Below are 57671 nucleotides of genomic sequence, written 5' to 3'. Positions count from 1 at the left end.
CGACCAGATCTACATCGCCGACACGACCGGGCTCGTCGCCGTTCCCGTCGACGGCTCGGGCCCCGAGCGTGTCGTCGACGCCGCGCAGGGCACGCCTGCAGCGCCGGCCGAGGCGAAGGGCGTGATGTACGCGGCCTGGCTGCCCAACAGCCAGGCGCAGGGAACGCTGTGGTCCTCGGATGCGGGACAGAGCGATCTGGACTACGCCGGGGGTTCGCTCGGCGACGAGGTTACGCCGGAGTTCCTGAGCAACGGCTCGCGCATGATCTTGAACGAGACGCGCTCGGGTTGGGTATGGACTCTTCCGAACGGCGCTCTCGTGCCGTCCTCGCAGCAATGGGACTCCGACCAGGACGTGCCCACGCAGCAGCAGGAGGACATCCAGGCCGAGCGTGTGATCGATCCGAAGCCGCCCGTGGCCGTCGACGACGCGTTCGGGGTGCGTGCCGGCCGCAGCGCCGTGCTGCCCGTCCTGCTCAACGATCACGACCCGAATGAGGATGTGCTGAGCATCGTGGCCGCATCCGTCGAGGGCCTCGACCCCGCGTTCGGAACGGTCTCGATCTCGAACGAGCAGCAGGAGCTCGTCGTGCGCGTTTCCCCGGAGGCGAGCGGATCGGCGACCTTCCGGTACCGCATCACCGACGGCACGACCACCGACGGGCTCACCTCGCAACCGGCGACCGTCACCCTCACCGTGTCCGACCCCGGCCAGAATTCCGCCCCCGCCTGGTGCGGCGTCCAGGCGTGTCTGGCCACCTGGCCGGCCCCGCAGGTCGTGCCCGGCGGGACCGTCTCGGTCAACGTCCTCGAGGGATGGGTCGATCCCGACGGCGACCCGATGTACATCTCCTCCGCGGTGAATCAGAGCGGCATCGGCTCGGTCGCTCTCGACCCGCAGGGCACCATCACCTTCCAGCATCCGAATCCGAACCAGACCGACGCTCAGTCGGTCACGATCCTCGTGACCGTCACCGACGCCAGGGGTCTGTCGACGGAGAAGCCGCTCGAGATCGCGATCACCCCCAGCCCCCAGTTGACGGCGGCCTCGTTCGCCGCCGTGGGCACGATCGGCGCCCCGACCACGATCGATGTACGTCCCCACGTGACCGGGGTCAACGGTGCCATCACGATGCGCAGCGCGAACTCGATCACGGACGCCGCAGCGCAGATCACCGTCAACAGCGTCGCCGGCACTTTCGTCTTCTCTGCCGCCGCCCCCGGCTCCTACCTGGTGCAGTACACGGTCGCCGACTCGCTCGCCGAGGCGACCGGCACCGTCAGAGTGACCATCGTCGATCCTGCCGCGACGCAGATCTCCACGCCGCCGCTCACGGCCTTCGTGCGCCCGGGCGAGGACTCGACCATCGACGTGATCTCACCGGTGTCGAATCCCGCAGGTCTCGTGCTTCTGGCCAGCGACGTCGTCGTCGCTCCCGACCCCAGCGCGTCACTGAGCGTGGACCTCGTCGGCCAGAGCATGCTGCGTGTCGCGGGCTCCACCGACAACGCACAGCCGGGAACGCTCGGCGTGGTCACGTACACGGTGTCGGACGGTACGGGCAACGGATACACGACCACGACCGGCGAGACCACGGTCGTGCTGCTGCCCTCGCCGACGGCGGAGCCCCCGATCGCCGTCGACGACGCGGCCACCGTGCGCGCCGGCGCGCAGATCGACATCCCCGTTCTCGACAACGACACGGCCCCGGCCGGCGCGCAGTTCGCGATCGACCCCTCCACCATCACGAACGAGTCGAACACCGGCCTCGCGTTCGCCACCGGTCGTCTGCTGCGTTATCTCGCGCCCAGCGAACCCGGCACGTACACGCTCGGCTACACGATCTACCGCATGGGCTTCCCGGACATGACGGACACCGCCAAGGTGACGGTCACCGTTCTGCCCGAGGACTCGAACTCCGCCCCGGTGCCCCGCACTCTCGTCGGTCGTGTGCTGAGCGGCGCCACCGTGTCCATCCCGTTCGACCGCTTCGCCGTCGACCCCGACGGGGACGCCGTGACGCTGGACCGCATCACGGCGCAGCCCGACCGCGGCTCGGCGACGATCTCCGCCGAGGGCGACGCCATCCTCTACACGAGCTCCCCCGGCGACAAGGGCCAGGTGTCCTTCACGTACCAGGTGCGCGACACCCTCGGCGCCGTCGGCGTCGGCGAGGTGCGCGTCGGCGTGCTGGACGCGGAGTCGAGCCCCGCACCGGTGACCTACAGCGACTACGTGCAGGTGCAGGCGGGCGCAGACTCCGAGGCCGTCGTGCGCCCCGCAGACAACGACCTCGACCCCTCGGGCACGACGCTCGAGGTGATCGATGTGCGACCCAACGCGGATGTGGGGTCCGAGGAGTACCGAGCGATGGACGCCATGATGCAGGGCGTCAAGGACGGCGAGGTTCGGCTGAAGGCCGGCACGCAGCTCGGCACCTACTCGTTCGCGTACACGGTGCGAAACGCACAGGGCGACACCGCGATCGGCCTCATCGTGCTGAAGGTCGTGCGCGACCCCGTGCCCGACTACCCCGCCGTGCGCGACACCACGCTCACCGTCGAGACGCGCGAGGACTTCCCCGACGGGGTCGACGTCCTCACCGGAAAGGTCTCCTGGAACGCCGGCGACGTCGCCTCGCTGAAGCTCTCGCTCTGGGGCGACCCCGACGGGATCTCGGTCGAGGGCCGCAAGATCTCGGGCCGTCTGCCCGACAAGACCGAGCTCATCCCGTTCCAGGTGACCGGCACCGCCTTCGACGGCAGCGAAGTGACTTCCTACGGCTTCCTCAAGGTGCCGGGGACGAAGGACCTGCAGCTGACTCTGCGTGCATCGGCCGCCTCTGTGCAGGTCGATGAGCGCGGCACGGTGGATGTCGACCTCGCCCGCGCCGTGGCACTGCCGCCGAACGCCGAGATCGAAATCGACGCGTCGCGCGTCGCCGCCGGCGGCGGCCGCGCGGAGGCCACGTGCGCACTCGTGTCCGGCACGACTGTCCGCTACTCCGCCGGCGCCGGCGCGCCCTGGACGGACAGCTGCGTCGTGCCGGTGCGCCTGGTCGGCCAGGACACCTACACCTATCTGACGATTCGCGTCGACGTCATCGCCGAGGACCCGCAGCCCGAGCTGCGCGCCGCATCCCTCACCGTGAGCCCCGGCTCCTCCGCGACGTTCGAGTTGCGCGACATGACCTCGTGGGCGGGTACGGAGGACTGGGGCGCGCTGCAGTACGCCACCTCCTACGCGGGCGATCAGTTCACGGTGCAGACCACCGGATCCCAGGTGACCGTGACCGCGCGTGATGCGGCGCGTCCCGGCCGGCAGGAGCCGGTCACCGTCACCCTGCCGAGCCACCGCGACGTGCGTCCGGCCACCCTCGCGCTCCAGGTGGGTCCGGCCCCCTCGACACTGCCTAAGGGCGCGACGCTCACCCAGTCGTGCTTGCAGTCCTCGGGCAACGGCTGCACGATCAACGTCATCGGGCAGGGCGGCGAGATCAACCCGCTCCCAGGCACGCCGCTCAAGCTCGTCGCCGTCGGCGGCGCCTCCGGCGGCAGCTGCGCCGGTGTCTCCTTCGGCGTGGCCAGCTCCACCGCGATCCAGGCCACCTGGTCACCGGATGCCGACGGCACCCGCTGCACGGTCGGCTTCACCGTTGAGGACGCGCAGGGACGCCAGTCGGCAGGCGACCGCAACGGCCAGGTGACGCTCGACCTGCAGGGATATCCCAAAGCACCCAACAGCGTCACCCAGACGGGCTTCGGCGACCGCACGATCACGCTGCGCGTCGATCCCGGCGCTGCGGGCAACGCCTACCCCGCACTCCAGGGCTTCCACATCCTGCAGGGCGGCCAGCAGGTGACGACGTGCTCCCCCGCCGGCGTATGCGAACCCTTCCAGGTCTCCAGCAACGGCGATCGCCGCACCTACGAGGCTCGCGCGTTCAACACCGTCGGCGAGTCGCGCACGGGCGTGACCGTGCAAGCCTGGGCGTATCGACAGCCCGCCGTCGGCAACGTGACCGCGGATCCGGTCTTCGACCGGCAGCGCACGACGGGTGACGCGGGGGCGGTGAAGATCCGCATCCAGAACGTCGATCCCGAGGTGCGCACGTACTCCGTCACGGGAGCGAACGGTGATGTGCCGCGCTCCGGCGGCGACACCACCGAACTGACCGTCACGCTGCCGGTCGGACAGACGACCATCACCGTCACCGCCAACAGCGCGAACTCGGCGCCGGACGGCAGCGGATCGGTCGGTCAGACCAAGAACGTGGGCGTCCAGGTGGCGGGCCTGCCCCGCACGGACGGCGTCGGGATCGCGGCAGAGCAGAAGAACGCATTGGTCGTGACCGGGCCCAACGTCGACATGAACGGGAGTAATCGCGGCCGGCAGATCATCTACGTCGCCTACCGGGCGGGCTTCGGCGACTTCTCGTGCGACGTCGACAGCGACGGCCAGAATCTGCAGGCCAGGGTCAATGGCCAAACCTCCACCTCCACCACGATCAGCGGCCTGCAGGAGAACCAGAAGTACACGGTCGGAGCGTGCGTGAGCAACGGCTTCGGAGCCGCGAAGAGCGCCACCGCCGACGGCTGGGCGTGGGATCAGGCGGGTGCTCCGGTCCCGCAGAACCCGACGTACAGCATCCCCAACGGCTGGGGCAACGGCGATGGCACGTATCTCGTGCGCAGCGTGGACGTGCCCAACGCGAACGGCTTCGACACGGTGTACCTCGGCCACCAGGGCGAGTCGACGCAGTGGCAGCAGCCGGCCATGGGCCAGGAGGGCTCGATGCAGGTCAAATACTGCGTGCGGGGCTCCGACCTGTCGCGCTGCGGCCAGCCGACGGCCATCAAGCCCGCGGACCCGACGCGTGCCAAGCAGGTGGATGTGGGCAACGCCCGGATCAACCAGTGCGTCGTGGGCAACGAGCTGAAGGCGACGATCGACCAGCAGCCGGGCACGGTCGGAAAACTCGTGATCGACCCGACGACCCCGAAGTACTACAGCGACGGCGCGTTCGGCGGGCTGTTCCCCCAGGAGATCACTCCGGGCGAGAACAAGATGATCGTTCCGAACGGCACCACGAGAGCGACGGCGAAGGCGACCTTCACCTTCACCGACGCAGCCGCCGGCTACGGCGACATCTCCTTCAACCTCGACACGGGTCGGGGAGGCTGCTCGGGCACCCAGACGCCCCCGCCCTCCGACACGACCACTCCCCCCACCACCGGAGGCTGAATCGATGACCGTCACCCCAGAACAGACCGCCTGGTTCCAGGAAACGTTCTCCGCCCTCGTGGAGAACGTGGAGCAGGTGGTGCTCGGCAAGCGCCACGTCATCGAGCTCGCCTTCACCGCGCTCGTCTCACAGGGGCACCTGCTGCTGGAGGACTTCCCGGGCACCGGCAAGACCTCGCTCGCGCGCGCCATGGGCGAGAGCGTGCAGGGAACGAGCTCCCGCATCCAGTTCACGCCCGATCTGCTTCCCGGCGACGTCACCGGCATCACGGTCTACGACCAGAAGCGCGGGGAGTTCGAGTTCCACTCGGGTCCGATCTTCGCCAACATCGTCCTGGCCGACGAGATCAACCGCGCCAGCCCCAAGACCCAGTCGGCGCTGTTGGAGGTCATGGAGGAGGGCCAGGTCACGGTCGACGGCGTCTCGCGGCGCGTCGGAAGCCCGTTCCTCGTGGTCGCGACCCAGAACCCCGTCGAACAGGCCGGGACCTACCGCCTGCCCGAGGCGCAGCTCGACCGATTCCTGATGAAGACGTCGCTGGGCTACCCCGACCACGCCGCCACCGTGCGGATCCTGGAGGGCAGCGCCGCCGGCAAGCGCGAGGTGGGCGCGGTCATCACGCCCGAGGCCGTGCAGACACTCAGCCAGATCGCGCGGGATGCCTACCTGAACCCGCTCGTGCTGGACTACATCGCGCGCGTCGTCGAAGCCACCCGCCAGGCCGCGCAGGTGCGCCTGGGCGTCAGCGTGCGCGGTGCGCTCGCACTCACCCGCGCCGCGCGCACCTGGGCTCTGGCGCACGGCCGCGGCTACGTGACCCCCGACGACGTCAAGGCTCTGGCTGAGCCCGTGCTGGCGCACCGTCTCATCCTCGACCCCGAGGCGGAGTTCGACGGCGTGACCGCCGGCGCGGTGATCGGTCAGGTCATGCTCGACGTCGCTCCCCCGACGCAGCGCGAGTCCGCGTGACCGATTCCTCCTCCCGCATCACCCGGATCGGCTCGACGTCCACCTCGACGTCGACCGCCGGGAGCACGCGCACGCGCTACGACACGTCGCGTTCGACGACCGTCATCGTCGTGGGCGGAATCCGCTTCTGGCGGCGCGTGCGACGAGCCGTGGCCCGCAGCGCCCGCGCTGTCGGCGACACCGTCACCGCGGGAGGGTGGCTGCTCATCGGAGCCGCCGCGATCGGTCTGAGTCTCGGCATCGTGTTCGGGTGGATCGAGTTCGTCCTGGCCGGCGCCGTCGCCGCTGTTCTCGTCCTGTGCGCGGCACCTTTCCTGTTCGGTGCGCGCGCCTACCGCGTGAGCCTCGGTCTCGCACACGATCGTGTCGTCGCCGGCAGCGAGGTCGCCCTCTCTCTGCGCGTCGTCAACGTCGGCAAGGGCGTCGCCCTCCCCGGCCGGGTCGACGTGCCCGTCGGCGAGGGGCTCGTCGACGTCGCGATCCCGCTGCTGCGCCACGAGGCTGCGCACGACGAGGATCTGACGATTCCCGGGCTGCGCCGCGGCGTGCTCGACATCGGACCAGCCCGCGCCGTCCGCGGCGACCCGCTCGGCATCCTGCGCCGTGAAGTCGTCTGGGAAGACATCCACACGCTGTACGTCCACCCCGTGACGACCGCGATCCCGAGCACCGCGACCGGCTTCATCAAGGACCTCGAGGGCAACCCGTCGTCCCTCGTCGTGGACGCCGACATCTCGTTCCACGCGATCCGGGAGTACGCCCCCGGCGACTCGCAACGCCAGATTCACTGGAAGTCCACGGCCAAGACCGGGACCCTCATGGTGCGCCAGTACGAGGAGTCCCGCCGCTCGCGGATGGTGATCGTGCTGGCGACGGGCGAAGAGGACTACGCGGACGATGAGGAGTTCGAACTCGCCGTCAGCGCCGCCGCGTCGCTCGGTGTGCGCGGCATCCGCGACGGACGCGACGTCTCCGTTGTCGTCGGCGGCGAGGTGCCGGAGTTCGCGCGCCGGGCCGTGCGGTCCTCCCGGGACCTCGCCACCATCACCGCGCGGACCCTGCTCGACGAGCTCGCCGGTGTGGAGAAGGCCGAGCGCATCACCGGGCTCCGCGATGTCGCGAGCCTGGCGGTGGAGGCGCACCGCGACGTCTCCATCGGATTCCTCATCTGCGGATCGACCCCGACGCTGCGGATGCTGCAGCACGCGGCCCTTGCCTTCCCCGCCGACACGGGCGTCGCCGCCATCGTCTGCGATCCCGCGGCGGAGCCCGGCTTCCGCACCATCGGCGGCGCCTCGATCGTGACGATGGGTCTGCTCGAAGACCTCCGCCACATCCTCGCTCGGAGCGCACAGTCATGAGCGCCCCCGCCGCACGCGCCCGAGCACGCCGACCCCGCCGCACCGAACGCGACATCGCGTTCCTCGTTGGCAACATCGCCTTCATCGACGCCCTGCTGGCGATCGGCGCCGCATCCGCGTGGTCGATCTACCGCAGCGGCTGGTTCGTTCTCGTCGCCGCGGTGGCGATCATGGTCTCCACCGGCATCGCGCTGCTCGCCGTCTGGCGTCCGCTGCGCTGGTGGCAGCTCGCCCTCATCACCGGCGGCGCATACGTCGTCGTCGGTGTTCCGGTCGCCGCTCCGACGATGATCACGGACCCCGCGACGATCCTGCCCGGTGTCTGGGGCGTCGTGAGCGCACCGGTCACGGGGTGGAAGAACCTGTTGACGCTCGAGCTGCCGCTCGGGGTGTACCAGGCCACCCTCGCGCTTCCCTTCTTCCTGATTCTCGCTCTCGGCACCCTTGCTCTCCTGCTGGCGCTGCGCGCCGGCAGGCTCTGGGTGCTCGCAGCGCCACTCGCGCTGTTGATCACCGCGTTCGGCGTTCTGTTCGGCTCGAGCGCCGTGGACGGCTCGTGGCGCATCGGATTCTGGGAGTTGGACGGCGTGTGGGAAGCGGCGGTCGGGCTCGGCGCCCTGCTCACCGGGTTCGCGTGGTACGTGTGGCGCAACGTCCACACGCGTCGGGTCGCCCTGCGCGTCGCCCGCTCTGCGAGCGGCGTGCGTTCCTCCGTCCGCGTCGCCCGCACCCTCGGCAGCCGCATCGCCCTCGCCGCCGGAATGCTCGTCATCGCCCTCACACTGGGACTCGCGCTCGCGCCCTGGGCGGTGGCCGGATCCTCCCGCGACGTGCTGCGCACGGCGGTCGACCCGGTACTGAAGGTGCGTCAGACCCTGAGCCCCCTCGCCGACTACCGCGCAGCCTTCTCCGACGCGCGGTTCGACGACGTTCTGTTCACGGTGGCCGCCGACTCGGGCGTCGACCGCGTGCGCCTGGCGACGCTCAGCTACTACGACGGCCGGGTCATGCGCGCCACCGACCCGCAGACCGGCGACCGCTCCGACAGGACGGAGTTCCGTCGGGTGCCCGCCTCGCTGCCCGCCGACGCCGGCAACCGCGCCTCTGCCACGTTCACCATCGGCGACTACACCGGCATCTGGGTGCCCGCCGTGGGCGAACTCACCTCGATCGACTTCTCGGGATCGACCCGGGCTGCGCTGTCCGACGGCTTCTTCTACAACCCGGACTCCGCGACGGGCGTCGAGCTGTCGGACTCGGGGCTGGCCTCCGGCGTCAGCTACACGCAGACCGGGGTCGTCACGGACGCTCCGCGGGATCCGGGAACGCTCACGCCCTCCCGTTCCGGCACGTTCGACCCGGCCTTCGTCCCCGAATCCCTCGAGGAGTGGGTCAGCGCACAGGACGCACCCTCGGGAGGCGCGGGCCTGGTCGAGCTGATCTCGCGGCTGCGCGCGCGCGGACTCCTCTCGCACGCGCTGGCGTTCGATCCCGGCACCGTTCCGGTGTGGGCGCAGAAGCTCGGCGACTACACGTTCGAGTCCAGCCGCAGCGGGCACTCCACCGACCGCATCAGCGATCTGTTCACGCAGCTGCTGAAGAAGCAGAACGAGACCGGCGGAACGGATGACTCCCTGCTGGTCGCCGCAGCCGGAGACGACGAGCAATTCGCCGTGGCCGGCGCCCTGATCGCGGACCACCTGGGCTTCCCTGCCCGGGTCGTGCTCGGCACCCGCCTGAGCAGCGACGATGCGGATCTGCCGGTGTGCGAGGACGGCACGTGCACGAGCGGCGACCTGGCGGCGTGGATCGAGGTGCGCGACGCGGACGGCTCCTGGACGGCGATCGACACGACACCGCAGCACCGCGTGCCGCTCTCGCCCGACGTCCAGCAGCGTCGTGATCCGCAGAACATGACCCCGGTCGAGCCGGAGCAGGCCGACACCGTCCTTCCTCCCGAGGCGGATCCCGCCGATGCGTCGCCGCCGCAGAGCGACGAGCCGACGGATCCCGTGGACCTCGCGTGGCTGTGGGCCACGCTGCGCATCTCCGGCATCGCGATCTTCGCGCTGCTGATCCTGCTGATGCCGGCCATCGCGGTGCTCGCCGCGAAGATCATGCGTCGACGGGCCCGACGCTCGTCGGCGGATCCGGTCGACCGGGTCGTCGGCGGGTGGGAGGAGTACCTCGACACCGCCGTGGACCACGGCCACCGCATCCCACCTGCCGCGACCAGGTCGGAGACAGCGACCGCCGTCGGTGACGCGGAAACCGCGGACCCGGCGATGCTGGCGGCTCTCGCCGACCGAGCGGTGTTCGCCCCGGGAACCACCACCGAGGAGGAATCCGCGCGGTTCTGGGAGCTCATTGACCAGGAACGGCAGCGTTTCGCGTCCACAGGCGGCCTGTGGACGCGCTGGAAGGCTCGGCTGTCGCTACGCTCGTTCGAACGCGGATTGCGCGAGGCTGCGTCGCGAGATGGAAGGGGACGACCATGACCGGGATCGTCGTCATGGCCGGAGCGCGCTCCGACGTCGGCCGCGTACGCAAGCTGAACGAGGATGCGGTGCTCGCGCAGTATCCCGTGTTCGTCGTCGCCGACGGGATGGGGGGCCACGAGGCCGGTGATCTCGCCAGCGCCGCGGTCGTGGATGCGTTCCGCCACCTCGTCGGTCGCGACGACGTACAGCCGGAGGAAGTGGTCGCCGCCGTCGAGTCCGCCCACGCTGCGGTGTCTCAGGTCTCGGGGCGTCACGCGCGCGGCGCCGGCTCGACCCTCGCGGCCCTGGTCGCCGTGGTGCAGAACGGGTCGCACGCGTGGCTCGTCGTGAACATCGGCGACTCGCGGGTGTACCGTCTCGTCGGCAGCTCCCTCGAGCAGCTCACGGTCGATCACTCGGTCGTGCAGGAACTCGTGGACGCCGGCAAGATCAGCCGCTCCGAGATGTCCACGTATCCGGGGCGCAATGTCATCACCCGCGCCGTCGGCGACAGCCAGAGCCCCGCCGACTACTGGCTCTCCCCCATCGTGACGGGCGAGCGCATGCTGCTGTGCTCAGATGGTCTGTCCAACGATCTGAGCGACGAGGCGGTGCTCGCCGGACTCAGCCTCGGCGGCTCCGCCGAGCAGACCGCGTACGCGTTGGTGGATCAGGCTCTCGCCCGCGGCGGCCGCGACAACATCAGCGCCGTCGTGGTGGATGTGCGCTCCGGAGGGCTCGCTCCCCGTGCCGACGAGGTGACGGGCGGCTTCGCGACGAGCGAGCAGGCGGCCGTGCATCCCATCGAGGTGGACACCATCACCTCGCGAAGAGAGCGACCCATCCGTGGCTGAGCGGACGTGGTTCGAGGGGCCCCTGCCCGCGATCGCCACCGACACGCTCGCGGTGATCGTCGGAGGCGATGCCGCCGTGGCCGCCGCGCGTCGGGTGCTGTCGACGGGCACGATGCCCGGAACACCCGAGATCTTGGACGCCCTGCTCGCCGACGGCATCGCCGCGGTGCCGGCGTTCGCCGTGGTCGCGCTGGACGACGACCGGCTGACCGCCTTCGTTCGCGGTGAGTTCGTGCTCCGTTTCGAAGACCGTTCCCGCCGGGTGTGGCGCGTCGACGGCATCGGCGCCCACACGTGGCGCGAAGTGGAGGCGGCATCGGTGGTGCGCGCCTGGGCCGGCGCCCCGGATGCCGAACCGAAGCTGTTCGACCTGGGTCCGACGCCGGAGCGCCCCGTACGCGTCGGGCCGACGACGGCTGCGGGCATCATGCTCCGCGGGCGGCCCGCCGTATCGCGACCTCCGGTTCCTCCCGCCGCGCCGCCTGCCGCCGCCCCGCCTGCCGCTGCCGCGCTCCCTGCGCCGCGCTCTGCCGCATCCGACCCCGCCGACGACGAGACCGTCGTGACGAGTTCGAGCACGCTCGCTCCACAGCCCGCGCCCCGTACGCCGCGCGCGCCGCGCGCCATCGAACTGCCCGGCGGCGACATCGTGCCGATCCACGGCACGCTGTTGGTCGGGCGCGGACCGCGCAGCCCCCGCGTGGAGGGCGACGACCTGCCGACCCTGGTGGCGCTCGGTGACGTCTCGCGCGACGTCTCTCGCGCGCATGTGAAGATCTGGACCGACGGTACGCGCGTGCAGATCGAGGACCTCGCGACACCGGGCGGAACGGCCGTCATCGACGCGGACGGCGTCGCCCGGCTGCTCGTGCCGGACCGCGCGGTAGAGGTACGCGAGGGTGCGAGCGCGGAACTCGCCGGCGGCGCCCGCATCCGCTTCGTGGGGGGCGCATGACCGACCCAGACGACAGCACCCGCCTCTCACGACGCGGGCCGGGTACGACGGAGCAGCCCGAGGACAGCACGCAGCTCGTGAGCCGACGCGACCGACGCAACGCCTCCGCGGCTGCGGAGACGACCGACGCGACGGCCATCGTGTCCCGCGAGACGCCGGTCCCGCCCGCCGACGAGACTGTGATCGCCCACCGTCCGTCCTCCGCGCAGACCGTCGCGCCGGAGGACGTGGACGACCGCACCGCACTGGTGCGGCGTCCGGTCGAGGCTCAGGCTCCGCCGCTCGAAGAGGCGCCCCCCTCCGACGAGCCGGAGGACGGAACCCTGCTGGTACGCAGGCCTGCTCCGCCGGCGGATGCGACCGTGGTGGTCCCCCGTTCGCTGCCAGCCCCCGCCGCTGACGAAGAGGACGACGACGAACACACCATCCTCACCCCGCGCTCGCCTGCGACCGTCGACGCGCTCGACGCCGACGACACGGTCCTGCGTCCCCGCGACGAGCCGCAGGACGCGACGCTGCTGCGCCGCCGCGACCGTCCGGCGGATGCGGATGCGGATGCGGATGCGGATGCGGATGACACCGTGCTGCGCCCGCGCGACGGGGTGGCCGATGACGCCACGAGCCTGTCGCCGCGCGGAACGAAGGCGGGCACGTCGCCGCGCCTGACGCGCGCACGTCGGGGCGCCGCGAGGCAGACCGCATCGTTCGCACCCGATGCCGAGACCGACCGCACGCCCGCGCGGGAGCGGTATGCGATCCGCACGCCCACGATCACGTCAGCGCCGACGCCCGCCGCCGCATCCCCGATCGTCGACGTCGGCGACGGCGGGCTCGCAGCCCGGATCGCCCGTCGTCGCGCAACTCGCACCCGTTTGACGGTGCTCGCGGGCGTATCGGCGGTCGTGTTCGTGGGCTCGATCGTCGGCCTCGCGACGCTGCTGAGCATCTGAGTCCCGGCTCGGGTTAGCATCGAAGGCTGTGTCCACGCCGGAACCCGTCCTCTCCTTCCCTCCCGAGCTGCCCGTCAGCGCGGCCCGGGAGGAGATCGCGCGCGCCATCGAGGACCACCAGGTCGTGATCATCGCCGGCGCGACCGGATCCGGCAAGACGACGCAGCTGCCGAAGATCTGCCTGGAGCTGGGGCGCACCCGTATCGCGCACACGCAGCCGCGCCGCATCGCCGCACGGACGATCGCCGAGCGCATCGCAGAAGAGCTGCAGGTCCCGCTCGGTTCCACGGTCGGCTACAAGGTGCGCTTCACCGACAAGGTCTCCGCCGACACGCGCGTCGCCCTGGTCACCGACGGCATCCTGCTCAACGAGATCCACCGTGACCGGCTCCTGCGCCGCTACGACACGATCATCATCGACGAGGCCCACGAGCGCTCCCTCAACATCGACTTCCTGCTGGGGTACCTGCGCCGCATCCTGCCCGAGCGTCCGGATCTGAAGGTCATCGTGACCTCTGCCACGATCGATCCGGAGAGCTTCGCGCGTCACTTCGCCGACGCCGACGGTGTTCCCGCTCCCGTCGTGGAGGTGTCGGGCCGCACCTACCCGGTCGAGATCCGGTATCGGCCGCTCGTCCCGGAGAACGACGACGAGACGGAGAAAGCTGCCCTCCCCGTATCCGAGACCGAGGACGAGGTGAGCGCCATCGTCCAGGCGCTCCGCGAACTCGACGCCGAGGCGCCGGGCGACGTCCTCGTCTTCCTTCCCGGCGAGGCGGAGATCCGCGACGCGGCGGATGCGGTGCGCGCCGCCTACGTCTCGGCCACGGCCCCCACCGAGGTGCTCCCCCTCTACGGCCGGCTATCCGCGGCCGAGCAGCATCGCGTGTTCGAGCGGTCTCGCATCGCGGGAGTGCGGCGACGGGTGATCCTCGCGACCAACGTCGCCGAGACGAGCCTGACGGTTCCCGGCATCCGCTACGTCATCGACACCGGGACCGCCCGCATCTCCCGCTACAGCAACCGATCGAAGGTGCAGCGACTGCCGATCGAGGCCATCTCGCAGGCCTCCGCGCAGCAGAGGTCCGGCCGTGCCGGACGAACGGCACCGGGCATCGCGATCCGCCTGTACGGAGAGGGGGATTTCGAGCGGCGTCCCGTCTTCACCGAGCCCGAGATCCTGCGCACCTCTCTCGCCGCCGTCATCCTCCAGATGCTCGCGCTCGGATTCGGCGACATCTCCGCCTTCCCGTTCCTCACGCCTCCCGATTCCCGGGGCGTCCAATCGGCGTTCGACCTGCTCGTCGAGCTGCAGGCCGTCCGCCAGAGCCGGCAGGGGTCGGCGCTCACCCAGCTCGGCCGGGAGATCTCCCGGCTGCCGATCGACCCGCGCTTCGCGCGCATGCTCGTGGAGGCGCGGCGCACCGACGTACTGCCCGATGTGCTCGCGATCGTGGCCGGCATGTCGATTCAGGACGTGCGCGAGCGTCCCGAGGAGCGCCGCGAGGAAGCAGATCGACTGCACGCGCGCTTCGTCGACCCCACGAGCGACTTCCTGACCCTCCTGAACCTCTGGAACCACCTGCGCGATCAGCAGGACGAGCTCGGTTCGAGCGCGTTCCGGCGCCTCTGCCGGGCGGAGATGCTCAACTACGTGCGCGTACGGGAGTGGTTCGACGTGCACCGGCAGCTCTCGCAGCTGCTGGGCCTTCGTCGCGACGCCGAGCGCAGGAACGGCGCGGCGGACCCCGCCGCGGTGCATCGCGCTCTCCTGTCCGGGCTGCTCTCGCACATCGGCATCCTCGACGAGCGCGAGAAGGGCCGAGAGGGCAAGGGGACGCGTGCGGAGTATCGCGGGGCCCGCGGCACGCGCTTCTCGCTGTTTCCCGGATCCGGCCTGCGCAAGAAGCGGCCGACCGCCGTCATGGCCGCGGAGCTCGTCCAGACGAGCCGCCTCTTCGCCCGCACGGTCGCGGCGATCGATCCGGCCTGGGCCGAGCCCCTCGCGGGCGATCTCGCCAAACGCCAGCTCAGCGAGCCGCACTGGTCGAAGGATGCCGGCGCCGCCACGGCCTACGAGAAGGTCACCCTCTTCGGCGTCGAGATCATCCCGCGACGGCGCGTGCAGCTCGCCCGTTTCGACCGGCCGCTCGCGCGCGAGATGTTCATCCGTCACGCGCTCGTCGACGAGGAGTGGGATCCCTCCCGCCTGGGGAAGCCTCTGACCGCCTTCGCCCGCCGCAACCTCGAGCTGCGCCGACGCCTGGAGAAGGTGGAGGAGCGCGAGCGCCGCCGCGACATCCTGGCCGGCGACGAGGCGGTCTACGCCTTCTACGACGCCCGCATCCCGGCCGACGTGTTCGATGCCCGCTCGTTCGAGTCCTGGTGGAAGGACGCCATGGGGCGCACGCCCCGCCTGCTCGATCTGAGCGAGGCGGACCTGCTGGAGGGATCGGAGCGCGCCGACGAGCGTGCCTTCCCGACCCGTTGGACACAGGGCGATCAAGTGCTCTCACTCGCGTACCGGTTCGAGCCCGGGGCCGCCGACGACGGCGTGACTGCCGTCGTGCCGCTCGCTCTGCTGGCGCAGCTGTCGCCGCGCGGGTTCGACTGGCAGGTGCCGGGCATGCGCGACGAACTCATCACGGCGCTCCTGCGGGCGCTGCCGAAGACGATCCGACGTCATGTGGTGCCGGCGGCGGACTGGGCGGCGCGCTTCGCCGAGGAGCTGACCGGCGCAGGCCCCGAGGATCACTCGGGCCTGCCGCCGCTGTCCTTGCGCGACGCCCTCGCCTCCCGCATCCAGCGCGTCGCGAACCAACCGGTGAGCGCGTCCGACTTCGAGATGGAGCGCGTGCCCGATCACCTGATGATCTCGTTCCGCGCGGTCGACGAGCGCGGCCGCGCGGCCGGTTCGGGGCGCGACCTGGTCGCCCTGCAGGAGCGTTTCGCCGACCGCGCCCGTTCTTCTGTCGCACGCTCGCTGCGCCGGGGCCCGGCCGCTCCCGGCGTCGCCGCCGCACCGGGCACCCCCGGTGCGCGCATCGCCGCGACGACCGACGGCTTCGCCGAACGCACGGGAGTGACCGACTGGGACTTCGGCGCGCTCCCCGAGCAGGTCGACACGCGCGTGGCCGGTGGTGTGGTGCGCGGGTACCCCGCGGTCGTCGACGACGGCACGGCGGTGTCGCTGCGCATCGAGGCGACGCCGGAGGCGGCAGCGCGGGCGACGCGCGCGGGCATCCGCCGTCTCGTCCTCCGGGCGGTGCCCTCCCCCGTCTCCTACGTGCTCGATCACCTCACCGCCAACGAGAAGCTCGCTCTCGCGGCGTCCCCCTATCCCTCCGCGAAGGCCCTCGTCGAGGACGCGCGCGTCGCGGTCGCCGATGCGGTGATCGCCCGCACCACCCCTCACGGCGTCGTGCGCGACCGGGCCGGCTTCGAGGCCCTCAGGGACGCGTTCAGTGCCGCGGTCACGGACGAGCTGTTCGCGGCCACGAGCCTCGTCGCCCGGATCCTGCTCTCGCTCAGGGAGATCGAGCGCGCCATGAAGCGGCAGAACTCGCTGACCCTGCTCGGCGCCCTCGGCGACATCCGCGCACAGCTGGAAGGCCTGATCCACCCCGGTTTCGTCTCCCGCACCGGGACGGCGCGCCTCGCCCACCTGCCGCGCTACCTCGCGGCGGTCGCCGAACGGCTGACACAGCTGGCCGACCAGCCCGGACGCGATCGCCAGCGGCTGACCGAGTACGAGCGATCCGCCGCCGCGTACGCGGAGGCCGGCGGCACGATCCCGTCCGCTGACACAGCCCCCGCGTCGCTCGTGCATGCCCGGTGGCTGCTCGAGGAGTACCGTGTCAGTCTGTTCGCGCAGCGGTTGGGAACCGCCGAGCCCGTGTCCGCTCAGCGCATCCTCAAGACTCTGCGAGGCTGATCTCGGGTCGACAGGCCGGCCCCGTGCGCGATGCTTCCGGCACGCGAGACGACGTTGACAACGTCTCCACGCAGCCAATACGGTGATCCAAGGCCGGGAATGTTCTCGGTAACAATGACTGCCCGCCGCATCCGCGGCACACGATTGCGCGACGACGCTCAACCGATCGCCGCGGGGACCGTGACGTCCCCGCGCACGCTCCGCTGCGTCTCGCCGTTCGATGAGAGCGAGGAGCCTCCGCGTGAGCACGCGCCACAGATCCCGAATGCTGACCAGGGGCGGAGCGGTGTGGACCGCTCTCGCGCTCGCCGTAGCCGGGGCGGTCGCCCCGACCGCCGCCCAGGCCGCGACACCCGCGCCGCTGCTGCACTACACCTTCGACAGCGCCGCGGGCACAAAGATCCCCGATGCGAGCGGCAACGGGTTCGACGCGACCCTGCAGCAGAGCGGGGGCGCCGTCGCCGACGGCAGCCTGTCGTTGCCCGGAGGATCCCGCGGCACCGCCGCCTACCTCGACATCCCCACGACGGGTCTCGTCGGCAAGAAGGACCTGACGATCTCGACCTGGCTCTCACCGCGCACGGCCGCCGGCAACACCGCGGCCGCCTTCATCGGCGCCCCCGTCGCATCCGGGGACTCCTTCTCGTCGGGGTACTGGCTGCTGAACCCCGCCAACCCGAACGGCTACGTCAAGTCGGTCGTCACGAACGCGGTCTCCCCCGGCTCGCCGTGGAGCACCGAGGTCGGTCCCGGGGCCACGAATGCCGCGACCTCCGGCATCCGTACGCCCGCAGGCCTCAGCCTCTACACGACGGTCATCGACGGCACCACGGGTCAGTTGCGCGTCTACGTGAACGGTGCGCGCATCTCGCAGAACGCGATCGCCCGCGACGTCGCCGCATTCGGCTCGAACCTCGTCGCGGCTCTTGGCCGCTCGACCTACAACGACGCGAGCTGGAGCGGCCTGGTCGACGACTTCGCGATCTACGGGCAGGCGCTCAGCGACGCAGACGTGCTGGCGCTCTACAACGCCGAGGCCCTCGACCGTGCCGTCGCAGCCGTCTCGGTCCCTGCGACCGCGGAATCCGACTTCGCCGTCCCCACCGCGAGCGCGGGCGTCGCCGTGAGCTGGGGGTCGAACAACGCGGCCATCTCCGTCACCGGCGGGACGGCGACCGTCACCCGGCCCGCCGCGGGCTCGGGCGACGCTGAGGTCACGCTGACCGCCACCTTCACCGTCGGCGGCGCAACCCGCATCCAGACCTACCCGGTGCGGGTGCCGCAGCTGCTCTCCGACGCCGAACGCGTGGCAGCAGACCTGGCGGCGATCCAGATCGCGAATCTCGACGACATCCGCACCAACTTCTCCGTGCCCGCCATCGGCGCGCAGGGTTCCACGATCACGTGGACGGTGGATGCGGCGCACGCGGCCTCCGCGGCACTGCGGGCGGGGGTGCGCGACGACTCGCGCACGGTCGAGGTCACACGGCCCGCTGCGGGCTCGCCCGAGATCGTGGTCGAGCTGACCGCGGTGGCCGCGCACGGCTCGTCAACCGCCAGCCGCACCTTCTCCGCGCGCATCCGGCCGCTGCCTGCGGGTGGCGAGGAGACCGAGGCGTACTTCTGGACGTTCTTCACGGGCGAGGGTCAGGGCGCCGAGCGTGTGAGCATCGCCGCCTCCAAGGGGAACGACGCGCTCAGTTGGAACACCCTGAACGACGGACAGCCGGTGTTCACCTCCACCGTCGGCACCGAAGGGCTGCGCGATCCGTTCATCATCCGCGCGCCCGAGGGCGACAAGTTCTACATGATCGCCACGGACCTGAAGATCGACGGCCTGGCCGGCGGATTCACGACCGCGCAGATCTCGGGCTCGCGCTACATCGAGGTCTGGGAATCCGACGATCTGGTGAACTGGTCCGAGCAGCGTCACGTCAAGGTGTCGAGCGACTATGCGGGAAACACCTGGGCGCCGGAGGCCTACTGGGACGAGGAGCTGGACACGTTCGTCGTGTTCTGGGCGTCGAACCTCTACCCGACCACGAACGCCGCCGATCGCACGGCCGTCACCTACAACCGGATGATGTACGCGACGACCGATGACTTCGTGACCTTCTCCGAACCGCAGATCTGGAGCGACGTGCGCCGGGGGGCGGGGCTCGGCCTCATCGACTCCACCGTCGCCAAGGTCGACGGCGTCTATCACCGCTTCACCAAGGACGAGGCGAGCATGACGATCCGTCACGAGAAGTCGACCGATCTGCTGGCGACCATCACGGGCACCCTGCCGGGCACCACCGGCCCGGCCGACGAGTGGACGCTCGTGAAGGAGCGGGTCGCCAGCGGTCTGCCCAACGGCGAGCCCGGCGGCACGTTCACCAGCGGCGAGGGCGGCAACATCTTCCCCGCCAACGCGGGTGATGTGAACGGCCTGGACTGGTTCCTGTTCATCGACCAGCCCAACTACCACGGCGGGCCGAACCACTACGTCCCGTTCGGGACCACGAACCTCGAGGACGGGAACGCCTGGCAGCCGCTCGGCGCGAAACTGCGCCAGTCTCTTCCCCAGAACGCCGACGGCGGCAAGCCGCGCCACGGCACCGTCATCCCGATCACGCGCTCCGAGTACCAGCGCGTGCTCGAGGCCTACGCGACCGACATCGCGGTCGCCTCGGTCGACGAGATCGCGGTGACGACGCGGGCGGGCGTCGCCCCGACCCTGCCGCAGGCGCACCTCACGAAGGCGGACGGTTCCCAGCAGAGTGTCGACGTCGTCTGGGATGCCGTCCCTCCCACCGCCTACGCCACGGCGGGAGAGTTCACGGTCGCCGGCGTCGCACAGGACGACTCGCGCATGCCTGTGGAGGCCACCGTCACCGTCACCCCCGCAGTGTCCGTGCAGGCCACGACCAGCGCACGCTGCCTGGCGGGCAAGGCCGTGATCTCGGTCGCCCTCGGCAACACCGGCGACAGCTCCGCGGTGGCCACCATCACCACGGTGTACGGCGCGAAGACGGTCACGGTTGCGGCAGGCAAGAGCGCGTCGACCGCCTTCACGACGCGGCTCGGCGCAATGCCCGCGGGAACGGCCACGGTCTCCGTGACCCAGGCGGGTGCGACCGCGAACCTCACCGCCCCGTACGCGTCTCTCGCCTGCGGCTGAGTTCTGGTGTCCCGCCCCCTGGGCGGACCGGCGAGTCGATCGTCGGTCCGCCCACGGGGCGCATTGCATCGTGCCCCGACACAGGGCAGAGTGGCGAACACCATGACACACGCGATCGTCTACTCCGAGCACGGCGGCCCCGACGTCCTCACCCTCACCGACATCGAGATCCCCTCCCCGGAGGCGGGCCAGGTGGCGGTGCGGATCGAAGCCGCCGGCGTCAACCCGATCGATGCGAAGCTGCGGGCGGGCCTGCGCGGCCCCGTCCCGATGACCCACCCCCGCCGCATCGGCAGTGATGGCGCCGGCGTGGTGACGGCTGTCGGCCCAGGCGTGGAAGGGTTTCGCATCGGCGACCCCGTCGTGATCTTCTCCGCCGGGGGCCTCTACTCCGAGAAGGCGATCGTCAAGATCGGCTCGATCCAGCCGAGACCGCCCCAGGTGGACGCCGCGACGGGAGCCGCCCTCGGTATCCCCGTCGGCACCGCCTACCAGTCGCTGCGCTCGCTCGACGTGCGCGGCGGCGACACCCTCGTCATCCACGCGGGCTCGGGCGCCGTCGGCCAGGCGGCCGTGCAGCTCGCCGTGCTCTGGGGCGCGACGGTCGTCGCCACATCGTCCCCGTCGCGTTTCGGCCGGCTCCGCGAGCTCGGCGCGATCCCGGTCGCCTACGGCGAAGGACTCGAGCAGCGCCTGCGCGACGCCGCGCCCCAGGGCTACACCGCTGCCTTCGACGCGGCGGGCACGGACGAGGCCATCGCCGCCTCACTCGCCCTCGTCGAGGATCGTTCGCGCATCGCCACGATCGTGCGTGGCGCGGATGCGGCGGGATTCGGCATCCGTGCGTTCTCCGGCGGCTCCCCCGAACCTCTCACCGACCAGCAGCTCGCGTGGCGGGCAGAGGCCGTTCCGGTCGTGCTGGCGCTGCTCGCGGCGGGACGGTTCTCGGTCGAACTCGGCGAGCAGCTTCCGCTGGCCGATGCACCGCAGGCGCACCGGCTCATCGAGGCGCACTCACCCGGCAAGATCACGCTGGTGCCCTGACGCGTCCATGACGCCGCGTTTCGGCGCGGTGGCCTCTGAAGTGCGCCGATGTGAGACTCGCCGCATGGCAAAGCGCATCATCCTGAACGCCTTCGACATGACGTGCGTCAGTCACCAGTCCGCGGGCACCTGGCGTCACCCCGACAGCAGAGCCACGGCCTACAAGGACCTCGAGTATTGGACCGAGCTCGCGAAGCTGCTCGAACGCGGCCGGTTCGACTCGCTGTTCATCGCGGATGTGCTGGGCACCTACGACGTGTACCGGGGCTCCGCGGCCACGGCCCTCGGTGACGCCGACCAGGTGCCGGTCAACGACCCGTTCCTCCAGGTTCCCGCGATGGCGCTCGTCACCGAGCACCTCGGCTTCGGCGTCACGGCGGCGCTGACCTACGAGCAGCCGTACGCGCTGGCGCGCAAGTTCTCGACACTCGACCACCTGACGAAGGGGCGCGTCGCATGGAACGTCGTGACGAGCTACCTGAACAGCGCCGCGATCAACCTCGGTCTCAGCAAGCAGATCGCACACGACGACCGCTACGAGATCGCGGAGGAGTTCGTCGACGTCGTCTACAAGCTCTGGGAGGGCTCGTGGGAGGAAGACGCCGTCGTCGCCGACCGTGAACGCGGGGTGTACACCGACGCCACGAAGGTGCACCCGATCGGCCACCACGGCACCTACTACTCCGTTCCGGGCATCCACCTGAGCGAGCCGTCGCCGCAGCGCACCCCGGTGATCTTCCAGGCCGGCGCCTCCCCACGCGGACGCGCCTTCGCCGCCCGCCACGGTGAAGGCGTCTTCATCAGCCCCGCGAACCCGGCACAGGCGCGCGAGATCGTCCGCGACATCCGCTCCCGTGCTGCAGCGGAGGGGCGCGACCCCGACGACGTGAAGACGTTCGCGCTGGTCACCGTCATCACGGCCGAGTCGGATGCGGCGGCTCAGGCCAAGTACGACGATTACCTGTCCTATGCCTCGGGTGAGGGCATGCTCGCGTTCTACGGCGGCTGGACCGGCATCGACTTCGGGCAGTGGGATCCCGACCAGCCGCTCGAAGAGGTCGAGAACGACAGCCTGCGCTCCGTGCTCGCGTCCCTCGCGAAGATCGACCCCGAACGCCGGTGGACCCCCGCCGACATCGTCGCGCAGCGCTCGATCGGAGGGATGGGGCCGGTCATCGTTGGCGGCCCCGAGACCGTCGCCGACGAGCTGGAGCGTTGGGTCGACGAGGGCGAGATCGACGGCTTCAACTTCGCCTACGCGATCACGCCGGGCTCCTTCGAGGATCTGGTGGAGCTCATCGTGCCTGAGCTCCAACGCCGCGGGCGCGCCCAGACCGAGTACGCGGGCTCGACGCTGCGCGAGTCGCTCTACGGTGCCGGCCACGCGCGGGTCGCCGACACGCATCCGGCCGCGCGCTACCGCGGAGCCTTCGCCGCCGGCGCGAGCGCGGCGGACGGCACCCTGCCCTCACGCATCGCCGAGCGGCTCGCCGTCCTCTGACGACACATGACGAAGGGCCCCGCCGATCGGCGGGGCCCTTCGTCATCTGCTTCGCTCAGTTGCCGGAGCGCCGCTTGTTGTACACGTCGAAGGCGACGGCGAGAAGGAGCACGAGACCCTTCACCGCCTGCTGCCACTCGATTCCGATACCCATGATCGACATACCGTTGTTCAGCACGCCGATGATCAGACCACCGATGATCGCGCCGCCGATGGTTCCGACGCCGCCCTGCACCGCCGCGCCGCCGATGAAGGCCGCCGAGATGGCCTCGAGCTCGAAGCCGTCACCGGCCTTGGGGCCGGCGAGGTTCAGGCGAGCGGTGAAGATGAGTCCGGCCAGCGCCGCCAGCAGTCCCATGTTGACGAACAGCCAGAAATCGACCCGGCGCGTCTTGATGCCCGACAGCTCCGCCGCGTGGCGATTGCCGCCGATGGCGTAGATGTGCCGGCCGAAGACGGAACGGTTCATGACGACGCCGTAGACCAGCACGAGGACGGCGAGCACGATGAGCGTGACCGGGATGCCCTTGTACGCGGCGAGCGAGTACGTGAAGAACGCGATCGCTGCGGCGATCAGCACGAGCTTGACGATGAACCAGACGATCGGCTCGACGTCCTGACCGTACTTGCGGCGTCCGGCGCGGGTGCGCCACTGCTGCACGACGAGGGCGATGATGCCGACCGCGCCGATGAGCAGTGTGAACACGTCCGGGTCGCCGCCGAAGATGCCGTCGAGGAAGCCGTTGCCGAGCGCGCGGTACTCATCAGGGAAGGAGCCGATGTTCGCGTTGCCGAGCACGACGAGCGCGAGCCCGCGGAAGATGAGCATGCCCGCCAGGGTCACGATGAAGGCGGGGATGCCGACGAAGGCGACCCAGAAGCCCTGCCACGCACCCACGAGCGCGCCGATGGCGAGCGACAGGATGATCGCGAGCCACCAGGGCAGTCCCCACTGCACCGCGAACACACCCGAGACCGCGCCGATGAAGGCGGCCACGGATCCGACCGACAGGTCGATGTGCCCGGCGATGATGACCATCACCATGCCGATCGCGAGCACGAGGATGTACCCGTTCTGCACGACCAGGTTCGAGATGTTCTGCGGACGCAGCAGGATGCCGTCGGTCAGGACGGCGAACAGCACCACGACCGCGAGCAGCGCGATGAAGATGCCGTTCTTGCCCAGGTCCGTGAGCACGTGCGTGATCCAGCGGGTGGCTTTGTTGTCGACCGGGTTGATCGTCGCCCCGGCAGCGGTGTCGTTGTTCGACATGTCGTTGTCTCCTGCGAGCCCCGTCAGCGGGGCTTCTCCATGGTCATGAGCTTCAGAACGGATTCGGGGCTCGCCTCTGCGATCGGCAGCTCCCCCGTGATGCGGCCCTCGGACAGCGCGTACACGCGGTCGGAGATGCCGAGCAGTTCGGGCAGCTCGGACGAGATGACGATGATGCCCTTACCGGATGCGGCGAGCTTGTTGATGATCGTGTAGATCTCGTACTTCGCACCCACGTCGATGCCGCGGGTGGGCTCGTCGAGGATCAGCACGTCGGGATCCGAATAGATCCACTTCGAGAGCACGACCTTCTGCTGGTTGCCGCCGGAGAGCTTCCCGGTCTTGACCAGCACGCTGGGCGCCTTGATGTTCATGTCGCGGCGGTACTCGTTCGCGACGCGGTACTCCTCGTTGTCGTTGACCAGGCCCGCCTTCTCGAGCTTCTTGAGCGAAGCCATGGAGACGTTGCGCTTGATATCCTCGATGAGGTTCAGCCCGTACGTCTTGCGGTCCTCGGTCGCGTACGCCAGTCCGTTGTCGATGGCCTCCGAGACGGTGCGCGTCTTGATCTCCTTGCCGCGCATGAACACCCGACCGGAGATTCGCGTCCCGTAGCTGTGGCCGAACAGACTCATGGCGAACTCGGTGCGACCGGCGCCCATGAGGCCCGCGATTCCGACGATCTCCCCCGCCCGCACCGTGATCGACACATCGTCCACGACGACGCGCGAGGTGTCGACGGGATGGTGGGCCGTCCAGTTCTCGACCCGCAGCAGCTCTTCACCGATGTGGGGCTCGTGATCCGGGTAACGGTGCTCGAGGTCGCGACCCACCATGTCCTTGATGATGCGGTCCTCGGTGACGTCGTTCTTCGCGATCGTCTCGATCGTCTTGCCGTCGCGGATCACGGTGACCGTGTCGGCGACCTTTTTGATCTCGTTGAGCTTGTGGCTGATGATGATCGACGTGATCCCCTGACCCTTCAGGTGCAGGATCAGATCCAGAAGGTGGGCCGAGTCCTCGTCGTTCAGCGCGGCGGTCGGCTCGTCGAGGATCAGCAGCTTGACCTCCTTCGAGAGCGCCTTGGCGATCTCGACGAGCTGCTGCTTGCCGACGCCGATCTGGTTGATCTTCGTCGTGGGGTTCTCGCGCAGGCCGACTCGGGCGAGGAGCTTGCCCGCCTCGAAGTTCGTCGCGTTCCAGTCGATGAGACCGAGCGGGCCGCGCTGCTCGTTGTTGAGGAAGATGTTCTCGGCGATCGACAGGTACGGGCTGAGCGCCAGCTCCTGGTGGATGATCACGATGCCCTTGGCCTCGCTGTCGCGGAGGTTGCGGAACGCGACCTCCTCGCCGTTGTAGACGATCTGTCCGTCGTACGTGCCGTGGGGGTACACACCCGACAGCACCTTCATGAGCGTCGACTTGCCGGCGCCGTTCTCACCGCAGATGGCGTGCACCTCGCCGCGCTGGACGGCGAGATTCACGTTCGAGAGTGCTTTGACTCCCGGGAATGTCTTGGTGATCCCACGCATCTCGAGGATGTTCTGGGACATCGTTGCTCCTCTTTCCTGTCGCCGACGGGAGTGTGCCGGGCGGCACGGGGCCGCCCGGCACGGATCCGCGGATATCAGCCGTTGATCTCGTCTTCGGTCCAGTAGCCGCTGTCGACCAGGACCTCCTTGATGTTGTCCTTGACCACGATCTGCGACTCGAGCAGGTAGGACGGGACGACCTTCTTGCCGTTGTCGTAGTCCTCGGTGTTGTTCACCTCGGGCTCCTCGCCCTTGAGCAGAGCGGAGGCCATCTTGACGGCGACCTCGGCGAGCTTGCGGGTGTCCTTGAAGATGGTCGCGTACTGCTCACCGGCGACGATGGCCTTCACGGAGTCGATCTCGGCGTCCTGGCCCGAGATGATCGGCCACTCGGCACCGACCGAGTAGCCGGCATCGGTGAGAGCCGAGATGATGCCGCGCGAGATGCCGTCGTAGGGCGAGAGCACCGCGTTGACCTTCGAGCCGTCGGAGTACGTCGAGGTGAGGATGTTCTCCATGCGCTTCTGCGCCGTCTCGCCGTCCCAGCGCAGCGTGGCCGCCTGCTGGAAGTCGGTCTGACCGCTCTTGACGACCAGGATCTTCTTGTCGATGTAGGGCTGGAGCGTGTCGATCGCACCGTTCCAGAAGAACGTGGCGTTGTTGTCGTCCGGCGAGCCGGCGAACAGCTCGATGTTGAACGGGCCGGCCGGAGCCGATGCCGCAGCCTTGCCGTCGAGGTCGGTGAGACCCAGACCGTTGAGCAGCGAGTTGGCCTGCTGCACGCCGACCTTGTAGTTGTCGAACGACGCGTAGTAGTTGACGTTCTCGCTGTCGCGGATGAGGCGGTCGTAGGCGATGACGGGGATGTCGCCGTCGGCGGCCTCCTGCAGGACGCTGGTGAGCGTCGTGCCGTCGATCGAGGCGATGATCAGGGCCTTGGCGCCCTTGGTGATCATGTTCTCGATCTGCGAGACCTGCGTGGGGATGTCGTCCTCTGCGTACTGCAGGTCGACGGTGTAGCCCTGGTCCTCGAGCTGCTTCTTGACGGCGTTGCCGTCCTGAATCCAGCGCTCGGAGCTCTTGGTGGGCATGGCGACGCCGATGAGTCCGCCGTCTCCGCCGCTGTCCCCGCCGCTGCCGCCCGCGCTGCTGCCGCAGCCCGAGAGCATGAGCGCGCCGGCGGCAACGGTTGCCGCGGCGAACAGGAACTTGGTGCTCTTCACAGTGTGTCCTTTCGTAAGACGTCTCTGTCTGCTGTGTTCAGTTGTACGTAGGGGGAAGTCTTCAGGCGGCCGAACGAGGAGTCCGCTGCGGTTCGCCGTGCTGGCCGTACACGTGCTGGTAGCGCGCGTGGAGGCGATCGATCACCTGTTGCGGCAGCGACGTGAGCGGGCCGCGCTGGGCGGCGATGTGCACGGTGCGCGCAACGTCCTCGAGCATGACCGCGGCCTTGACGGCGTCCCGCGCCGTGGCGCCGATCGTGAACGGACCGTGCCCGGCCATCAGCACCGCCGGCGAGCGGTGATCAGTGAGCGTGTCCACGATGCCGCGGCCGATCGAGTCGTCGCCGATGATCGCGAACGGCCCGACCGGGACCGGACCGCCGAACTCGTCGGCCATCGCGGTGATGACGCAGGGGATCTCTTCGCCGCGGGCGGCCCAGGCCGTCGCATAGTCGGAGTGCGTGTGCACGATGCCGCCCACAGCGGGCATGTTCCGATAGACGTATGCGTGCGCCGCCGTGTCGCTGGAAGGCTGTCGGTCGCTGCCGGGCGTGTCCTCGACGACCCTGCCGTCGAGGTCGCAGAGGATCATGTTCTCCGGCGCCAGGTCGTCGTAGGAGACCCCCGACGGCTTGATCACGAACAGATCCGCGCCCGGCACGCGCTCCGAGATGTTGCCGCCGGTCCACACGACCAACCCGTAGCGCACGAGCTCGCCGTGCAGGCTTGCAACCTCGGCGCGCACACGAGCGATCACGACCTCGGTCTTCACCCCCGTGGCGTAACCCTCGCCTCGAGCGGCATCGATTGCGGACACGCGTCGACTCCTTCGTCTTTCGAAACCCCGTTGTGACGATCGATGTGACCGTTCACATTGCTGCGCAAGTGTAACGCCACGGATCGCCTTCCTGTCAACCCGCTGAGAGATCTCGGGTTGATAACGGCCGTCAGATCGTGCTGACCGGCCCCGAGGAACCCCGGACGATGAGCTCCGGAACGATGGGCGCGACGACCGCATCCGAGCCGTCTGCCGGGCCGAGCAGGATGTCGACGCAGCGCCGCCCGAGGTCGGCGAAGTCCTGGCGGACGGTCGTCAGAGGGGGCCAGAAGTGGGCGGATTCGGGGATGTCGTCGAAGCCCACCACGCTGATGTCCCTCGGGACATCGAGGCCTTCGTCGCGGATCGCGTGCAACAGCCCCAGCGCCATCTGATCGTTGGAGGCGAACACCGCGGTGAAGTCGCGCACGCGCAGCAGCTCCCGGCCCGCGTAGTAGCCGAACTCCGCGGTCCAGTCCCCGAGGATCGGAGCGGTGGTGGGCACGTCGTTCGCGCTCATCTCCTCGAGGAACCCCCGCATCCGCGCCTCCGCCTCGATCCAGTCCTGTGGGCCCGCGAGGTGGTAGATCCAGCGATGACCGAGCTGGATGAGGTGACGCGTGGCGAGGCGGGCGCCCGCGATCTGATCGACGGACAGCGCGTGCTGCGGATCGAGCTCGGTGGACTGCAGCGTGACGTACGGCACATCGAGGTGCTGCTCGGCGAGCGCGCGGAAGACGCGCACCTGCGGCGCGATGACGACGAGACCTTCGACGGACTGCGCCATCAGATGCGCGATGCCGTCGGGGATCGAATCGGGGTCATGGGGCGAGATGTTCGCGGTGCTCACCCAGTAGCCGCGCTCGCGAGCGGCGGACTCGATGGCCGCGATGCTGGAGGCCGGTCCGTACTGCGTACTGGACGCCGACAGGATCCCGATGGTCTGCGAGCGGCTGGTCACCAGCGCACGCGCGGCTCGATTGGGCCGGTACTGCACCTGCGCCATGACGGCGAGGACCCGATCGCGCGTCTCCGGCCGGATGCTCGGATGGTTGTTGATCACTCGGGAGACGGTCTGATGGGAGACCTCCGCCAAGCGCGCCACATCGCGGATACTGGGCCGTCGCCCGGTCGCATCGTCGCTCATTGGATCTCCTGGGCCGTGCGCACGGTCACACGCCCGTTGCCATTATGCACGCCATGCCCGCAGCAGCCCGCTTCCTGCGGCCATGTGACAGTCACATCGGAGACATCCGACAACTCACCGGTGCAGGCTGAGACGCACGGTCTACTGTGGATGTATGGCGGATTTCCTCGGACGTCTTCCCCTGAGCAACAGGGAGCGCCGAGACGAGTCCGCCGTGAGCGGCGACCGACGCGCGGCCATCGCGGATGCGCTCGATGAGGCGGCACGTCTGCTCGCCGAATCCGCGTCCGACGATGCGGAGCACTGTGCCAGGGCACGCCGGTTCCTCGAGGAAGCCGGCCTCGGCACAGGGGCAGCGGGAGGAAACCCCGACGAGCTCCGGGCTCTCGCGGTCGCCGTCCGGCAGGGGCGCAAGCGCAGCATCCGCATGCTCACGCGCGTCGTCCGGGCGCTTCTGGTGCTCGGCGACGCGCTCGATGTCACCCCGCGCGTCGATGCGGGGGCGTCGGGTGCCGTCGCGCTGTACGCCGCGACGACCGCACCGTTCGATCGACGCGCCGCACTGCGCGGCCACACCGTGCGCGCGAGCGACGAGGAGTGGGAGTTCGGTCGCGGACCCGTGATCACAGACACCGGCCGCGCCATCCTGCGGTTCGTTCTGGCGCTCGACGATGCGGCGCCGCGCCCACTCAGCTCCCGGTGATGAGGTCCCGGTAGAAGCCGATCCCCCGCAGCCACACCTCGACGCGGATGCGCTCGTTGTGCGCGTGCAAGGCCTCCCGCTCGGCGCGGGTGAGGTGGAAGGGCGTGAAGCGGTACACGTCGTCACAGATGCCGGTGAACCAGCGGCTGTCGCTCGCGCCCAACTGGATGTAGGGCGTCGCCACGATCTCGCTGCCCAGCGACGATCCGATCGCGCGCGCGATGCGGCGCCACGGCTCACCGCGCCACGGGGAGATGGGCGAGGGTTCGCTCGCCGCGCGCACCTCGATCTCGATCGCCTCGTCGGCGATGACGCGGCGGATCCGCGCGACGGCGGAGGCGGCCGTATCACCGGTGAGCAGGCGCACGTTGAGCGCCGCCCGCGCCGTCGCGGCCAGCACGTTCTCCCCCGGCGCCCCCTGGAGCTCGGTCGCCACCGCGGTCGTGCGCACCAGGGCGTTCGTCTCGGGGCCCAGCCGCGCCAGCACACCCGCGATCAGCGGCCCCGTGAAGGCGAGGGAGCGCAAGGCTGTGCCGAGAGGCTTCGGCGCGTGCGGTGCGAGCGTGCGGAGCATCGCGCGCACCGGCGGGACGAGCCGCACCGGGAACGGATGCCGGGCAAGCCGGTCGACGGCACGTGCCAGCCGCGCCGTGGCCGGACGCGCCGGCGGCGTGGATGCGTGGCCGCCCTGCTCGCGCGCCGTGAGCCAGACCGTCATCGTGCCGCGCTCGGCGACGCCGATCATCGCCGTCGGAAGCGCGATCCCCGGAAGCACCCCGTCGACGACGGCGCCGCCCTCGTCGACCACGAGAGCAGGGCGCACACCGCGGGCGCGCAGCGTCTCGGCGATCGCGCGCGCACCGTCGCCGGCCGTTTCCTCGTTGTGCCCGAAGGCGAGGTACACGTCGTTCTCCGGAACGACCTCGCGCATCAGCAGTTCTTCGACGGCCTCCAAGATGGCAACGAGCGCGCCCTTGTCGTCGATCGCTCCCCGCGCGTAGACCGCCTGATCGGCGCCGTCCCCGACGAGCTCGGCGCCGAACGGGTCGCGATCCCAGTCCTCCTCGACCACGGGCACGACGTCCTGGTGCGCCATGAGCACGAGCGGGCGCTCCGATGTGCGCCCGGGCCACCGGAAGAGAAGCGCATGACCGGCGATGAGCTCCCGCTCCAGCCGTGCGTGCACAAGGGGGTACAGGCGCGCGAGCGCAGCGTGGAACTCGTCGAACGCCGCCGTGTCCACCCGCGACTCGTCCGCGTAGGAGACCGTCGCGATCCTGAGGAGTTCGCGCAGTCTGTCCAGTGCCGTCGCCACGAGCCGAGCCTAGTGCGGCACCGCTTGGGTACGGTGGTCGCATGACCACTGTCTCGAGTTCTCGCCTGCGTTGGGGCATCCTCGCCACGGGCAACATCGCCCACACGTTCACGAGCGACCTACGCACCGCGGGCCTCGACGTCCGCGCGGTCGGCTCGCGTTCGCTCGAAAGCGCCCAGCGCTTCGCGACGCAGTTCGACATCCCGCACGCACACGGCGACTACGCGTCGCTGCTCGCGGACGACGACGTCGACATCGTCTACATCGCGACCCCGCATCCGGCCCACGCCGAGAACGCGCTCGAAGCCCTCGCGGCGGGTAAGCACGTCCTCGTCGAGAAGCCGTTCACGCTCACCGGCGACGAGGCCGAGCGCGTGCGCGTCGCGGCGGAGGGGGCGGGACTCCTGGCGATGGAGGCGATGTGGACCCGGTACCTGCCGCACATGATGCGGATCCAGGAGATCCTCGCCGACGGCGCGCTGGGCGAGGTGCGCGCCGTGACCGCGGATCACGTCCAGTCGTTGTCGGCTGATCCGTCGCATCGGCTCAACGCGCTCGAGCTGGGCGGCGGCGCGCTGCTCGATCTGGGCATCTACCCGCTGTCGTTCGCCTGGGACGTTCTCGGCGCACCGGTCTCCCTCACCGCGAGCGGGCGACTCGGCGAGACGGGTGCCGACATCGATGTCGCGACCCTCGCCACGTACGCGAGCGGCGCGCTGGCCACGACGGTGTCCTCCTCACGCGGGGTGGGCCCCAACCGCGCGGCCATCATCGGCAGCGATGCGCGGATCGAGATCGATCCCACCTGGTACAACGCGACCGGCTTCACCCTGACGAACGGCTCGCGCGACGTGCTCGAAACCTTCCGGTGCCCCGATGCCGGTCGCGGCATGCAGTATCAGGCGCTCGCGGCCGAGCGGATCATCGCGGAGGGGCGCAGGGACAGCGATCGCCTCCCCCTCGCCGAGACGATCGCGATCATGCGACAGCTCGACGACATCCGCGCGCAGATCGGCGTGCGCTACCCGAGCGAGGGCTGACGTGGCGGATCTGTCGACGAGCCGCGTGGCCGTCTACCTCGACTTCGACAACATCGTCATGAGCTGGTACGACCGCGTGCACGGCCGCAACGCCTACTCACGCGACCGGTCGCGCATCGCCGAGCAGCCGCACGATCCCGAGATCACGGAGAAGCTGGCGCGCGCGACGGTCGATGTGGGCGCGATCATCGACTACGCCGCATCCTTCGGCACGCTTGTGCTGACGCGGGCCTACGCCGACTGGTCGTCGCCGGTCAACGCCGAGTACCGGTCGCAGCTGGTAGCGCGGGCGGTCGACCTGGTGCAGCTGTTCCCCGCCGCCGCCTACGCCAAGAACGGCGCCGACATCCGCCTGGCGGTCGACACCGTGGAGGACATGTTCCGTCTGCCGGATCTGACGCACGTCGTCATCGTCGCGGGTGACTCCGACTACGTGCCCCTGGCGCAGCGATGCAAGCGCCTCGGGCGCTTCGTCGTGGGTGTGGGGGTGGCCGGCTCCACAGCCAAGTCGCTCGCGGCCGCCTGCGACCGCTTCGATGCCTACGACTCGCTGCCCGGTGTGCAGGTGCCCGAACCCTCGAAGAAGGATGCGGCCTCGAACGCTCCGCGCTCGCGCAAGCGGTCCGTGGATCCCGCGGCCGATCTGCTCGAGCGTGCGCTGCGCCTGGAGAACGACAAGGACCCCTCGCAGTGGCAGCATGCGTCCGCAGTGAAGAGCCTGATCACGCGCCTCGACTCCTCGTTCAGCGAGAAGGCGCTGGGGCACCGCAGCTTCACCGAGTTCGTCGCGGCGCACCCCGACATCGCCGAGATGGATGAGACCGACAACATCGTGCGGATGCGGCTCGTCGAAGCCAAGCGCTGACGGGCCGCATCCGGCCCGCGCTCAATCGCGCGGGGTGCGCGTGCTCCACAGCGCCCAGGCGACGAGCGCCGGCTGGAAGAAGAGACGGACCAGCCGCTTGACGTCGGTGTCGAGACCGAAGCCGTCGCGGCGGTGGGTGAACTGGGCCCAGTTGCCGGGGAGGACCGCGACGAAGAACGCCGCCAGCAGGGCACCCATACGTCGGCGCTGCGACGGCAGGACCACCAGCGCCGTACCGAGGGCGATCTCCGCAGCGCCGGAGACGAGCACGACCGCATCCTCGTCGAGGGGCGTGGCATCCACGACCCAGTCGGGCACCTGCGCGCGGAACTCTTTGCGCGCCCAGAACAGATGGCTGACACCGGCGAACACCATGGCGGCGCCCAGCGCCCAGCGTGCGAAAGTCCTCATGGTCTGATTTCACCTCGCCTCGAGCCGCCTGTCGAGCCCCACACGGTCGGTTCGCTTGCACGCTCGGGCACCGTGCTCATGAGGCGTCCGCGTCGATGAACGCCGCCGCGTGCCGGATGACGTCGAGATAGTGTCCCGGGTCGTCCCGTTCGACGATCACCCGGAGAACGACCTCGTCGACCGCGGCGCGGTACGCCGTCACGCGCGGTGTGTCTTCGAGGGAGGTGATCACCGTGTCGCGCGCGCCGAACCCGAGTCGCGCGAAGTTGGCGGCGTACGCGGGGTAGCCGGCGTACGCGTCGGCCTCGGCGAGCAGCCGCGGCGACGCCGCCGCATCGAGCGCCGTTCTCACATAGAGGATGGTGCGGGTATCCGGCTCACGCTGCGCGGCCGCCGCATCGGGTGTCAGCCAGTTCAGCAGCTGACCGTCGGCGATCGATGTCGCAAGCCGCCGCATCCGCGGCCCGAGGGCACCCACCACGACCTGCGCCCCGGGCACGCCCGCGCGCAGCGCCTCGATCCCCCGCTCCACGAGCGCCAGCTGATGCGTGCGCGCGGAGCCCGAACCGATGCCCACGGTGAGCCTGTCGATCGGAAGCTCCGCGGCTTGCAGCGCGGAGACGAGCGAATCCGGCTCACGCCGATCCAGTGGCACCACCCCGGTGGCCAGCGCGATCCGATCGGTGACCCTCGCCGCGGCGGCGAGCGCTGCCACCGCGTCGCCGCCCGGAGTGTCGTTCACCCAGAGCGTCGCAAAGCCGGCCTGCTCTGCAGCGGGAGCCAGTCGAGCGATGAGATCGGGGCCGAGGGCCCCTGCCAGTCCGAGGGAGAGCCGCGCGGGAAGCACCATCCCTCCAGCCTGCCCCGCGCATACGACGACCGCCACCCCTTGCACATCGCAGGGGGTGGCGGTCTGGTCGAATCAGGCGGCGACGGCGCTGCGGGTCAGGGCAACGGCGACCGGCCGACCGTCGACGACGTCGATGCGCACGGCGCCCTGATCAGTCAGTTCTCCGGAGACGAGCAGGTCGGCGATGCGGTCATCGATCTCCCGCTGGATGAGCCGGCGCAGCGGGCGCGCTCCGTACTCGGGCTCGTACCCGTGCTCCGCCAGCCAGTCCACGACGGCGTCGGTCGCCTCGAACGAGATCTCGCGCCGCGCCAGGCGGGATGCGCTCTGCTCGAGCAGGAGCGACACGATGCTGCGCAGCTGCGCCTTCTCGAGCTTGCGGAACAGCACGATCTCGTCGATGCGGTTCAAGAATTCGGGACGCATCGCCTCACGGAGCTTGCCCATGACGCGCGCACGCAGCTCGCCCTCGTCGCCGAAACCGGTGGCCCCGCCGCCGTCGGCGATGAACCCGATCGCACCGGAGCGGGATGCGAGGAACTCGCTGCCGATGTTCGAGGTCATGATGACGACGGTGTTGCGGAAGTCGACCGTGCGGCCCTGACCGTCGGTCAGGCGTCCGTCGTCGAGCACCTGGAGCAACAGGTTGAACACGTCGGGGTGCGCCTTCTCGATCTCGTCGAACAGCACCACGGAGTACGGCGCGCGACGTACCCGCTCGGTCAGCTGCCCCGCCTCGTCGTATCCGACATATCCGGGAGGGGCCCCCACGAGACGCGAGACGGTGTGACGCTCGCCGAACTCGCTCATGTCGAAGCGGATCACGGCGTTCTCGTCCTCGAAGAGGGAGGATGCCAGGGTCTTCGCGAGTTCGGTCTTACCGACGCCGGTGGGGCCGAGGAAAAGGAACGACCCCACGGGTCTCCGGCTGTCGCCCATGCCGGTGCGGTTGCGCCGGACAGCCGTCGCGACGGCGGTGACCGCCGCATCCTGACCGATCACCCGGGCGTGCAGCTCGGACTCGAGTCCCGCCAGGCGTCCGCGCTCGGTCTCGGTCAGACGCGACACCGGGATGCCCGTGCTGCGACTGATGACGGCGGCGATGTGCTCGGCGTCCACGACCTGCTCGCCGCGCACGGCGTCGCGACGGCTCGCCTCATCGATGCGGCGTTGCACGTCGGCGATCTCGTCGCGCAGACGCATCGCATCCTCGTAGCGCTCGGCCGCGACCGCTGCGTTCTTGTCCGCCTCGAGCGTGGCCAGCTGCGCCATGAGCTGGGACACGTCGACCGCGACGCCCAGGCGCAGGCGGAGCCGCGCTCCGGCCTGGTCGATGAGGTCGATGGCCTTGTCCGGCAGGACGCGGTCGCTCAAGTAGCGATCGCTGAGCTCGACAGCGGCACGCAGCGCGTCATCGGTGTAGGTGATGGCGTGGTGCTGCTCGTAGGCGGCGCGGAGCCCGTGCAGGATCCGCACCGCATCCTCGACCGAGGGCTCCCCCACCTTCACCGGCTGGAATCGGCGCTCCAGCGCCGGGTCCTTCTCGATGGTGCGATACTCGGCGAGCGTGGTCGCGCCCACGAGGTGCAGGTCGCCACGAGCGAGGCGCGGCTTGAGGATGTTGCCGGCATCCATGGCGCCGTCGCTGCCGGCGCCCGCGCCGACGACCGTGTGCACCTCGTCGATGAAGACGATGAGCTCGCCCTTGCGTTCGGCGATCTCGGTCATCGTCGCGGTCAGGCGCTCTTCGAAGTCGCCGCGGTAGCGGGCGCCCGCGAGCATCGCGGGCAGATCCAAGGAGACGACGCGGCTGCCGCGCAGTTGCTCAGGCACCTCGCCGGCAACGATCGCCTGGGCGAGCCCTTCGACGATCGCCGTCTTTCCGACACCGGCCTCGCCGATGAGCACGGGGTTGTTCTTCGTACGACGGCTCAGGATCTCGATGGTCTGCTCGATCTCGTCCGCTCGGCCGATCACCGGGTCGAGCTCCCCCGCCTCGGCGAGGGAGGTGAGGTCGCGTCCGTAGCGCTCCAGCATGGTGGCGGGCTCGGATGCGGCCGCCTGCTCCGGGGCGCGCTCGCCACCGGTGACGGTCTCGCGCACGCTCTGCGTGAGCGCCTCCGCCGTCACGCCGGCACGTGCGAGGATCTGACCCGCAGGCGTGTCCTGCGCCAGCACCAGCGCGAAGAAGAGGTGCTCCGGGTCGATGTAGGTCGAGCCGGAGGAACGCGCGACCTGGAACGCATGGAAGAGGGCGCGCTGTACGGAGCTCGTCACCACCGCGCTGTCGACGTCGGCGACGTCGGCACTGGCGGGCAGACGCTGCTCCGACTCGCGGACGATGCTCTCGGGGTCGACACCGAGTCGGGCGATCGCATCGCGAACCTGGTCGACGCGCACGATCTCGCGGAGCACGTGCAACGCATCCAGCTCGTGCTGTCCGCGCGTGAGAGCGAAGCGACCTGCGTCCTGCAGCGTCTCCTGCGTGCGCGCGCTGAGGTAGCGCGACAGATCGATCGACCGCGCCGCGCGTCCGCGCTCCCCTGCGAGGTAGCGCGAGAGGAAGTCATCGAAGGCGTCGCGGCCCTCATCGGGGGTGAAATCTTCAGGCATCTGTTCTCCTGATCGGGTTCGGGGTGCCGCTCTGCAAAACGGAGTTGAGCGTCGACACATCAACTTCAACACGACAGAGGCGATGATATTCCCACTACGCTCGACCCAGCACGGCGGTGAGGAGAACGAGTGAACGAGGTGCTCCACGGCGCACGCCTGCTTCTCGGCGGATTCGGGTGGTTCACGCGACGCCCGAGCCTGATGCTCCTCGGCCTCCTGCCCGCACTCGTCGTGAGTGCGGGCCTTTCGGTGGCCCTCGTCGCGCTCGCGACAGTCCTGGGCCCGCTCACGGACGCCGTGACGCCGTTCGCCGACCACTGGCCGGCGGTCTGGGCCATCGCGTTGCGCGTCGCGCTGGGCGTCGCGGTCTTCGCCGGCGCACTCCTGCTGGCCGCGACGACCTTCACCGCGCTGACCCTGATCGTCGGGGAACCGTTCTACGACCGGATCTGGCGCAGCGTCGAGCTCGCCGATTCGGGCGCCGTGCCCGGACATGATCCCGGCTGGCGGGCGGCCTTGGCCGACGCGATCGGCCTCATCGTGCGCGGCGCGCTCGCAGCCGCGCTCGCGTTCGCACTGGGCTTCATCCCGCTGATCGGCGGCGTGGTCGGCACGGTGACCGGCGTTCTGCTGTCGGGCTGGATCCTCGCGGATGAGCTCTCGGGCCGCGCGCTGACGGCGCGCGGCATCGATCGCCGCGCTCGGCGCCGCCTGCTGCGCGCAGCCCGTGGCCGCGCGCTCGGCTTCGGCATCATGACGCAGTTGTGCTTCCTCGTCCCGCTCGGAGCGGTGTTCACGATGCCCGCGGCCGTCGTGGGCGCGACCCGCCTCGCAGCGAGCGTGCGCCCGAGCGCGGAGTAGCCCCGCTCAGGGATGCCGAGGCGGTCGGTCCGAACGCAGGCGACCCGGTACTCTGGAGGAAGTCTTCCGAAGGAGTGCCATGTACATCGTGTCCCTGCTGCTGTTCCTGCTCGGGATGTTCGCGTTCGGCATCTCGTTCTCGGTGCCCGGTTTTCAGGCCGTCATCTTCGTCGCCGGCATCCTGCTGATCTCGGCCGCGATGGCGCTGCCGATCCACGTGCGGGCCCGCGCGAAGTAAGTCCGCTCAGGCCCGACCGCCGGGAGGGCCGATCACGAGCAGCACGGTGAACGCCACCGCCACGGCGGCGGCGATCACGACGGCCGACAGAACCGGCCGACGCAGCACGGAGCGCAGCACACGGTCGTGCCATGCCGCATCCCGAGGGTCGGAGCCGGCCTGCAGCCGCCATGCACCCCGCAGCCGACCGGTGCGCGACAGCCAGAGCTCGACGGGCAGCGTCGCGTAGGGCACGATCGCGCTGACCAACGCCAGAGCAGTCACTGCTCCGCCCCATCGCTGGTTCTTGGCCACGAGGATCACCGTCGCGCCGTACGACAGGAAGATGAACCCGTGGATGCCACCGCCGATCGTCACGGCGGGCGCGAAACCTGTCACGGCCCGCACGATGAGACCACCGATGAGCAGGGTCCACGAGACCATCTCGGCGATGGCAAGGGTGCGGAACAGGGCGTAGGGCGTGCGGAACACGGGAGACTCCGGGGTTCGATCGACGCGCTCGGGTCGGCGCTCTCCCGCAGCCTAGACCGAAAATCTTCAGTCTTGCTGAAGGATCTCTCCGAACGGCTGCTCGTGCAGTCCCTGCAGCGCGGAGGAGAGAGCGGGAACGCCCGCACCGAACACCTCGTCGAGCGCGGCAAGACGTGCATCCGCCTCGGCAAGAGCCGCCGCGCCCTTCGTCGTCACCCGCAGATCGGATGCGGCACCCGCGTGCGCGGTGGCGTCCTCGACCAACCCCTCGCCGGCGAGCGTCTTGACGGCGGTGTGCGCCGTCTGAACCGTGATCTGAGAGCGGCGGGCGAGCTCGGAGAACGAGATGCCCGGGGTCGCCTGCAGGTGAGCGAGGAGACCGTATTTGCGGGTCGTGAGACCGAGGTCCTTCAGCACCGCATTCAGACGCGCATCCCAGACTGCGGACACCGTCAGAAGCGCGATGACCGGGCTGAACGGCGGGCGCTGCCCTGCGGGCTGCGGTGCCCCGTGCGTCTTGTCGGCCATCTGACCATCGTATCCGTCGGCACTCCGCGGCGGCCGGTAGCGTGAAGGGATGGAGTTCCGGTTCGACGCGCTGCGACGCTGGCCAGACGTCGAGTCGCCCGACCTCGTCGCGGTCGATGCCGCCGACCGACTCCTGCTCGACGAGTCCGCCGCCTGGCGCACCGCGATGAGCGCGGATGACATCGCGGTCATCGGCGACGAATACGGCGCGCTCGCGTTGGGCGCGGCAGCCGCCTCTGCCGGCGTCGTACGGGTGCATCAGGACGCCCTCACCGGCGAGCAGGCCCTCGCGGCCAACGCGAACCGCCTGGGCCTCACGGACCGCTACCGCCCGATGGAGCTGTCGGGCGCGCTCGTGGCGGGCGCCCGACTGGTCCTGCTCCGACTCCCCCGCTCCCTCGACGCGTTGGAGGATGCCGCCGCCCTGATCGCCGCGCACGCAGCACCGGACGTCGTCGTGTTCGCCGGCGGACGCATCAAGCACATGTCGACGGCGATGAACGACGTCCTCCGCCGCTTCTTCGGCACGCTCGACATCACGCACGCTCGCCAGAAGTCCCGCGTGTTGGTCGCCCGTGGCCCTCGCCACGGACACGACCCCGAGCCGCGACGTGCGGTCCACGACGGCATCACCGTCTGCGCGTACGGAGGCGCGTTCGCGGGAACGGCGATCGACATCGGCACCCGGTTCCTGCTGGCGAACCTTCCTGCGCGCCTTCCCGAGGGCAGTCCCCTCGTCGACCTCGCATGCGGGACGGGCGTCGTCGCCGCATTCCTCGCGCTGCGGCATCCCGACCGCGCTGTCTACGCCTCCGACCGCTCCGCCGCCGCGGTCGCATCGGCACGGGCGACGGCCGAGGCGAACGGCGTGTCCGACCGCATCCGCGTCGTGCGGGACGACCGGCTCACCGCGCTCCCGGACGCCGGCGTGCCCTTCATCGCCCTGAACCCGCCGTTCCACTCCGGCGCCGCGGTCACGACAGACCTCGCCGCGCCCCTGTTCGAGGATGCGGCGCGTGCCCTCCGCTCAGGCGGCGAGCTGTGGACGGTGTGGAACTCGGCCCTGCGCTACCGCCCGGCCCTCCAGCGTCTCGTCGGCCCGACGCGGCAGGTCGCCCGCAACGCGAAGTTCACCGTCACGGTCTCCACTCGCCGCTGAGACCGCGGCTCCCGCGGCCCCCGGCCTTCTTCGGCCGCCGCCCCGGCTCCCCTGTCCCAGATCGAGCCTTCGGCGTCGATCTGCGACAGGCGAGCAATCGCCCTCTCGGCTCCCCTGTCATAGATCGCAGCGCGAGCGTCGATCTATGACAGGGGAGCGAAGCCGTCAGCGGCCGAGGGCCTCGCGGACGATCTCCGCGATCCGCGGCGGCACGGTCTCGTCCTGCAGCGAGGTCGTATCACCCAGCGGCCGACCGTCGACGAGGTCCACGAGCAGGCGGCGCATGATCTTGCCGCTGCGCGTCTTCGGGAGATCGGGCACCGTGAAGACGTACGTCGGCTGCGCCACGGGGCCGATCGCGGTTCGCACGTGCTGACGGAGCGCCGCCGCATCCTCCGCGTTCGTGACGAAGGCGGCGATGGCCTGACCGGTGACGTCGTCGGCGACGCCCACGACCGCAGCCTCCCCCACGGCGGGATGCGCGACGAGCGCGGACTCGATCTCGATCGTCGACAGCCGGTGACCCGAGACGTTGATCACGTCGTCCACGCGGCCCAGTACCCAGAGGTCGCCGTCCGCGTCGAGCTTCGCGCCGTCGCCCGCGAGGAAGTACCCGTGCGCGGCGAAACGCTTCCAGTACGAGTCCCGGTATCGCTCGGGGTCGCCCCAAACGGTACGCGACATCCCCGGCCAGGTACCGTCCACGACGAGCAGGCCGCCGCCGCCGGGGCCCACATCGGCACCTTCGGCATCGACGACACGGACGCGCAGCCCCGGGAGCGCCGTGAGCGCCGACCCGGGCTTGAGCGTGGAGACGCCCGGAAGCGGCGCTGCGATCGCTCCGCCGGTCTCGGACTGCCACCACGTGTCCACGACGGGCGTCTCTCCTCGACCGAGGTGGCGATGGAACCAGATCCACGCCTCGGGGTTGATCGCCTCGCCCACCGTACCCAGCAGCCGCAGCGAGGAGAGCTCATAGCGGGCCGGCGGACCGTCGGCGAACCTGCTCATGAGCGATCGGATGAGGGTGGGCGCCGTGTAGTACGTCGTCACCGCATAACGTTCGAGGATCTGGAAGTGCCGCTCCCAGTCCGGGGTGTGGGGAGTGCCCTCGTAGAGGACGCTCGTGACGCCGTTGAGCAGGGGCCCGTACGTCTCGTAGCTGTGCGCGGTGACCCAGGCGAGGTCGGCGGTGCACCAGTAGACGTCGGTCTCGGGCTTGGCGTCGAAGACCGCCCAGAATGTCCACGCCACATGCGTCAGCCAGCCGCCGGTCGTATGTACCAGACCCTTGGGCTTGCCGGTGGTTCCGCTCGTGTAGATGATGAACAGCGGCGTCTCCGCATCGAAGAACTCCGGCTCGTGCGTGTCCGGCGCGGCGTCGACGGTCTCGTGCCACCAGAGATCGCGCCCCTCAGTCCAGGCGACCTCGTCGCCCGTGCGGCGGATGACGAGCACGTGCTCGATCGAGGCGACGCCGGCGACCGCCGCATCCGCCTGCTGCTTGACGGGCACGGCGGTACCGCGACGGAACTGGCCATCGGTGGTGACGAGGAGCTTCGCACCGGTGTCCTCGACGCGGAAGCGCACGGCCTCCGCGGAGAACCCGCCGAACACGAGCGAGTGGATCGCACCGATCCGCGCCACCGCGAGCTGGATGATCACCGTCTCCACCAGCACCGGGAGATACACGACGACCCGGTCACCCTTGCCGATCCCCATCGCGGTCAGCGCATTCGCGGCCTTCGCCACCTCGCGCTGCAGTTCGGCGTACGTGATCGTGCGCCTGTCACCGGGCTCACCCTCGAAGTGGAAGGCGACCCGGTCGCCGTGCCCGGCGGCCACGTGCCGGTCCACCGCGTTGACCGAGGCGTTCAGGCGGCCGCCGACGAACCACTCCGCGGTGGGGATGCTCTCGCCGTCCGTGGGTTCCCAGCGGTGAGCGGTGCGCCACGGCACCGCCCAGTCGAGGATCTCGGAACGGTGCGCCCAGAAGGTCTCGGGGTCCCGATCCGCGCGCTCGATCCACTCCCGACGGATCCACTCCTCGGTCACGTTCGCGCGCTCCGCGAAGTCGACTGGCGGCGCGAAGGTGCGGCGCTCCTCGAGCAGGCTGCGGATGGTGTCGTCGTGCGCGGATGCAGTGGTGGGCGTGCTCATGCGTCTTCCGGGTCGGTGGAGATCCCAGCATTCCGCGCTCCGCGCGACCGGCAAATTCGGGTGACGCTTCGTGACGTGACGCGACGCGCCAGAGCCTACGCTGGGCGCATGACTGCGAAGCGCGTTATCGCCCCGTCGCTGGAGCCGGGCAGCATACCGAAGGGCCCGGCGTCCTACTTCCCGAGCATCGAGAAGACCTACGGCCGTCCGATGCAGGAGTGGCTGGACATCGTCGAGCCGCGGTTGACGGCGGGCGAAACCCACATGGCCGTCGTGTCGGAACTCAAGAGCACGCACGCGATGGGGCACGGCCACGCGAACGCGATCGTCGCCTACGCGAAGGCCGAGCTCGCGAAGTAGTCGACCTCAGGAGTCTTCGCCGCTGCCGTCGACGACGGACTCCGCACCGTTCGACTGGGGGTCGTCGGGCTCCGCCGCCGTGGTGGTGTCCGGCTCAGGGCCCGGAGTGACGCCGGGCCGCTCGTCGGGATTCGACATCGTCAGCCTCCAGAGGGGTTGTCGACAGGGGCGCCGTCGTCGTCGGTCGTGATGTCCTCGCCGGCATCCTGCTCGACGGGCGAGATCCCGGATGCGGTGTCCTCATCGTCCGGACGGTGATGGTTCTGCTTCTCGTTGCTCATACGTCCCAGTACACCCGGGGCTGCCCGAAAGGCCGCCGGGGTTGACACCCCTCACGCGTCGTTCGTCAGTCGCGAGGATCGCTCGGTCGCACCGGCGCATCCTCCGCGATGTCGATGCGGGTCACGCCGTCGTGCTCCGACACGACGATGCGTGGCTTCGCATCCTCGTCCGTGGCGTGGGGCGCACTCGTCAGTTGATCGTGCCGCTTCTGTTCATCGCTCATTCCCATGCGGGCACTGTACGAGACGCGGCTCGCGAGAGCTCAGGGCTTGACGCGAACGCGCGATCAGGCGAACACCTGATGCCAGGCGGCGATGCGCAACTCGTCGAGCCGGAAGCTGCCGAAGCCCGTGAGGCAGCGAGTCCGCGCACCGGGCAGAGCAATGTCGCAGAGCTGGCCTTCGTTCAGCACCGTGATGAAGTCGCGCACGATGAGTTCGCGCTCGAGTGTGTGGATGCCGGCCATCGCCATCCTCTGGGTCTCATCCATGTCCGCCTCCTCCGGGAATGAGGCGAACGTACGGTGCGTGCGCGCGCCGGCGCTCGTCTGCATGTCGGAACGCACATCGACACGCCGCGGAGAGGACGACGGCAGACGAACAGCTCCTCGTCAGGCGTCCGAATCGGCCTGCGGCGCGAGGCGTACCGTGGCCAGGGATCAGACACCACGGATCGGAGCAGGCATGACGCACGCGCCGCCACCGAGCGGAACCGGATGTGTGGAGTGCCTCGCGTCCGGTTCCTGGTGGCTGCATCTGCGCCGCTGTATCGCCTGCGGACACGTGGGGTGCTGCGAGGTCTCGCCGAATCATCATGCCCAGCGTCACTTCGAGCTCACCGGACACCGGTTCGTGCAGAGCTTCGAGCCGCAGGAGAAGTGGTGGTGGGATTACGTCGAGGAGCGGGAAGTGGACGGGGGGCAGCTACCAGCGCCGACAAGCCACCCGCTGACACAGAGTGTTCCCGGTCCGTCCGGTCACGTGCCGGCGAACTGGGAGTCGATCATCTTCGACGAGTGAATGCCGTACCGACGCACGGCGGGGCCGTGAACTCGCCGTCCGATGCGTGTGCTCAGCCGTCCCGCGCATCGCCGGACGCGCGAAGGGCATCGGCGACGCGACGGAAGAAGGTGTCCGCGGTAGAGCCCGGCGCGGCATCGAACACGGTGACCATATGGCCCTGGAGCTCCGGAACGAAGAAGTCCCGCACCGAGATCGAGAGCCGCCCGATCCCCTCGATCGCCGCGGCGATCTCCGAGGGACGCGGCAGCGTGACCTCCTGCAGGCTCCAGAAGCGGAGAAAATCCGCATCCGCACTCAACCTGCGCAGGATGGCGTTATAGCGTGCGGATGTCTCGTCCCCGGAGTAGCGGAAGAGCGCGACGGCATCGCGCGCCTGCGATTCCCAGGTCTCGAGCCTCTCCCGCCCTGAGGCGTTGAAGGTCTCCTCGAGGACGTTCGCCCCGGGCCCGAACCGGCCGTCGGTGATCGCGATCATCAGGTCGTTCGCGACCACGACGTCGAGATTCGCGTCGGAGATGTATGCCGGAATGCCAGGCCACCAACGCAGGATCGCCTCGATCTCCGCGCGCGGGCGCTCGAAGGATGCCACGCGACGCGGCGTTGCATGCCCGGCGAGCCGATGTAGGTAGTCGGACTCGGCGGCGTTCAAGCGCAACGCGCGCGCGAGCCCGGCCAGCACCTGCATGGACGGGGCGTTGCCACGGCCCTGTTCGAGTCGCAGGTAGTACTCGCTGCTGACGCCCGCGAGGGTCGCGACCTCGTCACGACGCAGGCCAGGCACTCGCCGGCCGATCTGACGTTCGAGCCCCACCTGCTCGGGTTGGCGCTGCTCTCGGCGCGCTCGGAGGAATGCCCCCAGCGTCGTGCGCGGGACGGGCTCAGGCCGCGACGATTCATCCATCGGAATCAAAGTTAGCTCGATGTGTTCGCGGAAACATCGTCGGCCCGGAGGCGGCCGCGCCGCGTTGACGGAGCACGTTCCGATCGATATGTTGTGATCGACAACATATGAGGAGATGGCATGACCCCGGCACTGCAGAGAGCGCTCGATGACCTGGACCGGTTGGCGGAAGACGACGATGATCTGCGCGCGCTTCTGGCGCACGACTGGCTCCGTTACCGGACCTCGCCGGCACTGCAGAAGCTCACGCGGGATTCGCACGCCGCGTGCGCGCGTTTCAACCTGCTGTACGACACCGCGCCCGATGAGGCGCGCGCCCTGTTCACCGAGCTCGTGCCGGGTGCGGGCGTGGGCATCGACGTGCGCCCTCCCGTCATGATCGACTACGGCGCCCGGATCACGATCGGCGATCGCACCTTCATCAACGCCGACTTCATGGTGATCGGCGGCGGTGCCGTCACGATCGGCGAGGACTGCCTCATCGGTCCGCGCTGCAGCATCTACACCCCGAATCACGCCGAGGACATCGAACGACGGCTGGCCGGTTGGGAGCTCCCCCAGCCTGTGATCATCGGCTCCAACGTCTGGCTGGGCGGATCGGTGACGATCACCCCCGGCGTGACGATCGGCGACAACAGCATCATCGGAGCAGGCTCCGTCGTCACCCGCGACATCCCCGCCGGGGTGCTTGCCGCGGGTAACCCCGCCCGCATTCTGCGCCCCATCCGCACGACGGAGCGCACGTGACGACAACGCTCAGGGAGTCAGGAGCCGCCTGATCGAGAGGCCGAACGCCTCGGGGCGCTCCAACATCATCATGTGCCCGACGCCAGGGATGACCGTGGACGAAGCGGCCGCGCCCCGAGCCCAGTCGGGAACATGCCATCCGTCGGCGCTACGCTCACCCGCCACCAGGTGCACCGGCTTGCCGGCGAAGACCCGCCTCAGCAGCGCGTCGTAGTCGGGCCTGCCGGTCGCATCCACGATCGCAGCAGCGGAGTCCCACACCGTCCGCCATGGCTGGTACGGGAGCGCCTCCCCGCTCTGGCGAGGCTCTCGTCGGTCACAGGCACGCCGTCAGCGGCGAGAAAGGCCGCGGGGTCGTCGAGCCGCCGGGAGAAGTTCCCTTCGACCGTCGTCAGCGACTCGACCAGCTCTGGATGTCGGTCTGCCAGAGCGAAGGCGTATACAGCGCCGATCGAATGCGCCACGAGGTGCACGGGCGCCCCGGAACGCCGCGCCACGACGTGCCCACGGAGCGCCCGAACCTGTCCTTCGAGGGTCACCCTGCGTGCGGCGAACGCGCCGTAGCCGTCGAGATCCGGCGCCGTGCACTCCCTGTCGCCGAGCTGACGAAATGTCGCGGGTTCCGCGAAAGGGTCGAACAGCCCGTGGACGAAAACAGCAGGAACGGACGAGCGCACCGATCCATCATGGCGGTTCACAGCTGGACGCCGGGATGCGGTCGCTCAGCTCCTGCGCAATGAGAAAGGGGCGGACGACGAGCATCCACCCCTCTCTTGCCGGTCGGTCAGCGGCCGGCATCCTTGCGCGGCTTGAGGAACAGCTCAGGCTCGCGCTTCTCGCGCTTCGCTGCTCGCTTCTCCTTGATCGACAGCTGCGGGGCCTTCTTGGCACCTCGCGTGTTCGGCGTCTTCTTGGACATGTGGACTCGCTTCCCCTGAGTGGCTGGCGGATGACCTTCGACCATAGCCCGCTTCCGAGGGAAGTCAAATTACTGCTGGCCGGGACTTTTTTTGCGCAGACGGGTGAGGGCGCAGAATCGTCGCACCAACGAGAGGACCCCCGCCTGAGCGCTCGTGGGAGCGCCCCGCGGGGGCCTTCTCGGTGCGGCACGGCCGCGGAATCACGCGGGGCTCAGAAGTCCCAGTCCTCGTCCTCGGTGGCCTCGGCCTTGCCGATGACGTAGGAGGAGCCCGAGCCCGAGAAGAAGTCGTGGTTCTCGTCCGCGTTGGGCGAGAGCGCCGACAGGATCGCCGGGTTCACGTTCGTGACCGTCGAGGGGAACATGGCCTCGAAGCCGAGGTTCATGAGCGCCTTGTTGGCGTTGTAGTGCAGGAACTTCTTGACGTCCTCCGTGAGCCCGACGGCGTCGTAGAGGTCCTGCGTGTACTGCACCTCGTTGTCGTAGAGCTCGTACAGGAGCGAGAACGTGTAGTCCTTGATCTCGTCGCGCTCGGCCTGCGTGATCAGCTCCATGCCCTTCTGGAACTTGTACCCGATGTAGTAACCGTGCACAGCCTCGTCTCGGATGATGAGGCGGATGATGTCGGCCGTGTTCGTGAGCTTCGCCTTGGCCGACCAGTGCAGCGGCAGGTAGAAGCCTGAATAGAACAGGAACGACTCGAGCAGGGTCGAGGCGACCTTGCGCTTGAGGGGCTCGTCACCACGGTAGTAGTCCATGACGATGTGCGCCTTCTTCTGAAGGTTCTCGTTCTCAACCGACCACCGGAACGCGTCGTCGATCTCGGGCGTCGACGCGAGGGTCGAGAAGATCGACGAGTAGCTCTTGGCATGCACCGACTCCATGAACGCGATGTTGGTATACACCGCCTCCTCGTGCGGCGTCAGCGCATCCGGGATCAGCGACACCGCGCCGACCGTGCCCTGGATCGTGTCGAGCAGGGTGAGGCCGGTGAACACGCGCATCGTGAGCGTCTGCTCGTCGGGCGTCAGCGTGTTCCACGACTGGATGTCGTTGGACAGCGGCACCTTCTCGGGCAGCCAGAAGTTGTTCACGAGGCGGTTCCACACCTCGAGGTCCTTGTCGTCCTGGATGCGGTTCCAGTTGATCGCCTGGACGTGGTCGATCAGCTTCAGCTTCTCGGGGGTCATGTCGGTGTCCTTGCAGAGATCGGTCGTTGAGCGAACGGAGCGAGTCGAGACGCGGTGTGCGTCAGAGCATGCAGCTGACGCACTCGGACATGTCGGTGCCCTCGAGCGCCATCTGCCGCAGGCGGATGTAGTAGATCGTCTTGATGCCCTTGCGCCACGCGTAGATCTGCGCCTTGTTGATGTCGCGCGTGGTCGCGGTGTCCTTGAAGAACAGCGTCAGCGACAGGCCCTGGTCGACGTGCTGGGTCGCGGCGGCGTACGTGTCGATGACCTTCTCGTAGCCGATCTCGTACGCGTCCTGGTAGTACTCCAGGTTGTCGTTCGTCATGAACGGCGCCGGGTAGTAGACGCGACCGAGCTTGCCTTCCTTGCGGATCTCGATCTTCGACGCGATCGGGTGGATCGACGACGTCGAGTTGTTGATGTACGAGATCGAGCCGGTCGGCGGCACCGCCTGCAGGTTCTGGTTGTAGATGCCGTGCTTCTGGATCGACGCCTTCAGCTCCGCCCAGTCGCCCTGCGTCGGGATGTGGTGTCCGGCGAACAGCTCCTTGACCTTCTCCGTCTGCGGCACCCACTCCTGCTCGAGGTACTTGTCGAAGAACGTACCCGAGGCGTACGTCGAGTCCTCGAAGCCGTCGAACGCGTGACCGCGCTCGATCGCGAGCGCGTTGGAGGCGCGCAGTGCGTGGAAGAGAACCGTATAGAAGTAGATGTTCGTGAAGTCCAGGCCCTCTTCAGAGCCGTAGTGCACGTGCTCGCGCGCCAGGTACCCGTGCAGGTTCATCTGGCCCAGGCCGATCGCGTGGGACCGGTCGTTCCCGTCCTCGATCGAACGCACCGAGCGGATGTGGCTCTGGTCGCTGACCGCGCTCAGGGCACGGATCGCGGCCTCGACCGTCTCACCGAGGTCGCCGCCGTCCATCGCCAGGGCGATGTTCATCGAGCCCAGATTGCACGAGATGTCCTTGCCGATCTGGTCGTACGAGAGGTCCTCGTTGAACGTCGTCGGCGTGTTCACCTGCAGGATCTCGCTGCAGAGGTTGGACATGTTGATGCGGCCCTTGATCGGGTTCGCCCGGTTCACCGTGTCCTCGAACATGATGTACGGGTAGCCGGACTCGAACTGGATCTCGGCGAGCGTCTGGAAGAAGTCGCGCGCGTTGATCTTCGTCTTCTTGATGCGCGGGTCGTCGACCATCTCGCGGTACTTCTCGGTGACCGAGATGTCGCCGAAGGGCACGCCGTAGACCTTCTCGACGTCGTACGGCGAGAACAGGTACATGTCCTCGCCGTTCTTGGCGAGCTCGAAGGTGATGTCGGGAACGACGACACCGAGCGAGAGCGTCTTGATGCGGATCTTCTCGTCGGCGTTCTCACGCTTCGTGTCGAGGAAGCGCATGATGTCGGGGTGGTGCGCCGACAGGTAGACAGCACCGGCGCCCTGACGCGCACCGAGCTGGTTCGCGTAGCTGAAGCTGTCTTCGAGCAGCTTCATGACGGGGATGATGCCGCTGGACTGGTTCTCGATCTGCTTGATCGGTGCACCCGACTCGCGGATGTTGGACAGCAGCAGCGCCACGCCGCCGCCGCGCTTGGAGAGCTGCAGCGCGGAGTTGATGCCGCGGGCGATCGACTCCATGTTGTCTTCGATGCGCAGCAGGAAGCACGAGACGAGCTCGCCGCGCTGCGCCTTGCCCGCGTTGAGGAAGGTGGGGGTGGCCGGCTGGAAGCGGCCGGAGATGATCTCGTCGACCAGCTGCACGGCGAGCTTCTGGTCGCCGTCGGCGAGCGCGAGGGCGGTCATGACGACGCGGTCCTCGAAGCGCTCGAGGTAGCGCTTGCCGTCGAACGTCTTCAGCGTGTAGCTCGTGTAGTACTTGAAGGCGCCGAGGAAGGTCTCGAAGCGGAACTTCTTGCCGTAGGCACGGTCGTTGAGCTCCTGGATGAACTCGTGCGGGTACTTCGCGAGCACACCGGGCTCGTAGTACTCCTTCTCGACCAGGTAGTCGAGGCGCTCCTTGAGCGAGTGGAAGAACACCGTGTTCTGGTTGACATGCTGCAGGAAGTACTCCCGCGCGGCACGCTTGTCGGCGTCGAACTGGATCTGCCCGTTCGCGTCGTACAGATTGAGCATCGCGTTGAGGGCGTGGTAGTCCAGTCCCTCGAAACGCGCCTCGGTCTTGAAGCTCAAGTCCTTCAGTGCTGCTTCCACCATCGTTCCAATCCTTCGCCGATGCGCTCGACGTCCTCTGGCGTGCCGAACAATTCGAACCGATCCAAGTGCGGCACACGACACTTTCGGCTGATGATCTCTCCGGCGAGCCCGTAGTGCTCACCGAAGTTGGTGTTGCCCGCGGCGATCACGCCGCGAAGCAGGGAGCGGTTGGCCTCGTCGTTGAGGAACCGGATCACCTGCTTGGGAACCGCTCCCCGCTCCTCGCCCCTTCCCTGACCGCCCCCGTAGGTGGGCGTGATCAGGACGAAGGGTTCGTCGATGAGAGGGGTCGGATCCGTGGGCCGCAAGGGGATCCGCACGGCCCGCATCCCGAGCTTCTCGATGAAACGCGCGGTGTTACCCGACACGCTCGAGAAGTAGACGAGGAGCGGAGCCGACGGGGCGGGCTCACGGAGGGAGTGGGCAACCGCGCCGACCTGGTCTGCGACAGCGGTTGCCATCGGTCAGGCCAGGCGCGCGGCCAGCTCGTCGATCTTGTCGGGACGGAAGCCCGACCAGTGGTCCTCGTCGGTGATCACGACGGGAGCCTGCAGGTAACCGAGGGCCTTGACCTGCTCGAGAGCCGCAGGGTCCTGCGAGACGTCGAGGACCTCGTACTCGATGCCCTTCGAATCCAGTGCACGGTAGGTGGCATTGCACTGCACGCACGACGGCTTGGTGTAGACGGTGATCGCCATGTCGACCTCTCTCTCCCCTCGGACGGACCTGTTCCCAGCACTTCTCGTCGCCGGGACCTCAATACTACATATGGGTACGGACATCGGATAGCACCACAAGGGGTAGTAGTTACATCCGTGTGATTTTCGCGCCGCTCTCCCCAGATACAACACAGGTTGTCCACCGTTTCATCCACAGCCGCGGCGCGTCGCGCGACCTGAAAAATCCCTGAATCACGGGCGAATCCTCGATGAACGACGAAACCATCCACACCGGCCCTGCATCGCCCCGATCCCGCTCGGTGGATAACCGCGTTCGGCGTGTCGCGGCGTGTCGCGACCGCGCATCCGTCCGGCGGCCGAAGCGCCCGCCGGGATATCCTGAAGGGATGGCCGGATACCAGGAATTGCTGCGCACCCCGGGGGTGGCGCGCATCATCGCCGCACAGCTCACGGCGCGCTTCCCGAACGGGATGACGAGCCTGGCGATCCTCCTGCACGTCGAGCATGTGACCGGCTCCTACGGGTACGCGGGGCTCGTTCTCGCAGCCTCCTCCGTCGGGCAGGCGGTATCGGGCCCCGTCACCAGCCGATGGATGGGTCGTTGGGGGATGCGGCGCGTGCTGAGCCTGACGATGATCGTCTGCGCGCTGGCGATCCTCGCCATCGGCCTGCTCGATCTTCCCGTCGCCGGATTCATGGCGTTCGGGCTCATCGCGGGGCTGTCCACTCCGCCGGTGCAGTCCGCCGTGCGCACGATCTATCCCAAGATGGTCAACTCCCGTCAGCTCACTCCGCTCTACTCGCTGGATGCGTCGCTGCAGGAGATCATCTGGATCATCGCCCCCGTGGTCATCACCTTCATCGCGACGCAGATCGGCACGTGGGAGGCGCTCGTCCTGATCGCCGTCATCCTCGTCGGCGGCGGAACCTGGTTCATCCTCTCCCCCGAGGTCGGCCGGGTCCGCATCCCCCGGAGCAAGCGACGCTTCGGAAAGGTGCTCACACGCCCCACCGTGCTGCTGGCCACCGTCATCGGGTTCCTGCTCATCGGCGCCTGTTCCGCCGTCGAGGCGGGCGTCGTGGCGACCTTCGACCACGGCGGACTCGAGGCGGGCATCGTCCTGGCCGTGTTCTCGATCGGCAGCCTTGCCGGAGGCCTCTCGTTCGGCCACGTGCCCCTGGGGCCATGGGCGATGGCGCGGCGCATGGGCATCGTCGCCGTCGGCCTGGTGCTGACCATGTTCTCCCTCAACATCTGGTGGCTCTCGGGCACCCTGTTCCTCGCAGGGATCGGCATCGCCCCGGCCCTCGCGGTGCTGTTCGCGATCACTTCCGTGAGCGTCAAGTTCTCCGACACCGCGGAGGCCTACGGGTGGATCGGCACCGGCCAGCTGATCGGCGCCGCGGCGGGCTCCGCCGTCGCAGGCTTCCTCATCGACGCGGTCGAAGCCCCCGGTGCCTTCATCGCGGCCGCGGGCTTCGCCGCCGCCGGTGCGCTCGTCGCCATGGTGTGCGTCCGCGCCTTCCCGGATCTGCGCCATCGCGACCCGAGTCCCATCCCCGACACGGAGCCGACGCCCATCATCACCTGAGCGCCGGTCGGCGTCTGCGCAATCTCAGGAACGACGCAGACGGGCGCACGAGGCGGCAGGCGTTCTACGCTCGTAGACATGCCCGCATCCGTCGCGCTTCCCACCCTTACGTGGGGCTCCCCCGCATCCGCTCACCACGCCCTCCTCGTGCACGGGCTGGGATCGTCCGGCGCCCTGATGTGGCGCTTCGGAACGGCCCTGGCCGAGGCCGGCTGGCATGCCGTCGCCGTCGACCTGCGCGGTCACGGCCTTGCACCGCGAGCGCTCGACTACACGATCGCCGCCTACGCCGCCGACGTGAGCCAGATGGTTCCCGCATCCGGCGGCGCCTGGGACCTCGTCATCGGCCACTCGCTCGGAGGCGCGTCCGCCACGCTCGCCTCGGCCGAGCATCCCGAGTGGGCGAAGCGGCTCGTCCTCATCGATCCCGCGCTGTACCTCCTGCCGGCCGACCGTGCGGTCGTCGAACGCAGTCAGCAGGATGCGTTCGACTCCCCCACCATCGAAGAGGTGCGGGCGGCGCATCCACATTGGCACCCGCAGGACGTCGAGCTGAAGGCACAGGCGGCCCAGCTCGCGAGCACGTGGGCGGTGGAGCAGACGCTGGCGCAGAACCCCGACTGGGATGTGACGGATGCGACCGCGCGCCTCGTGGTGCCCACCCATGTCATCGCGTCCGATCCCGCCGTCTACAGCCTGTTCACGGGGCCGCGTGCCGACGAGGTGCTCGCCGGCAACCCCCGCATCACACGATCCATCGTGGCCGGCGCCGGGCACTCGCCGCATCGCGATCGCCCCGAAGCCACCGTGGCTGCGCTGCGGGAGGCACTGGCATGACGTTCGATCCGAGCGCCTACCTGCCCGATGAGCTGATCGAGCGCATCCGCGGGCGCGCAGCGGACATCGACCGCGAGAACGTCTTCCCGAACGAAGATCTGGCCGAGCTGCGCGCGGCCGGATATCTCGGCATCCTCGTGCCCTCCGATCGGGGAGGCGCGGGGCTGACGCTCGCCGAGGCGTCGATCCTGCAGCAGCGGCTGGCGACGGCCGCGCCCGCGACCGCGCTGGCCGTCAACATGCATCTCGTCTGGACGGGGGTCGCCAAAGTGCTGCGCGAGCGCGGAATCGACGATCTCGCGTTCGTCCAGACCGGCGCTGCGGCAGGCGAAGTGTTCGCCTTCGGCATCAGCGAGGCGGGCAACGACCTCGTGCTCTTCGACAGCGCCACCGAGGCGGTCCCCCTCCCTGACGGCGGGTACACGTTCAGCGGCACGAAGATCTTCACCTCGATGGCGCCGGTGTGGACGCACCTCGGCGTGCACGGGCTCGACACCACGTCCCCCGACGCGCCCAAACTGGTCTACGGGTTCGTGCCGCGCTCGGATGCGGTGCGCACCCGGGACGACTGGGACACGGTGGGCATGCGGGGAACACAGTCCCGCACCACGGAGCTCCACGACGCCGTCGCTCCCGCCGACCGGATCGCGCGCCGGGTCGCGCCCGGCCCCCAGCCCGATCCGATCGTGTTCGGCATCTTCAGCGTCTTCGAGATCCTGGTCGCGTCCGTCTACACAGGCATCGGTCGACGCGCGCTGGATGTCGCCGTCGAGACCGCCGCGCGGCGACGCTCGCGCAAGACGGGGCTGGCGTACAGCCAGGACCCCGACATCCGTTGGCGGGTGGCGGAGATGGCGCTGACCTATGACGCACTCGTCCCCCAGATCGCTGTGCTCGCTCACGACGTGGATGCCGGTGTGGATCACGGGGCACGGTGGTTCTCTCTGCTGTCCGGGCTCAAGCATCGCGCAGCCGTGGGCGCCAAGCGCATCGTCGACGAGGCGATTCTCGTCGCCGGCGGCTCGTCGTACTTCTCGTCCAGCGAGTTGGGGCGCCTCTACCGCGACGTCCTCGCCGGTCAGTTCCATCCTTCCGACCCGGAGTCCGCACACGCGGCCGTTGCCGCCGCCTGGCTCGGGCCCATCCAGCAAGGGGCGCCCGAATGAGCGCCACCGTGGGTCGGGTCCTTCTCGGCGACGGTCTTGAGGTCAGCGCTCTCGGCTACGGCGGGATGAGCCTCAGCGACGTGTACGGACCGGTCGACGACGCGACAGCGCTTGCGACGTTGACGCACGCGGTGGATGCGGGGCTCACGTTCGTCGACACGGCCAACATCTACGGCGCGGGCCGCAGTGAGCGCACGATCGCGCGGCTGCTCGCCAGCCGGCGCGACGAGATCACCCTGGCGACCAAGTTCGGCATCTCCGGCGGCGCGATCGGCTCCCGCGGCATCCGCGGTGACGCCGCCTACGTGCGCGAGCAGATCGATCAGAGCCTGTCCCGGCTCGGCACCGATCACGTCGACCTCTACTACCAGCATCGCGTCGATCCGCACGTTCCCATCGAGGAGACGGTCGGTGCGATGTCAGAGCTCGTGACCGCGGGCAAAGTGCGCCACATCGGGCTGTCGGAGGCGACGGCTGACGAGATCCGCCGCGCTCACGCCGTGCATCCGATCACCGCCGTGCAGACCGAGTGGAGTGTCGTCAGCCGCGACGTGGAGGCGTCCGTGGTGCCGACGGCAGCCGAGCTCGGGATCGGGTTCGTGCCGTACTCGCCGCTCAGCCGCGCTTGGTTGACCGACGACTTCTCCCCCGCGCACATCGGCGCGGGTGACGGCCGGCCGCGGTTCCCGAGATTCTCCGCCGAGAACCTCGTAGCCAACGCAGCCCTCCGCGCCGACTACCTCGGCCTCGCGCGCCAGCGCGGCCTGACCGGTGCGCAGCTCGCGCTGGGGTGGCTGTTCACGCGTGCCGCGCAGCTCGGGGTGACGGCAGCCCCCATCCCCGGCTCGCGCTTCGCGCGACACGTGGATGAGTGGCTCCCCGCATCCGGGCTCGTCCTGGACGCGGAGACCATGTCGGCCTTGGAGCCGTTCGCAGCGGCGATCAGCGGCAACCGCAGCTTCGACGTCGGATGGACGAGTCAGCGCGGGGATCTGGCGAGCTGATCACTTCCCCGCGAAATCGAACGCGCGCAGCAGCTCCTCGACGGCGCGCTCCCGGTCCTGGCCACCCTCCTCGAACATGTGCGCCACATGGGTGCGTAGGTGATTCTCGAGCAGCAGACGATTCAACGATTCCAGTGAGCGCTGGATCGCCCGTGACTGCGTGATGATGTCCATGCAGTACTCCTCGGACTCGATCATCTTGGTCACCCCGCGCAGTTGCCCCTCCAGGATGCTTGTGCGATGCAGGGCGCGCTTCTTGATGTCGTCGATCACGCTGACAGAGTACGCCGTGGAAGGATGACGAAATGCCCCGCACACCGACAGCACTGCTGAGCGACGCCGACCGAGAGCGGTTGCGCGGGCTGCGGCTCATGAAGGGAATCGCACTCGGAGCCCTCATCGTGCTCGCGGTCGTCTTCGTGATCGCCTTCGCCTTGCAGAGCCGGTATCCGTGGCTCTCTTACGTGCGTGCGGCGGCAGAGGGCGGAATGGTCGGAGCCCTCGCGGATTGGTTCGCGGTGACCGCGCTGTTCCGCCGGCCGCTCGGGCTTCCCATTCCGCACACGGCCATCATCCCGACCCGCAAGGACGAGATCGGACGCACGCTCGGCGAGTTCGTCGAGACCAACTTCCTCTCCGCCCCCGTCATCCGCGGCAAGCTCGAGTCCTTCTCGCTCTCCGCCCGTCTCGGCGCCTGGCTGTCGCAACCCGCGCACGCCGAGCGCGTCGCCTCCGAGGGCGCGACGATCGCCGCGAACGTCATCGAGGCGCTCAGCGACGACGATGTGCAGCAGCTGCTCGGCGACCTCGCCCGTGAGCACTTGGTCCTCCCCGACTGGGGTCCGCCGCTCGGCGGCTGGCTTGAGCGCATGGTCGACTCCGGCGCGCACCACGGCGCGGTGGATCTCGCCGCAGACAGCATGGCCACGTGGTTACGAGCGAACCGCGCCGCGTTCACAGGCCTGATCTCCCGCCGTCTTCCCTCGTGGGTTCCGTCGATGGTGCACACGCTGATCGATGAGGCCGCGTATCACGAGGCCGTCAAGTTCGTCGCTGCTGTGCGTGCGGATCCCGATCACCCGGCACGGCACGCGGTGGACGGCTATCTCGCGCGTCTGGCGGACAACCTGCAGCATGATGCCGCGACGATCGGACGATTCGAAGATGCGAAGACGACGGTGTTCGACTCGCCTCGGGTCCGCGAGCTGGCCGGTGAGGCCTGGCGCACCGCCAAGAACGGTCTCACCCGCGGTCTCAGCGACCCTCAGAGCGGGCTGCGTCGGCGCCTGGTCGAGACGCTGACGGATGTCGGTCGCCGTCTCGAGCAGGATGAGGCCTTGCGCGGCCGCGTCGACGGCTGGGTGACGGATGCGGCGGTGTTCGTCATCGAGCGGTACCGACACGACATCGCCTCTGTCATCACCGACACCGTGGAACGGTGGGACCCCGAGGAGACCACGGAGAAGATCGAACTCATGGTCGGCCGCGATCTGCAGTACATTCGCCTCAACGGCACGATCGTGGGATCTCTCGCGGGTCTGACGATCTTCGCGATCGCGCACGCGGTCTTCGGGGCCTAGGGGGGCGGGATGAGCACCACGGCGACGTCCGAGCGTCTCTTTTCCTACGGGACGCTCCTGCTCCCGCAGGTGCAGCTCGATGTGTTCGGTCGCCGTATCGACTCGACGAAGGACGTGCTCGCCGGGTATCACGTTCAGTACACGGAGATCGAGGACACGCGTGTCGTGGCCCTTTCCGGCCTGGCCACACATCCTGTCCTGCGCCGCACCGGAAACACCAGCGACAAAGTCACCGGACGCGTGCTGGCGCTCACACTCGACGAGCTCGACGCGGCCGACGAGTACGAAGTCTCGCTGTACACGCGAGTGGCGGTCGTGCTGCAGAGCGGACGTGACGCCTGGGTCTACGTGGGATAGGTGGCGAGAACATGGTCACGCTCGTCCTCGTGCGCCACGCCAAGTCCGATTGGGGCACGGCGGGGCTGAGCGACCACGAACGCCCGCTGAACGATCGCGGTCAGCGCGATGCGCCCCTGATGGCTGCCGCCCTCGCGGAGACCGGTTTCCGTCCCGCGCGCCTGCTCAGCAGTACGGCGCTGCGCGCCCGCACGACCGCCGAGTCGTTCGCAACGGCGCTCGACGTGCCTCTCGAGACCTTGCCCGAGCTGTACGGCGCGAGCGTTCACGAGCTGTGGGACGCGGCGGTCGCGACGGGAGAAGCGAGCGTGCTCATCGTCGCCCACGATCCCGGCCTGAGCGAGCTGGCATCCGAGTTGGCGGGGCGTGACGTCATGATGACAACGTGCGCCGTGGCCACGTTCCCCATCCCGGGCGCTCGTTGGCCCGAGGCTCCGCCCGTCGTGGACGAGTGGAGTCTCCGGACACCACGCTAGGCCGCGTCGACCTTCATGACCACGCCACGTGTGAGTGCCACGAGCTCATCGAACGTCAGCGGGAACACGGTGTGCGGTGTGCCACCGGCCGCCCAGATCCGGTCGTACTGAGCGAGATCCTCGTCGACGACGGTCACCACCGGCGCTGGGTGGCCCGTGGGTGCCACTCCCCCGATCGCTTGCCCCGTTGCCGCGCGGACCTGCTCCACCGTCGCTCGGACGATCGACGAACGCCCCAGTCGCCGCGCGAGAGCACCCGTGTCGACGCGATGAGCGCCGCTGGTCATAACCAGCAGAGGCTCGCCGTCAGACCAGAAGACCAGGCTGTTGGCGATGGCACCGATGTCGACGCCGAGCGCGGATGCGGCAAGAGCGGCCGTCGCGGCCGCATCGGGCAGCACCACGATCTCACCCTGGATGCCGGCAGCACGTAGAGCATCGTGCACGAGCCGGCTACGCGGATGAAGGCCTGACGTCATACGGACAAGCGTATGATCTTCCGGCAAAAGCGTGCACAAACGCGAAAGGGCCACCCAGCGTTGGGTGGCCCTTTCTAAAAGGAGTCCGGCGGTGTCCTACTCTCCCACAGGGTCCCCCCTGCAGTACCATCGGCGCTGAGAGGCTTAGCTTCCGGGTTCGGAATGGGACCGGGCGTTTCCCTCTCGCTATGGCCGCCG

53 protein-coding genes and 1 rRNA gene (1 of these 54 running past the window's edge) are annotated in these 57671 nt (G+C 69.1%); 27 read left to right on the top strand and 27 right to left on the bottom strand.

The features are described 5' to 3' along the window. From SK224_RS05870 to SK224_RS05820, 11 genes are all read left to right on the top strand, one after another. Positions 1-5245, top strand: partial view of an Ig-like domain-containing protein gene (locus SK224_RS05870; RefSeq protein WP_320433841.1) — the 3' portion only. 797 nt of this gene lie to the left of the window's left edge; the window shows 5245 of its 6042 coding nt (coding positions 798-6042); its start codon lies off the left edge, out of view; the stop codon is at positions 5243-5245. 4 nt (positions 5246-5249) lie between these two features. Next, on the top strand, positions 5250-6215 hold the full coding sequence (locus SK224_RS05865; protein ID WP_320433840.1) for a MoxR family ATPase: 966 nt from the start codon (positions 5250-5252) through the stop codon (positions 6213-6215). After that, entirely contained in the window at positions 6212-7576 is a 1365-nt protein-coding gene (locus tag SK224_RS05860) for a DUF58 domain-containing protein (protein WP_320433839.1), read from the top strand. The genes SK224_RS05865 and SK224_RS05860 overlap by 4 nt, the downstream gene beginning before the upstream one ends. Next, positions 7573-10074, top strand: coding sequence for a transglutaminase domain-containing protein (locus SK224_RS05855; protein ID WP_320433838.1), 2502 nt, complete (start codon positions 7573-7575; stop codon positions 10072-10074). The genes SK224_RS05860 and SK224_RS05855 overlap by 4 nt, the downstream gene beginning before the upstream one ends. Beyond that, entirely contained in the window at positions 10071-10910 is an 840-nt protein-coding gene (locus tag SK224_RS05850) for a PP2C family protein-serine/threonine phosphatase (protein WP_320433837.1), read from the top strand. The genes SK224_RS05855 and SK224_RS05850 overlap by 4 nt, the downstream gene beginning before the upstream one ends. Continuing rightward, positions 10903-11865, top strand: a complete 963-nt coding sequence (locus tag SK224_RS05845; protein WP_320433836.1) for a hypothetical protein — start codon at positions 10903-10905, stop codon at positions 11863-11865. The genes SK224_RS05850 and SK224_RS05845 overlap by 8 nt, the downstream gene beginning before the upstream one ends. Further along, positions 11862-12815 (top strand): hypothetical protein, encoded by a 954-nt coding sequence (locus SK224_RS05840; protein WP_320433835.1) that lies wholly within the window; start codon positions 11862-11864, stop codon positions 12813-12815. Before SK224_RS05845 ends, SK224_RS05840 begins: the two co-directional genes overlap by 4 nt. Positions 12816-12843: 28 nt before the next feature. Next, on the top strand, positions 12844-16749 hold the full coding sequence (hrpA, locus tag SK224_RS05835; RefSeq protein ID WP_320433834.1) for an ATP-dependent RNA helicase HrpA: 3906 nt from the start codon (positions 12844-12846) through the stop codon (positions 16747-16749). A 265-nt stretch (positions 16750-17014) separates the two neighbouring features. Next, complete coding sequence (locus SK224_RS05830) at positions 17015-19912, top strand: immunoglobulin-like domain-containing protein (RefSeq protein WP_320433833.1); 2898 nt, start codon at positions 17015-17017, stop codon at positions 19910-19912. Positions 19913-20014: 102 nt separating this feature from the next. Beyond that, positions 20015-20956, top strand: a complete 942-nt coding sequence (locus tag SK224_RS05825) for an NADP-dependent oxidoreductase (protein ID WP_320433832.1) — start codon at positions 20015-20017, stop codon at positions 20954-20956. A 64-nt stretch (positions 20957-21020) separates the two neighbouring features. Next, positions 21021-22457, top strand: a complete 1437-nt coding sequence (locus tag SK224_RS05820) for an LLM class flavin-dependent oxidoreductase (protein ID WP_320433831.1) — start codon at positions 21021-21023, stop codon at positions 22455-22457. 55 nt (positions 22458-22512) lie between these two features. Here the strand turns inward: SK224_RS05820 and mmsB are convergent, their stop codons facing one another. From mmsB to SK224_RS05795, 5 genes are all read right to left on the bottom strand, one after another. Further along, on the bottom strand, positions 22513-23730 hold the full coding sequence (gene mmsB / locus SK224_RS05815; RefSeq protein WP_320433830.1) for a multiple monosaccharide ABC transporter permease: 1218 nt from the start codon (positions 23728-23730) through the stop codon (positions 22513-22515). A gap of 23 nt (positions 23731-23753) precedes the next feature. Then, positions 23754-25283 carry a multiple monosaccharide ABC transporter ATP-binding protein gene (gene mmsA, locus SK224_RS05810; RefSeq protein WP_137417569.1) on the bottom strand — a complete coding sequence of 510 codons (1530 nt, stop codon included), beginning with the start codon at positions 25281-25283 and terminating at the stop codon, positions 23754-23756. Positions 25284-25357: 74 nt separating this feature from the next. Further along, positions 25358-26485 carry a multiple monosaccharide ABC transporter substrate-binding protein gene (gene chvE / locus SK224_RS05805; RefSeq protein WP_413816760.1) on the bottom strand — a complete coding sequence of 376 codons (1128 nt, stop codon included), beginning with the start codon at positions 26483-26485 and terminating at the stop codon, positions 25358-25360. 61 nt (positions 26486-26546) lie between these two features. Then, positions 26547-27293, bottom strand: a complete 747-nt coding sequence (locus tag SK224_RS05800; protein WP_413816782.1) for an L-ribulose-5-phosphate 4-epimerase — start codon at positions 27291-27293, stop codon at positions 26547-26549. A gap of 139 nt (positions 27294-27432) precedes the next feature. Next, positions 27433-28449: a LacI family DNA-binding transcriptional regulator gene (locus SK224_RS05795; RefSeq protein WP_320433829.1), complete on the bottom strand. Its 1017-nt coding sequence runs from the start codon at positions 28447-28449 to the stop codon at positions 27433-27435. 154 nt (positions 28450-28603) lie between these two features. Between SK224_RS05795 and SK224_RS05790 the strand changes: the two genes are divergently transcribed. Then, the gene (locus tag SK224_RS05790; protein WP_320433828.1) at positions 28604-29152 is read left to right on the top strand and encodes a hypothetical protein; all 549 of its coding nucleotides are present in this window, start codon (positions 28604-28606) and stop codon (positions 29150-29152) included. Here the strand turns inward: SK224_RS05790 and SK224_RS05785 are convergent. Next, positions 29139-30467: a M20/M25/M40 family metallo-hydrolase gene (locus tag SK224_RS05785; protein ID WP_320433827.1), complete on the bottom strand. Its 1329-nt coding sequence runs from the start codon at positions 30465-30467 to the stop codon at positions 29139-29141. The genes SK224_RS05790 and SK224_RS05785 overlap by 14 nt on opposite strands. A gap of 41 nt (positions 30468-30508) precedes the next feature. Between SK224_RS05785 and SK224_RS05780 the strand changes: the two genes are divergently transcribed. Both SK224_RS05780 and SK224_RS05775 read left to right on the top strand, forming a co-directional pair. Beyond that, positions 30509-31507, top strand: coding sequence for a Gfo/Idh/MocA family oxidoreductase (locus SK224_RS05780; protein WP_320433826.1), 999 nt, complete (start codon positions 30509-30511; stop codon positions 31505-31507). A gap of 1 nt (position 31508) precedes the next feature. After that, positions 31509-32372: an NYN domain-containing protein gene (locus SK224_RS05775; RefSeq protein WP_320433825.1), complete on the top strand. Its 864-nt coding sequence runs from the start codon at positions 31509-31511 to the stop codon at positions 32370-32372. Positions 32373-32393: 21 nt separating this feature from the next. Here the strand turns inward: SK224_RS05775 and SK224_RS05770 are convergent, their stop codons facing one another. The 3 genes from SK224_RS05770 to SK224_RS05760 form a co-directional block, all read right to left on the bottom strand. Beyond that, positions 32394-32783, bottom strand: a complete 390-nt coding sequence (locus SK224_RS05770) for a hypothetical protein (RefSeq protein WP_320433824.1) — start codon at positions 32781-32783, stop codon at positions 32394-32396. A gap of 76 nt (positions 32784-32859) precedes the next feature. Next, positions 32860-33633, bottom strand: a complete 774-nt coding sequence (locus SK224_RS05765) for an LLM class flavin-dependent oxidoreductase (protein WP_320433823.1) — start codon at positions 33631-33633, stop codon at positions 32860-32862. A 72-nt stretch (positions 33634-33705) separates the two neighbouring features. Continuing rightward, a complete protein-coding gene (locus SK224_RS05760) occupies positions 33706-36246 on the bottom strand; it encodes an ATP-dependent Clp protease ATP-binding subunit (RefSeq protein ID WP_320433822.1) in 2541 nt (846 codons plus the stop codon). A gap of 129 nt (positions 36247-36375) precedes the next feature. On the opposite strand from SK224_RS05760, the gene SK224_RS05755 reads away from it, so the two are divergent. After that, a complete protein-coding gene (locus SK224_RS05755; protein ID WP_320433821.1) occupies positions 36376-37107 on the top strand; it encodes an EI24 domain-containing protein in 732 nt (243 codons plus the stop codon). Positions 37108-37186: 79 nt separating this feature from the next. Then, positions 37187-37345, top strand: coding sequence for a hypothetical protein (locus tag SK224_RS05750; protein WP_161594070.1), 159 nt, complete (start codon positions 37187-37189; stop codon positions 37343-37345). Between the two features lie 6 nt (positions 37346-37351). On the opposite strand, the gene SK224_RS05745 is transcribed toward SK224_RS05750, so the two are convergent. Continuing rightward, positions 37352-37816, bottom strand: a complete 465-nt coding sequence (locus SK224_RS05745; protein WP_320433820.1) for a DUF3817 domain-containing protein — start codon at positions 37814-37816, stop codon at positions 37352-37354. Between the two features lie 66 nt (positions 37817-37882). Then, a complete protein-coding gene (locus tag SK224_RS05740) occupies positions 37883-38344 on the bottom strand; it encodes a helix-turn-helix domain-containing protein (protein WP_320433819.1) in 462 nt (153 codons plus the stop codon). Between the two features lie 49 nt (positions 38345-38393). On the opposite strand from SK224_RS05740, the gene SK224_RS05735 reads away from it, so the two are divergent. Next, entirely contained in the window at positions 38394-39503 is a 1110-nt protein-coding gene (locus SK224_RS05735; RefSeq protein WP_320433818.1) for a class I SAM-dependent methyltransferase, read from the top strand. A gap of 165 nt (positions 39504-39668) precedes the next feature. On the opposite strand, the gene acs is transcribed toward SK224_RS05735, so the two are convergent. After that, positions 39669-41663 (bottom strand): acetate--CoA ligase, encoded by a 1995-nt coding sequence (acs, locus tag SK224_RS05730; protein WP_320433817.1) that lies wholly within the window; start codon positions 41661-41663, stop codon positions 39669-39671. A gap of 108 nt (positions 41664-41771) precedes the next feature. Between acs and SK224_RS05725 the strand changes: the two genes are divergently transcribed. Beyond that, positions 41772-42023 carry a DUF4287 domain-containing protein gene (locus SK224_RS05725; RefSeq protein WP_320433816.1) on the top strand — a complete coding sequence of 84 codons (252 nt, stop codon included), beginning with the start codon at positions 41772-41774 and terminating at the stop codon, positions 42021-42023. A 6-nt stretch (positions 42024-42029) separates the two neighbouring features. Here SK224_RS05725 and SK224_RS05720 read toward each other — a convergent pair whose 3' ends face one another. The 4 genes from SK224_RS05720 to SK224_RS05705 all read right to left on the bottom strand — a co-directional run bounded on the left by SK224_RS05720 (position 42030) and on the right by SK224_RS05705 (position 42858). Continuing rightward, on the bottom strand, positions 42030-42161 hold the full coding sequence (locus SK224_RS05720) for a hypothetical protein (protein ID WP_320433815.1): 132 nt from the start codon (positions 42159-42161) through the stop codon (positions 42030-42032). 2 nt (positions 42162-42163) lie between these two features. Then, positions 42164-42304 (bottom strand): hypothetical protein, encoded by a 141-nt coding sequence (locus SK224_RS05715; RefSeq protein ID WP_320433814.1) that lies wholly within the window; start codon positions 42302-42304, stop codon positions 42164-42166. Positions 42305-42369: 65 nt separating this feature from the next. Next, positions 42370-42534 (bottom strand): hypothetical protein, encoded by a 165-nt coding sequence (locus SK224_RS05710; protein ID WP_320433813.1) that lies wholly within the window; start codon positions 42532-42534, stop codon positions 42370-42372. Between the two features lie 57 nt (positions 42535-42591). Next, a complete protein-coding gene (locus SK224_RS05705; protein ID WP_320433812.1) occupies positions 42592-42858 on the bottom strand; it encodes a hypothetical protein in 267 nt (88 codons plus the stop codon). A gap of 130 nt (positions 42859-42988) precedes the next feature. On the opposite strand from SK224_RS05705, the gene SK224_RS05700 reads away from it, so the two are divergent. Further along, positions 42989-43324, top strand: a complete 336-nt coding sequence (locus SK224_RS05700) for a UBP-type zinc finger domain-containing protein (protein ID WP_320433811.1) — start codon at positions 42989-42991, stop codon at positions 43322-43324. 52 nt (positions 43325-43376) lie between these two features. On the opposite strand, the gene SK224_RS05695 is transcribed toward SK224_RS05700, so the two are convergent. Further along, positions 43377-44228, bottom strand: coding sequence for a helix-turn-helix domain-containing protein (locus SK224_RS05695; protein ID WP_320433810.1), 852 nt, complete (start codon positions 44226-44228; stop codon positions 43377-43379). A 120-nt stretch (positions 44229-44348) separates the two neighbouring features. Between SK224_RS05695 and SK224_RS05690 the strand changes: the two genes are divergently transcribed. Then, entirely contained in the window at positions 44349-44975 is a 627-nt protein-coding gene (locus tag SK224_RS05690; protein WP_320433809.1) for a sugar O-acetyltransferase, read from the top strand. Between the two features lie 9 nt (positions 44976-44984). Here SK224_RS05690 and SK224_RS05685 read toward each other — a convergent pair whose 3' ends face one another. The 7 genes from SK224_RS05685 to nrdH all read right to left on the bottom strand — a co-directional run bounded on the left by SK224_RS05685 (position 44985) and on the right by nrdH (position 50000). Then, on the bottom strand, positions 44985-45236 hold the full coding sequence (locus SK224_RS05685) for a hypothetical protein (protein WP_320434754.1): 252 nt from the start codon (positions 45234-45236) through the stop codon (positions 44985-44987). Continuing rightward, positions 45173-45652 carry an alpha/beta fold hydrolase gene (locus tag SK224_RS05680; RefSeq protein ID WP_320433808.1) on the bottom strand — a complete coding sequence of 160 codons (480 nt, stop codon included), beginning with the start codon at positions 45650-45652 and terminating at the stop codon, positions 45173-45175. The genes SK224_RS05685 and SK224_RS05680 overlap by 64 nt, the downstream gene beginning before the upstream one ends. Before the next feature lie 107 nt (positions 45653-45759). Continuing rightward, a complete protein-coding gene (locus SK224_RS05675; protein WP_274285860.1) occupies positions 45760-45894 on the bottom strand; it encodes a hypothetical protein in 135 nt (44 codons plus the stop codon). A 212-nt stretch (positions 45895-46106) separates the two neighbouring features. Continuing rightward, the gene (nrdF, locus tag SK224_RS05670) at positions 46107-47084 is read right to left on the bottom strand and encodes a class 1b ribonucleoside-diphosphate reductase subunit beta (RefSeq protein WP_137417587.1); all 978 of its coding nucleotides are present in this window, start codon (positions 47082-47084) and stop codon (positions 46107-46109) included. 61 nt (positions 47085-47145) lie between these two features. Next, a complete protein-coding gene (gene nrdE / locus SK224_RS05665; RefSeq protein ID WP_320433807.1) occupies positions 47146-49302 on the bottom strand; it encodes a class 1b ribonucleoside-diphosphate reductase subunit alpha in 2157 nt (718 codons plus the stop codon). After that, positions 49284-49763 carry a class Ib ribonucleoside-diphosphate reductase assembly flavoprotein NrdI gene (gene nrdI / locus SK224_RS05660; protein ID WP_234074938.1) on the bottom strand — a complete coding sequence of 160 codons (480 nt, stop codon included), beginning with the start codon at positions 49761-49763 and terminating at the stop codon, positions 49284-49286. Before nrdI ends, nrdE begins: the two co-directional genes overlap by 19 nt. Positions 49764-49766: 3 nt before the next feature. After that, positions 49767-50000, bottom strand: coding sequence for a glutaredoxin-like protein NrdH (gene nrdH, locus SK224_RS05655; RefSeq protein ID WP_137417590.1), 234 nt, complete (start codon positions 49998-50000; stop codon positions 49767-49769). Between the two features lie 368 nt (positions 50001-50368). On the opposite strand from nrdH, the gene SK224_RS05650 reads away from it, so the two are divergent. The 4 genes from SK224_RS05650 to SK224_RS05635 all read left to right on the top strand — a co-directional run bounded on the left by SK224_RS05650 (position 50369) and on the right by SK224_RS05635 (position 54581). Beyond that, positions 50369-51574, top strand: coding sequence for an MFS transporter (locus SK224_RS05650; protein ID WP_320433806.1), 1206 nt, complete (start codon positions 50369-50371; stop codon positions 51572-51574). Positions 51575-51652: 78 nt separating this feature from the next. Next, a complete protein-coding gene (locus SK224_RS05645) occupies positions 51653-52411 on the top strand; it encodes an alpha/beta fold hydrolase (RefSeq protein ID WP_320433805.1) in 759 nt (252 codons plus the stop codon). Then, positions 52408-53577 (top strand): acyl-CoA dehydrogenase family protein, encoded by a 1170-nt coding sequence (locus tag SK224_RS05640; RefSeq protein WP_320433804.1) that lies wholly within the window; start codon positions 52408-52410, stop codon positions 53575-53577. Before SK224_RS05645 ends, SK224_RS05640 begins: the two co-directional genes overlap by 4 nt. After that, positions 53574-54581, top strand: a complete 1008-nt coding sequence (locus SK224_RS05635) for an aldo/keto reductase (RefSeq protein ID WP_320433803.1) — start codon at positions 53574-53576, stop codon at positions 54579-54581. Before SK224_RS05640 ends, SK224_RS05635 begins: the two co-directional genes overlap by 4 nt. Here the strand turns inward: SK224_RS05635 and SK224_RS05630 are convergent, their stop codons facing one another. After that, positions 54582-54854, bottom strand: coding sequence for a metal-sensitive transcriptional regulator (locus SK224_RS05630; protein WP_307324068.1), 273 nt, complete (start codon positions 54852-54854; stop codon positions 54582-54584). A 32-nt stretch (positions 54855-54886) separates the two neighbouring features. Here SK224_RS05630 and SK224_RS05625 point away from each other — a divergent pair, with 32 nt between their 5' ends. The 3 genes from SK224_RS05625 to SK224_RS05615 are packed head-to-tail and all read left to right on the top strand — an operon-like array spanning position 54887 to position 56994. Next, positions 54887-56161 carry a DUF445 domain-containing protein gene (locus SK224_RS05625; RefSeq protein WP_320433802.1) on the top strand — a complete coding sequence of 425 codons (1275 nt, stop codon included), beginning with the start codon at positions 54887-54889 and terminating at the stop codon, positions 56159-56161. 9 nt (positions 56162-56170) lie between these two features. Then, on the top strand, positions 56171-56518 hold the full coding sequence (locus SK224_RS05620; protein ID WP_320433801.1) for a gamma-glutamylcyclotransferase family protein: 348 nt from the start codon (positions 56171-56173) through the stop codon (positions 56516-56518). Between the two features lie 11 nt (positions 56519-56529). Then, complete coding sequence (locus tag SK224_RS05615) at positions 56530-56994, top strand: SixA phosphatase family protein (protein WP_320433800.1); 465 nt, start codon at positions 56530-56532, stop codon at positions 56992-56994. Here the strand turns inward: SK224_RS05615 and SK224_RS05610 are convergent. Continuing rightward, entirely contained in the window at positions 56991-57473 is a 483-nt protein-coding gene (locus SK224_RS05610) for a YbaK/EbsC family protein (RefSeq protein ID WP_320433799.1), read from the bottom strand. The two genes, SK224_RS05615 and SK224_RS05610, sit on opposite strands and share 4 nt — an antisense overlap. Before the next feature lie 83 nt (positions 57474-57556). Next, a 5S ribosomal RNA gene (gene rrf / locus SK224_RS05605) occupies positions 57557-57671 on the bottom strand; the annotation flags it as partial.

The sequence above is a fragment of the Microbacterium sp. BG28 genome (genome assembly GCF_034044005.1).
Classification (GTDB): Bacteria; Actinomycetota; Actinomycetes; order Actinomycetales; family Microbacteriaceae; genus Microbacterium.
The sequence above is the reverse complement of the archived record's forward strand: the minus strand, read 5'-3'. Positions and strand labels throughout refer to the sequence as shown.

Excerpts from the sequence above, each read along its gene's own strand:
- SK224_RS05865 (WP_320433840.1), top strand. The coding sequence starts at position 5,250 with ATGACCGTCACCCCAGAACAGACCGCCTGGTTCCAGGAAACGTTCTCC.
- SK224_RS05855 (WP_320433838.1), top strand. The coding sequence starts at position 7,573 with ATGAGCGCCCCCGCCGCACGCGCCCGAGCACGCCGACCCCGCCGCACC.
- SK224_RS05850 (WP_320433837.1), top strand. The coding sequence starts at position 10,071 with ATGACCGGGATCGTCGTCATGGCCGGAGCGCGCTCCGACGTCGGCCGC.
- SK224_RS05840 (WP_320433835.1), top strand. The coding sequence starts at position 11,862 with ATGACCGACCCAGACGACAGCACCCGCCTCTCACGACGCGGGCCGGGT.
- SK224_RS05830 (WP_320433833.1), top strand. The coding sequence starts at position 17,015 with ATGCTGACCAGGGGCGGAGCGGTGTGGACCGCTCTCGCGCTCGCCGTA.
- SK224_RS05825 (WP_320433832.1), top strand. The coding sequence starts at position 20,015 with ATGACACACGCGATCGTCTACTCCGAGCACGGCGGCCCCGACGTCCTC.
- SK224_RS05820 (WP_320433831.1), top strand. The coding sequence starts at position 21,021 with ATGGCAAAGCGCATCATCCTGAACGCCTTCGACATGACGTGCGTCAGT.
- mmsB (WP_320433830.1), bottom strand. The coding sequence starts at position 23,730 with ATGTCGAACAACGACACCGCTGCCGGGGCGACGATCAACCCGGTCGAC.
- mmsA (WP_137417569.1), bottom strand. The coding sequence starts at position 25,283 with ATGTCCCAGAACATCCTCGAGATGCGTGGGATCACCAAGACATTCCCG.
- SK224_RS05795 (WP_320433829.1), bottom strand. The coding sequence starts at position 28,449 with ATGAGCGACGATGCGACCGGGCGACGGCCCAGTATCCGCGATGTGGCG.
- SK224_RS05790 (WP_320433828.1), top strand. The coding sequence starts at position 28,604 with ATGGCGGATTTCCTCGGACGTCTTCCCCTGAGCAACAGGGAGCGCCGA.
- SK224_RS05780 (WP_320433826.1), top strand. The coding sequence starts at position 30,509 with ATGACCACTGTCTCGAGTTCTCGCCTGCGTTGGGGCATCCTCGCCACG.
- SK224_RS05770 (WP_320433824.1), bottom strand. The coding sequence starts at position 32,783 with ATGAGGACTTTCGCACGCTGGGCGCTGGGCGCCGCCATGGTGTTCGCC.
- SK224_RS05765 (WP_320433823.1), bottom strand. The coding sequence starts at position 33,633 with ATGGTGCTTCCCGCGCGGCTCTCCCTCGGACTGGCAGGGGCCCTCGGC.
- SK224_RS05760 (WP_320433822.1), bottom strand. The coding sequence starts at position 36,246 with ATGCCTGAAGATTTCACCCCCGATGAGGGCCGCGACGCCTTCGATGAC.
- SK224_RS05750 (WP_161594070.1), top strand. The coding sequence starts at position 37,187 with ATGTACATCGTGTCCCTGCTGCTGTTCCTGCTCGGGATGTTCGCGTTC.
- SK224_RS05740 (WP_320433819.1), bottom strand. The coding sequence starts at position 38,344 with ATGGCCGACAAGACGCACGGGGCACCGCAGCCCGCAGGGCAGCGCCCG.
- SK224_RS05735 (WP_320433818.1), top strand. The coding sequence starts at position 38,394 with ATGGAGTTCCGGTTCGACGCGCTGCGACGCTGGCCAGACGTCGAGTCG.
- acs (WP_320433817.1), bottom strand. The coding sequence starts at position 41,663 with ATGAGCACGCCCACCACTGCATCCGCGCACGACGACACCATCCGCAGC.
- SK224_RS05725 (WP_320433816.1), top strand. The coding sequence starts at position 41,772 with ATGACTGCGAAGCGCGTTATCGCCCCGTCGCTGGAGCCGGGCAGCATA.
- SK224_RS05720 (WP_320433815.1), bottom strand. The coding sequence starts at position 42,161 with ATGTCGAATCCCGACGAGCGGCCCGGCGTCACTCCGGGCCCTGAGCCG.
- SK224_RS05715 (WP_320433814.1), bottom strand. The coding sequence starts at position 42,304 with ATGAGCAACGAGAAGCAGAACCATCACCGTCCGGACGATGAGGACACC.
- SK224_RS05710 (WP_320433813.1), bottom strand. The coding sequence starts at position 42,534 with ATGGGAATGAGCGATGAACAGAAGCGGCACGATCAACTGACGAGTGCG.
- SK224_RS05705 (WP_320433812.1), bottom strand. The coding sequence starts at position 42,858 with ATGCAGACGAGCGCCGGCGCGCGCACGCACCGTACGTTCGCCTCATTC.
- SK224_RS05700 (WP_320433811.1), top strand. The coding sequence starts at position 42,989 with ATGACGCACGCGCCGCCACCGAGCGGAACCGGATGTGTGGAGTGCCTC.
- SK224_RS05695 (WP_320433810.1), bottom strand. The coding sequence starts at position 44,228 with ATGGATGAATCGTCGCGGCCTGAGCCCGTCCCGCGCACGACGCTGGGG.
- SK224_RS05690 (WP_320433809.1), top strand. The coding sequence starts at position 44,349 with ATGACCCCGGCACTGCAGAGAGCGCTCGATGACCTGGACCGGTTGGCG.
- SK224_RS05675 (WP_274285860.1), bottom strand. The coding sequence starts at position 45,894 with ATGTCCAAGAAGACGCCGAACACGCGAGGTGCCAAGAAGGCCCCGCAG.
- nrdF (WP_137417587.1), bottom strand. The coding sequence starts at position 47,084 with ATGACCCCCGAGAAGCTGAAGCTGATCGACCACGTCCAGGCGATCAAC.
- nrdE (WP_320433807.1), bottom strand. The coding sequence starts at position 49,302 with ATGGTGGAAGCAGCACTGAAGGACTTGAGCTTCAAGACCGAGGCGCGT.
- nrdI (WP_234074938.1), bottom strand. The coding sequence starts at position 49,763 with ATGGCAACCGCTGTCGCAGACCAGGTCGGCGCGGTTGCCCACTCCCTC.
- nrdH (WP_137417590.1), bottom strand. The coding sequence starts at position 50,000 with ATGGCGATCACCGTCTACACCAAGCCGTCGTGCGTGCAGTGCAATGCC.
- SK224_RS05650 (WP_320433806.1), top strand. The coding sequence starts at position 50,369 with ATGGCCGGATACCAGGAATTGCTGCGCACCCCGGGGGTGGCGCGCATC.
- SK224_RS05645 (WP_320433805.1), top strand. The coding sequence starts at position 51,653 with ATGCCCGCATCCGTCGCGCTTCCCACCCTTACGTGGGGCTCCCCCGCA.
- SK224_RS05640 (WP_320433804.1), top strand. The coding sequence starts at position 52,408 with ATGACGTTCGATCCGAGCGCCTACCTGCCCGATGAGCTGATCGAGCGC.
- SK224_RS05635 (WP_320433803.1), top strand. The coding sequence starts at position 53,574 with ATGAGCGCCACCGTGGGTCGGGTCCTTCTCGGCGACGGTCTTGAGGTC.
- SK224_RS05625 (WP_320433802.1), top strand. The coding sequence starts at position 54,887 with ATGCCCCGCACACCGACAGCACTGCTGAGCGACGCCGACCGAGAGCGG.
- SK224_RS05620 (WP_320433801.1), top strand. The coding sequence starts at position 56,171 with ATGAGCACCACGGCGACGTCCGAGCGTCTCTTTTCCTACGGGACGCTC.
- SK224_RS05615 (WP_320433800.1), top strand. The coding sequence starts at position 56,530 with ATGGTCACGCTCGTCCTCGTGCGCCACGCCAAGTCCGATTGGGGCACG.
- SK224_RS05610 (WP_320433799.1), bottom strand. The coding sequence starts at position 57,473 with ATGACGTCAGGCCTTCATCCGCGTAGCCGGCTCGTGCACGATGCTCTA.